Origin of the sequence: Rhodopseudomonas sp. NSM, assembly GCF_052445935.1 — a bacterium.
Lineage (GTDB): Bacteria > Pseudomonadota > Alphaproteobacteria > Rhizobiales > Xanthobacteraceae > Rhodopseudomonas.
The window spans coordinates 111,485-166,894 of record NZ_JBQTCH010000002.1 but is presented as its reverse complement, the minus strand read 5'-3'; the positions used below and the strand labels follow the sequence as shown (position 1 = coordinate 166,894).

The 55,410-nt window shown below is 65.3% G+C and carries 54 protein-coding genes (2 of these 54 only partly in view); 27 read left to right on the top strand and 27 right to left on the bottom strand.

Features of this window, described 5'->3' with window-relative positions; genetic code table 11:
* The 4 genes from nthA to ACTZWT_RS05000 form a co-directional block, all read left to right on the top strand.
* Positions 1-207, top strand: the 3' portion of a protein-coding gene (gene nthA / locus ACTZWT_RS05015; RefSeq protein ID WP_444768619.1) for a nitrile hydratase subunit alpha. Its footprint begins 426 nt before the window's first position; only the last 207 of its 633 coding nucleotides appear in the window; its start codon lies off the left edge, out of view; its stop codon occupies positions 205-207.
* Positions 207-866, top strand: coding sequence for a nitrile hydratase subunit beta (gene nthB / locus ACTZWT_RS05010; RefSeq protein ID WP_444768618.1), 660 nt, complete (start codon positions 207-209; stop codon positions 864-866). The genes nthA and nthB overlap by 1 nt, the downstream gene beginning before the upstream one ends.
* Positions 863-1,255, top strand: a complete 393-nt coding sequence (locus ACTZWT_RS05005) for a nitrile hydratase accessory protein (protein ID WP_444768617.1) — start codon at positions 863-865, stop codon at positions 1,253-1,255. The genes nthB and ACTZWT_RS05005 overlap by 4 nt, the downstream gene beginning before the upstream one ends.
* 161 nt (positions 1,256-1,416) lie before the next feature.
* On the top strand, positions 1,417-2,562 hold the full coding sequence (locus ACTZWT_RS05000; RefSeq protein ID WP_444768616.1) for a GNAT family N-acetyltransferase: 1,146 nt from the start codon (positions 1,417-1,419) through the stop codon (positions 2,560-2,562).
* Here the strand turns inward: ACTZWT_RS05000 and ACTZWT_RS04995 are convergent.
* Positions 2,535-3,785: a serine hydrolase domain-containing protein gene (locus ACTZWT_RS04995; protein WP_444769201.1), complete on the bottom strand. Its 1,251-nt coding sequence runs from the start codon at positions 3,783-3,785 to the stop codon at positions 2,535-2,537. The two genes, ACTZWT_RS05000 and ACTZWT_RS04995, sit on opposite strands and share 28 nt — an antisense overlap.
* Before the next feature lie 142 nt (positions 3,786-3,927).
* Complete coding sequence (gene queC / locus ACTZWT_RS04990) at positions 3,928-4,644, bottom strand: 7-cyano-7-deazaguanine synthase QueC (RefSeq protein ID WP_444768615.1); 717 nt, start codon at positions 4,642-4,644, stop codon at positions 3,928-3,930.
* 114 nt (positions 4,645-4,758) lie between these two features.
* On the opposite strand from queC, the gene mazG reads away from it, so the two are divergent.
* The 3 genes from mazG to ACTZWT_RS04975 all read left to right on the top strand — a co-directional run bounded on the left by mazG (position 4,759) and on the right by ACTZWT_RS04975 (position 7,349).
* Complete coding sequence (mazG, locus tag ACTZWT_RS04985) at positions 4,759-5,583, top strand: nucleoside triphosphate pyrophosphohydrolase (protein WP_444768614.1); 825 nt, start codon at positions 4,759-4,761, stop codon at positions 5,581-5,583.
* A gap of 105 nt (positions 5,584-5,688) precedes the next feature.
* Positions 5,689-6,984: a hemolysin family protein gene (locus ACTZWT_RS04980; RefSeq protein WP_444768613.1), complete on the top strand. Its 1,296-nt coding sequence runs from the start codon at positions 5,689-5,691 to the stop codon at positions 6,982-6,984.
* Entirely contained in the window at positions 6,981-7,349 is a 369-nt protein-coding gene (locus ACTZWT_RS04975) for a hypothetical protein (RefSeq protein ID WP_444768612.1), read from the top strand. Before ACTZWT_RS04980 ends, ACTZWT_RS04975 begins: the two co-directional genes overlap by 4 nt.
* A 165-nt stretch (positions 7,350-7,514) precedes the next feature.
* Here ACTZWT_RS04975 and ACTZWT_RS04970 read toward each other — a convergent pair whose 3' ends face one another.
* Positions 7,515-8,021, bottom strand: coding sequence for a single-stranded DNA-binding protein (locus ACTZWT_RS04970; protein ID WP_444768611.1), 507 nt, complete (start codon positions 8,019-8,021; stop codon positions 7,515-7,517).
* A gap of 478 nt (positions 8,022-8,499) precedes the next feature.
* Here ACTZWT_RS04970 and ACTZWT_RS04965 point away from each other — a divergent pair, with 478 nt between their 5' ends.
* The 5 genes from ACTZWT_RS04965 (at position 8,500) to ACTZWT_RS04945 (ending at position 16,052) form a co-directional block, all read left to right on the top strand.
* On the top strand, positions 8,500-9,240 hold the full coding sequence (locus tag ACTZWT_RS04965) for an outer membrane protein (protein ID WP_444768610.1): 741 nt from the start codon (positions 8,500-8,502) through the stop codon (positions 9,238-9,240).
* 321 nt (positions 9,241-9,561) lie between these two features.
* On the top strand, positions 9,562-12,597 hold the full coding sequence (gene uvrA, locus ACTZWT_RS04960) for an excinuclease ABC subunit UvrA (RefSeq protein WP_444768609.1): 3,036 nt from the start codon (positions 9,562-9,564) through the stop codon (positions 12,595-12,597).
* Between the two features lie 297 nt (positions 12,598-12,894).
* Positions 12,895-14,556: a hypothetical protein gene (locus tag ACTZWT_RS04955; RefSeq protein ID WP_444768608.1), complete on the top strand. Its 1,662-nt coding sequence runs from the start codon at positions 12,895-12,897 to the stop codon at positions 14,554-14,556.
* Positions 14,557-14,725: 169 nt separating this feature from the next.
* A complete protein-coding gene (locus ACTZWT_RS04950) occupies positions 14,726-15,094 on the top strand; it encodes a hypothetical protein (RefSeq protein WP_444768607.1) in 369 nt (122 codons plus the stop codon).
* Between the two features lie 184 nt (positions 15,095-15,278).
* The gene (locus ACTZWT_RS04945) at positions 15,279-16,052 is read left to right on the top strand and encodes an ion transporter (protein WP_444768606.1); all 774 of its coding nucleotides are present in this window, start codon (positions 15,279-15,281) and stop codon (positions 16,050-16,052) included.
* Between the two features lie 225 nt (positions 16,053-16,277).
* Here the strand turns inward: ACTZWT_RS04945 and ACTZWT_RS04940 are convergent, their stop codons facing one another.
* Positions 16,278-16,406, bottom strand: coding sequence for a hypothetical protein (locus ACTZWT_RS04940; protein ID WP_011441608.1), 129 nt, complete (start codon positions 16,404-16,406; stop codon positions 16,278-16,280).
* A gap of 39 nt (positions 16,407-16,445) precedes the next feature.
* Between ACTZWT_RS04940 and ACTZWT_RS04935 the strand changes: the two genes are divergently transcribed.
* Both ACTZWT_RS04935 and ACTZWT_RS04930 read left to right on the top strand, forming a co-directional pair.
* Positions 16,446-16,604, top strand: coding sequence for a hypothetical protein (locus ACTZWT_RS04935; protein WP_444768605.1), 159 nt, complete (start codon positions 16,446-16,448; stop codon positions 16,602-16,604).
* 21 nt (positions 16,605-16,625) lie between these two features.
* A complete protein-coding gene (locus ACTZWT_RS04930) occupies positions 16,626-16,916 on the top strand; it encodes a GNAT family N-acetyltransferase (RefSeq protein ID WP_444768604.1) in 291 nt (96 codons plus the stop codon).
* 107 nt (positions 16,917-17,023) lie between these two features.
* Here ACTZWT_RS04930 and ACTZWT_RS04925 read toward each other — a convergent pair whose 3' ends face one another.
* Positions 17,024-17,407: a DUF3597 domain-containing protein gene (locus ACTZWT_RS04925; protein WP_444768603.1), complete on the bottom strand. Its 384-nt coding sequence runs from the start codon at positions 17,405-17,407 to the stop codon at positions 17,024-17,026.
* Between the two features lie 455 nt (positions 17,408-17,862).
* On the opposite strand from ACTZWT_RS04925, the gene ACTZWT_RS04920 reads away from it, so the two are divergent.
* The 3 genes from ACTZWT_RS04920 (at position 17,863) to trmFO (ending at position 20,985) form a co-directional block, all read left to right on the top strand.
* Positions 17,863-18,765: a DUF2189 domain-containing protein gene (locus tag ACTZWT_RS04920; RefSeq protein WP_444768602.1), complete on the top strand. Its 903-nt coding sequence runs from the start codon at positions 17,863-17,865 to the stop codon at positions 18,763-18,765.
* 475 nt (positions 18,766-19,240) lie between these two features.
* Complete coding sequence (locus tag ACTZWT_RS04915; RefSeq protein ID WP_444768601.1) at positions 19,241-19,393, top strand: DUF1127 domain-containing protein; 153 nt, start codon at positions 19,241-19,243, stop codon at positions 19,391-19,393.
* A gap of 143 nt (positions 19,394-19,536) precedes the next feature.
* A complete protein-coding gene (trmFO, locus tag ACTZWT_RS04910) occupies positions 19,537-20,985 on the top strand; it encodes a methylenetetrahydrofolate--tRNA-(uracil(54)-C(5))-methyltransferase (FADH(2)-oxidizing) TrmFO (RefSeq protein ID WP_444768600.1) in 1,449 nt (482 codons plus the stop codon).
* A 187-nt stretch (positions 20,986-21,172) separates the two neighbouring features.
* On the opposite strand, the gene ACTZWT_RS04905 is transcribed toward trmFO, so the two are convergent.
* From ACTZWT_RS04905 to yajC, 5 genes are read right to left on the bottom strand one after another with little or no spacing between them, the layout of a single operon-like run.
* On the bottom strand, positions 21,173-22,036 hold the full coding sequence (locus ACTZWT_RS04905) for a phytoene/squalene synthase family protein (RefSeq protein ID WP_444768599.1): 864 nt from the start codon (positions 22,034-22,036) through the stop codon (positions 21,173-21,175).
* A complete protein-coding gene (locus tag ACTZWT_RS04900) occupies positions 22,033-22,416 on the bottom strand; it encodes an Mth938-like domain-containing protein (protein ID WP_444768598.1) in 384 nt (127 codons plus the stop codon). Before ACTZWT_RS04900 ends, ACTZWT_RS04905 begins: the two co-directional genes overlap by 4 nt.
* 3 nt (positions 22,417-22,419) lie before the next feature.
* Positions 22,420-23,523, bottom strand: a complete 1,104-nt coding sequence (gene secF, locus ACTZWT_RS04895; RefSeq protein WP_444768597.1) for a protein translocase subunit SecF — start codon at positions 23,521-23,523, stop codon at positions 22,420-22,422.
* A 25-nt stretch (positions 23,524-23,548) separates the two neighbouring features.
* Complete coding sequence (gene secD / locus ACTZWT_RS04890; RefSeq protein ID WP_444768596.1) at positions 23,549-25,150, bottom strand: protein translocase subunit SecD; 1,602 nt, start codon at positions 25,148-25,150, stop codon at positions 23,549-23,551.
* A gap of 41 nt (positions 25,151-25,191) precedes the next feature.
* Entirely contained in the window at positions 25,192-25,614 is a 423-nt protein-coding gene (gene yajC / locus ACTZWT_RS04885) for a preprotein translocase subunit YajC (protein WP_444768595.1), read from the bottom strand.
* A 188-nt stretch (positions 25,615-25,802) separates the two neighbouring features.
* Here yajC and ACTZWT_RS04880 point away from each other — a divergent pair, with 188 nt between their 5' ends.
* The gene (locus ACTZWT_RS04880; protein WP_444768594.1) at positions 25,803-26,771 is read left to right on the top strand and encodes an ATP-binding protein; all 969 of its coding nucleotides are present in this window, start codon (positions 25,803-25,805) and stop codon (positions 26,769-26,771) included.
* Between the two features lie 133 nt (positions 26,772-26,904).
* Positions 26,905-28,617 (top strand): outer membrane protein, encoded by a 1,713-nt coding sequence (locus ACTZWT_RS04875; protein ID WP_444768593.1) that lies wholly within the window; start codon positions 26,905-26,907, stop codon positions 28,615-28,617.
* Between the two features lie 84 nt (positions 28,618-28,701).
* On the opposite strand, the gene ACTZWT_RS04870 is transcribed toward ACTZWT_RS04875, so the two are convergent.
* The gene (locus ACTZWT_RS04870; protein ID WP_444768592.1) at positions 28,702-30,114 is read right to left on the bottom strand and encodes a peptidoglycan DD-metalloendopeptidase family protein; all 1,413 of its coding nucleotides are present in this window, start codon (positions 30,112-30,114) and stop codon (positions 28,702-28,704) included.
* Positions 30,115-30,213: 99 nt separating this feature from the next.
* Positions 30,214-30,864 carry a protein-L-isoaspartate(D-aspartate) O-methyltransferase gene (locus ACTZWT_RS04865; RefSeq protein ID WP_444768591.1) on the bottom strand — a complete coding sequence of 217 codons (651 nt, stop codon included), beginning with the start codon at positions 30,862-30,864 and terminating at the stop codon, positions 30,214-30,216.
* A gap of 218 nt (positions 30,865-31,082) precedes the next feature.
* Between ACTZWT_RS04865 and ACTZWT_RS04860 the strand changes: the two genes are divergently transcribed.
* Positions 31,083-31,454 carry a response regulator gene (locus ACTZWT_RS04860; RefSeq protein WP_444768590.1) on the top strand — a complete coding sequence of 124 codons (372 nt, stop codon included), beginning with the start codon at positions 31,083-31,085 and terminating at the stop codon, positions 31,452-31,454.
* Between the two features lie 109 nt (positions 31,455-31,563).
* Here ACTZWT_RS04860 and surE read toward each other — a convergent pair whose 3' ends face one another.
* Positions 31,564-32,331, bottom strand: coding sequence for a 5'/3'-nucleotidase SurE (gene surE, locus ACTZWT_RS04855; protein WP_444768589.1), 768 nt, complete (start codon positions 32,329-32,331; stop codon positions 31,564-31,566).
* Positions 32,332-32,509: 178 nt separating this feature from the next.
* Here surE and ACTZWT_RS04850 point away from each other — a divergent pair, with 178 nt between their 5' ends.
* Positions 32,510-32,788, top strand: coding sequence for a hypothetical protein (locus ACTZWT_RS04850; protein ID WP_444768588.1), 279 nt, complete (start codon positions 32,510-32,512; stop codon positions 32,786-32,788).
* A gap of 292 nt (positions 32,789-33,080) precedes the next feature.
* Here ACTZWT_RS04850 and ACTZWT_RS04845 read toward each other — a convergent pair whose 3' ends face one another.
* From ACTZWT_RS04845 to ACTZWT_RS04795, 11 genes are all read right to left on the bottom strand, one after another.
* A complete protein-coding gene (locus tag ACTZWT_RS04845; protein WP_444768587.1) occupies positions 33,081-33,686 on the bottom strand; it encodes a CAP domain-containing protein in 606 nt (201 codons plus the stop codon).
* Positions 33,687-33,813: 127 nt separating this feature from the next.
* The gene (serS, locus tag ACTZWT_RS04840) at positions 33,814-35,292 is read right to left on the bottom strand and encodes a serine--tRNA ligase (RefSeq protein WP_444768586.1); all 1,479 of its coding nucleotides are present in this window, start codon (positions 35,290-35,292) and stop codon (positions 33,814-33,816) included.
* 252 nt (positions 35,293-35,544) lie between these two features.
* Positions 35,545-36,363, bottom strand: a complete 819-nt coding sequence (gene tatC, locus ACTZWT_RS04835) for a twin-arginine translocase subunit TatC (RefSeq protein ID WP_444768585.1) — start codon at positions 36,361-36,363, stop codon at positions 35,545-35,547.
* On the bottom strand, positions 36,360-36,929 hold the full coding sequence (tatB, locus tag ACTZWT_RS04830; protein WP_444768584.1) for a Sec-independent protein translocase protein TatB: 570 nt from the start codon (positions 36,927-36,929) through the stop codon (positions 36,360-36,362). Before tatB ends, tatC begins: the two co-directional genes overlap by 4 nt.
* 196 nt (positions 36,930-37,125) lie before the next feature.
* Positions 37,126-37,365, bottom strand: coding sequence for a twin-arginine translocase TatA/TatE family subunit (locus ACTZWT_RS04825; RefSeq protein WP_444768583.1), 240 nt, complete (start codon positions 37,363-37,365; stop codon positions 37,126-37,128).
* A gap of 150 nt (positions 37,366-37,515) precedes the next feature.
* Complete coding sequence (gene scpB, locus ACTZWT_RS04820; protein ID WP_444768582.1) at positions 37,516-38,604, bottom strand: SMC-Scp complex subunit ScpB; 1,089 nt, start codon at positions 38,602-38,604, stop codon at positions 37,516-37,518.
* A 20-nt stretch (positions 38,605-38,624) separates the two neighbouring features.
* Positions 38,625-39,455: a segregation and condensation protein A gene (locus ACTZWT_RS04815; protein ID WP_444768581.1), complete on the bottom strand. Its 831-nt coding sequence runs from the start codon at positions 39,453-39,455 to the stop codon at positions 38,625-38,627.
* Positions 39,452-40,477, bottom strand: a complete 1,026-nt coding sequence (nagZ, locus tag ACTZWT_RS04810; protein WP_444768580.1) for a beta-N-acetylhexosaminidase — start codon at positions 40,475-40,477, stop codon at positions 39,452-39,454. Before nagZ ends, ACTZWT_RS04815 begins: the two co-directional genes overlap by 4 nt.
* Before the next feature lie 48 nt (positions 40,478-40,525).
* Positions 40,526-42,058 carry an SPOR domain-containing protein gene (locus ACTZWT_RS04805; protein ID WP_444768579.1) on the bottom strand — a complete coding sequence of 511 codons (1,533 nt, stop codon included), beginning with the start codon at positions 42,056-42,058 and terminating at the stop codon, positions 40,526-40,528.
* A gap of 100 nt (positions 42,059-42,158) precedes the next feature.
* Entirely contained in the window at positions 42,159-43,952 is a 1,794-nt protein-coding gene (gene argS, locus ACTZWT_RS04800; protein ID WP_444768578.1) for an arginine--tRNA ligase, read from the bottom strand.
* Between the two features lie 48 nt (positions 43,953-44,000).
* Positions 44,001-45,215, bottom strand: a complete 1,215-nt coding sequence (locus ACTZWT_RS04795) for a deoxyguanosinetriphosphate triphosphohydrolase (RefSeq protein WP_444768577.1) — start codon at positions 45,213-45,215, stop codon at positions 44,001-44,003.
* Between the two features lie 107 nt (positions 45,216-45,322).
* Between ACTZWT_RS04795 and erpA the strand changes: the two genes are divergently transcribed.
* Positions 45,323-45,655 carry an iron-sulfur cluster insertion protein ErpA gene (erpA, locus tag ACTZWT_RS04790; protein WP_322517099.1) on the top strand — a complete coding sequence of 111 codons (333 nt, stop codon included), beginning with the start codon at positions 45,323-45,325 and terminating at the stop codon, positions 45,653-45,655.
* Between the two features lie 11 nt (positions 45,656-45,666).
* On the opposite strand, the gene ACTZWT_RS04785 is transcribed toward erpA, so the two are convergent.
* From ACTZWT_RS04785 to ACTZWT_RS04775, 3 genes are read right to left on the bottom strand one after another with little or no spacing between them, the layout of a single operon-like run.
* Complete coding sequence (locus ACTZWT_RS04785) at positions 45,667-46,518, bottom strand: amidohydrolase family protein (protein ID WP_444768576.1); 852 nt, start codon at positions 46,516-46,518, stop codon at positions 45,667-45,669.
* A complete protein-coding gene (locus ACTZWT_RS04780; RefSeq protein WP_444768575.1) occupies positions 46,518-49,646 on the bottom strand; it encodes an efflux RND transporter permease subunit in 3,129 nt (1,042 codons plus the stop codon). The genes ACTZWT_RS04785 and ACTZWT_RS04780 overlap by 1 nt, the downstream gene beginning before the upstream one ends.
* A 4-nt stretch (positions 49,647-49,650) precedes the next feature.
* Positions 49,651-50,778 carry an efflux RND transporter periplasmic adaptor subunit gene (locus ACTZWT_RS04775; protein ID WP_444768574.1) on the bottom strand — a complete coding sequence of 376 codons (1,128 nt, stop codon included), beginning with the start codon at positions 50,776-50,778 and terminating at the stop codon, positions 49,651-49,653.
* A gap of 148 nt (positions 50,779-50,926) precedes the next feature.
* On the opposite strand from ACTZWT_RS04775, the gene xth reads away from it, so the two are divergent.
* The 5 genes from xth to ACTZWT_RS04750 form a co-directional block, all read left to right on the top strand.
* The gene (gene xth, locus ACTZWT_RS04770; RefSeq protein ID WP_444769200.1) at positions 50,927-51,718 is read left to right on the top strand and encodes an exodeoxyribonuclease III; all 792 of its coding nucleotides are present in this window, start codon (positions 50,927-50,929) and stop codon (positions 51,716-51,718) included.
* On the top strand, positions 51,708-52,058 hold the full coding sequence (locus tag ACTZWT_RS04765; RefSeq protein WP_444768573.1) for a hypothetical protein: 351 nt from the start codon (positions 51,708-51,710) through the stop codon (positions 52,056-52,058). The genes xth and ACTZWT_RS04765 overlap by 11 nt, the downstream gene beginning before the upstream one ends.
* A gap of 206 nt (positions 52,059-52,264) precedes the next feature.
* Positions 52,265-53,617, top strand: coding sequence for a substrate-binding protein (locus ACTZWT_RS04760; protein WP_444768572.1), 1,353 nt, complete (start codon positions 52,265-52,267; stop codon positions 53,615-53,617).
* A 225-nt stretch (positions 53,618-53,842) separates the two neighbouring features.
* Complete coding sequence (locus ACTZWT_RS04755; RefSeq protein WP_444768571.1) at positions 53,843-54,850, top strand: branched-chain amino acid ABC transporter permease; 1,008 nt, start codon at positions 53,843-53,845, stop codon at positions 54,848-54,850.
* A 3-nt stretch (positions 54,851-54,853) separates the two neighbouring features.
* On the top strand, positions 54,854-55,410 hold the 5' end (the start) of the coding sequence (locus ACTZWT_RS04750) for a branched-chain amino acid ABC transporter permease (protein ID WP_444768570.1). Its footprint extends 679 nt past the window's final position; 557 of the gene's 1,236 nt are visible here — the first part of the coding sequence; it begins with the start codon at positions 54,854-54,856; its stop codon lies off the right edge, out of view.

Sequence of the window (55,410 nt, the reverse complement as noted above, 5' to 3'; positions counted from 1 at the left end):
CGCGCGGTGCTGGCCGATTTCGGCGTGACCCTGCCGGACGACACGGCGATCCGGGTGTGGGATTCGACCGCGGAGATCCGCTATCTGGTGATTCCGATACGGCCCGACGGCACCGAAGGCTTCACCGAAGAACAACTGGCCGATCTGGTCACCCGCGACAGCATGATCGGCACCGGCGTGGCACAGCCTCCGGCGGAGAATTCGTGATGGACGGCGCGCACGACATGGGCGGCATGGACGGCTTCGGCCCGGTGGTGCCGGAGGCCAACGAGCCGCTGTTTCACGCCGCATGGGAGCGCCGTGCCTTCGCGCTGACGCTGGCGATGGCACGGCCCGGCGGCTGGAATCTCGACATGACGCGGTTCGCCCGCGAGAACCGCTCGCCCTTGGACTATCTGTCGAAGAGCTACTACCAGATCTGGCTCGCCGGCCTCGAGCGGCTGATGGCGGAACGTGGACTGGTCACGTCCGACGAGATCGCCGCCGCCCGGCCGCTGCATCCGCGCCGCGACGTCGCAGCACTGTCGGCGGACGATGCCGCGCCGATGCTGGCGCGCGGCGCGCCGACCGAACGTCCGGCGCCGGCGCCGGCTCATTTCGCGATCGGCGACCGCGTCCGCGCCAGGAACATCCACCCGCACACCCATACGCGGCTGCCGCGCTATGTCCGCGGTCATGTCGGCGTGGTCGAGCTGGTCCATGGCGCCCATATTTTTCCGGACAGCCACGCGCTGGGCGCCGGCGAACAGCCGCAATGGCTCTACACCGTCACCTTCGACGGCCGCGAATTGTGGGGCGACGACGGCGATCCGACGGCGCGGATCTCGGTCGACGCCTGGGAAAGCTATCTGGAGCCGGCACGATGACGGCCGATGCGGACGCGGCTGCAATCGCGGCGCGGAGCGTGCCCGGCCTGCCGCGCGACGATGACGGCCCGGTGTTCCGCGAGCCGTGGGAAGCGCACGCCTTCGCGCTCGCCGTGACGCTGCACGCGCGCGGGCTGTTCACCTGGCCGGAATGGGCGGCCGCGCTCGCCGACGAGATCAAGCGGGCGCAGCAGCGCGGCGATCCCGACAATGGCGACACCTATTACCTGCATTGGCTCGCGACGCTGGAACGGCTGATCGCCGACAAGGGCGTCGCCAGCGCCGCGACGCAGACGCGCTATCGCGACGCCTGGGACCACGCCGCCGACCGGACGCCGCATGGCCAGCCGATCGAATTGCAGCCGGCCGATTTCACTCCGCCGACCTGATTTCTCGCGGGGCCGGAGATGCACGGCAATCCGCGGGAAGGTCGTTAACGCTGCCGATGCAAAATCACCCCGGGATAGGACCGGATCAACGATATTGATCGGCGCAAGCGTCATTCTGCTGGTTGGTCCGGCAGAATGATCCGGGGCTGGATTGAGAGTCGATGTTGCAGATCGAAGCGAGCGAACGGTCGATCGTTTGGGCGACGAAAGCCCCCAACCGCTACATTGCCGAATCCACCTCCGACGTCGGCAGGTTCCTCGAACGCGCCGCGGCTCTCGGTCCGCAGGCGGCAGTGACGCCGTTTCAATCCCCGAACTGGCTGGCGCCCTGGCTGCAGGTGCTGGCGCCATCGGCCGATGTCGAGCCGCTGCTGATCACCGTCCGCGACAGCTTGCGCGGCGAGATCGCGATGCTGCTGCCGCTGGTGCTGCGGCGCTTCTACGGCCTCACACTGGTCGAATTCGCCGACCTCTCGGTGTCCGATTACGGCTTTCCGCTGCTCGGCCCCGCCGCGCCGGCGACGCCCGAGGCGGCTGCCGAGGCGTTCGAGGCGGTGCTGTCGGCATTGCCGCCCGTCGACGTGATCCGGCTGTGCAACCTGCCGCGCGCCGTCGACGGCCGCGCCAATCCGCTGGCGATGCTGCCCGGCACGGCGCCCGGCTCGGTGCGCAACGCCGCCGCCCTGCCCGCGAGCTGGGACGATTATCTGGCCGCGCGTCCGCGCAAATTCCGCAAGGCGCTGCGCCAGCATCACCGCGCCTTCGATACGGTCGGCGGCGCGACCGTGCGGATGATCACCGACGACGCCGAGGCGAGCCGCCTGCTCGACCGGCTCGACCGTTTCCAGCGCGCGCGGATCACGGCGCGCGGCAAGCGCTACGTGCTCGACCAGCCGGCCTATTCGAATTTCTACCGCGAAGTGTTCGAGCGCGGCGTCGCGCAGCGCTTCGCGATGCTGTCGGTGCTGGAATCCGGCGGCAGCATCGTCGCGCTCGCCTACAGCCTGCTGCATCAGCAGAGCTGCACGACGGTGCGGCTCGCGCATCTCGGCGAGCAATGGAGCCGCTGCTCGCCGGGCATCGTGCTGGCGAGCGAGATCATCCGCTGGCTGATCGAAAACGGCGTCCGCAAATTCGATCTCGGCGCCGGCGGCTACGACTACAAGAAGCGGCTCGGCTGCGAGCCGGAGCAATTGCTGACGCTTGAAAAAGCGATGAGCATCAAGGGCCGGATGGCGCTGTCGGCGTGGACGACGTTCGCCGGCCGGCGCGCGCTGCTTCAGTCGCTCGCCGCCAAGGCGTCGTAGACCAGCTTCTTGAACGCCGGCACGTCGCGTCCCCGTTCGCGCTCGGTCTGCTGCATCAGGATGGTGATCACGCCGAGCTTCGGATCGACGCCGAAATAGGTGCCGCTGCCGCCGTCCCATTTCAATTCGCCGATCGAGCCCGGCGGCGGCGGCTTCGCCTCGCCCGGCTCGGTGCGGACCGCGAAACCGTAGCCGTAACCGAAGCCGTCGCCGGGGAAATAGAAGTAATCCCGCTCGACCCCCGAGCCCGGACCGATATGATCGGTGGTCATCGCCTTGAACGCCGCCGGGCTCAGATAGCGCCGGCCGTCGAGTTCGCCGCCACCCAGGATCATCCGGGCGAAGCGCGCATAGTCTGTAATAGTCGAGATCAGGCCGCCGCCGCCGGACTGCCACTCCGGATGGGCGCGGCGTTGCCGCTCGGAATCGACCAGCACCGTATCGTCCGGCAACGGCTCGGCCATCCGCGCCCGCTCGTCGTCATTGTCGGGCACGTATTTGGTGCTGGTCATGCCGAGCGGATCGAATATTCGCTGCTTCTCGAACTGATACAGCGTCTGGCCCGAGACGATCTCGATGACGCGCCCGAGCACGTCGGTCGAATGGCCGTAGCGCCACAGCGTGCCGGGCTGGCGCGCCAGCGGCAGCCGGGCGATCCGCTCCGCGAATTCGGCGTTGTCGAACGCGCCGGCGAAGATATCGGCGTCGCGATACGCCTGCTGGATCAGTTCGCCGCCGATATATTCGTAGGTGATGCCCGAGGTCTGCCGCATCAGGTCCTCGATCGTCACCGGCCGGATCGGCGCCACGCGCTTCAGCACCGGCCTGCCGTCGGCGGCGACCGCCTCGATCCCGACCTGAACGCTGGCGAAGGCCGGAATGTACTTCGACACCGGATCGGCCAGCGACAGCTCGCCTTCGTCGATCAGCATCATCGCCGCGACGCTGGTGATCGGCTTGGTCATCGAGCGCAGCGCGAAGATCGTATCCGGCGTCATCGGAGCGCGCCGCGTCACGTCGCGCACGCCGAAGCACTGCAGATAGGTCGGCTTGCCGCGCTGCTCGACCAGCACCACCGCCCCGGGCAGCTTTCCGGTGGCGACCTCGTTGTCGAAAAAGGTGGTGACCGCGGCGAAGCGGCCGCCGGGTGGCGACGGCGCATCGGCCGCGCAATCCGCCGCGGCCGCCGGCACGATCGACAGCCACAAGAGCGACAGCGCCAAAGCGGCGAGACGGATTTCAGCACACGGTTGCGATCGAGCTGGCGGCACGTGATCCTCGGCTTGCCGATATTGCCGCGATCATCGCGATCGGCGCGCCGGAATCCATCATACGCAGGTGTGATGGCGATGACTTTTGCGCGAGCTACTCCGTCCGCGCCCGATACTCCCGCCAGCCCTTGCCGCGCAGCGCGCAGGCCGGGCATTCGCCGCAGCCATAGCCCCAGTCGTGACGGGCGCCGCGCTCGCCCAGATAGCAGGTGTGCGAATGTTCGCGGATCAGATCGACCAACGCGGTGCCGCCGAGATCATGCGCGAGCTGCCAGGTCGCGGCCTTGTCGCGCCACATCAGCGGCGTATGCAGCTCGAAGTCGCGCGCCATGCCGAGGCTGATCGCGCCTTGCAGCGCCTTGATGGTGTCGTCGCGGCAATCCGGATAGCCGGAATAATCGGTCTCGCACATCCCGCCGACGATGTCGGCGATGCCGCGGCGATAGGCCAGCGCGGCCGCAAACGTCAGGAAGATCAGGTTGCGGCCGGGCACGAAGGTGTTGGGCAGGCCGTCGGCGCCCATTGCGATTTCGACGTCGCGGGTCAGCGCCGTGTCGGAGATCGCGCTCAGCGTCGGGATCGCCAGCGTGTGGCTGTCGCCGAGCCTCGCGGCCCAGTCCGGATCGATCGCGCGGAACCCGTCGAGCAGCCTGTCGCGGCAGTCGAGTTCGACGGCGTGGCGCTGGCCGTAGTCGAAGCCGACCATCTCGACCCGCGCAAAGCGCGACAGCGCCCAGGCCAGGCAGGTGGCGGAGTCCTGCCCGCCGGAGAACAGCACCAGCGCGGTCTTTTCGGAACGTGGTTCGGTCATGCGCGTCGCTCTAGCACCGCGCGCCGCCGCCGCCAAATCACCCTCGATTTCGCTGGGACGGACGGCCCGGTTGCGGCATAGGAAGCCGACACTCCTCCTGTCCGGACCAGCTTCATGACCCCTTCCCGCGACATTTCCCGCCTGATCGAGATCATGGCGCAGCTCCGCACGCCGGACACCGGCTGCCCGTGGGATCTGGAGCAGGACTTCGCGTCGATCGCGCCCTACACCATCGAGGAAGCCTTCGAGGTCGCCGAAGCGATCGCCCGCAACGACCTCGACGATCTGCGCGACGAACTCGGCGACCTGCTGCTGCAGGTGGTGTTTCATGCCCGGATCGCCGAGGAGCGCGGCGCCTTCGCGTTCGGCGACGTTGTCGCGGCGGTGACGGCCAAGATGATCCGCCGCCATCCGCATGTGTTCGCCGACGCGCAGGGCAACATCGCGCCGTCGCATGTCGAGGGCGTGTGGGACCGGATCAAGGCCGAGGAGAAGGCCGAGCGCGCCGCCCGCCGCGGCGAGACCGAAGCGCCGCCGGTATCCGTGCTCGCCGGCGTCAAACCCGGACAGCCGGCGCTGTCGCGGGCGATGGAACTGCAGCGCAAGGCCGCCAGGGTCGGCTTCGACTGGAACGACCCGCGCGAGGTGCTGAAGAAGATCCGCGAGGAAGCCGACGAGATCGAGGACGCGCTCGATCGCGGCGACAAGCGCGATATCGCCGAGGAGACCGGCGACCTGATGTTCGCGCTGGTCAACCTCGCCCGCCACACCGGCGCCGACCCGGAAATGGCGTTGCGCGGCACCAATGCGAAATTCGAGCGCCGCTTCGGCTATATCGAGCGGGCGCTGGCGGCGCGCGGCAGGACGCCGGACAGCGCCGGCCTCGCCGAGATGGACGCTCTGTGGGACGAGGCCAAGCGCGCCGAGACCGGTCGCTGAGCCCGCCGAGACCCCAAAGATAAACCCGACCCCCGGTTCCTTTGAGGGCACCGGCATCCTATCTGTTGCGCCAGTGTAAACAGCAGAGGGGGCGACGCTGGCGCCATGTTATCGGTAGAATTGGCAATCGTTGTCGGACTGATCGTCGCCAACGGTTTGCTGTCGATGTCTGAGCTGGCGATCGTGTCGTCGCGACCGGCCCGGCTGGCGCTCATGGCTCAGAAAAAGGTTCGCGGTGCCCGGCAGGCGATGGTGCTGGCCGACGATCCCGGCAAATTCCTGTCGACGGTCCAGATCGGCATCACTTTGGTCGGCGTGTTGTCGGGTGCATTCTCGGGCGCGACGCTCGGTCAACGCCTGAGCGAGACGCTGGCCGAACTCGCCGTGCCGTTTCCCGACATCATCGGCTTCGGCCTGGTGGTGACGCTGATCACCTATGGCACATTGATCGTCGGCGAACTGGTGCCCAAGCAGGTCGCGCTACGCGATCCGGAAGCGGTCGCGGCCAAGGTCGCCCCGGCGATGAGCGTGATCGCCACGGTGTCGCGGCCGGTGGTGTTCATCCTCGATCTGTCCGGCAGGGCGATCCTGAAGCTGCTCGGCCAGGGCGGCGCGGCCGAGGAGAAGATTTCCGAGGAAGAGATCCACAATCTGGTGCTGGAAGCGGAAACCGCCGGGGTGCTCGAGCCCGGCGAGCGCGAGATGATCGCCGGCGTGATGCGGCTCGGCGACCGGCCGGTCGGCGCGGTGATGACGCCGCGGCCGGATGTGGATTCTGTCGATCTCGGCGATCCGTCCGAGGCGATCCGCGAGGCTTTCCTCGGCAGCCCGCACTCCCGCCTGCCGGTCACCGACGGCGATCGCGACAACCCGATCGGGATCATCCAGGCCAAGGACATGCTGGAGGTCTATCTGCGCGGCGACAAGCCGGACCTGCGCGCGCTGGTGCGCGACGCGCCGGTGATTCCGTCGTCCGCCGACGCCCGCGACGTGCTCGCCACGCTGCGGAAATCGTCGGTGCATATGGCGCTGGTCTATGACGAATTCGGCGCCTTCGAGGGCGTGGTCACGACCGCCGACATTCTCGAATCGATCGTCGGCGCGTTCGGGTCCGAGGACGGCCCGGCGGAGCCTGCCGCGGTGCGCCGCGAGGACGGCTCATATCTGATCGCGGGCTGGATGCCGGTCGACGAATTCGGTGATCTGTTGCGGGTGCCGATCCCGGAGCATCGCGACTACCACACCGTCGCGGGCCTCATTCTGCAGCATTTCGGCGCGCTGCCGGTGATCGGCGACCGGTTCGACTATCAAGGGTGGAGGATCGAAATTCTCGATCTCGACGGCCGGCGGATCGACAAGGTGATGGCCACCCACAACGGCGACGCAGGGGAAGCTGCGTGACGGCGTCGCCGACGACCGGCCCGGCCGAGAGCCGCGCCCGGGCGCTGACGGTGGTCCGGGCGCTGCACACCACGATCTGGGCATTCTTCGCCAGTTCGATCGTGGCGATTCCGGTCGCCACCCTGCTCGGCCAGCTCACCGCCGCGCTGTGGATGAGCCTGTTCGTCTGGGGCGAGGTGGTGGTGCTGCTGCTGAACGGAATGCGCTGCCCGCTGACCGCGGTCGCGGCGCGCTACACCGAAGACCGCGCCGACAATTTCGACATCTGGCTGCCGCGCTGGCTCGCCCGTCACAACCAGCGGATCTTCGGCACGCTGTTTGCGGCGAGCCAGGTGCTGCTGGCCTACGCGCTGATCAGCGACTGAAACGGCCGGCGTCTGAAACGCATGGGATCGGATCTGGCCCAGCCCCCGCCTGCGCGGGGACGACTCGTTGCGGACGCTGCAGCTCATAGCCGATTGCCCTGCCCTGAAACGGCAACGGCCGCCCGGTTGCCCAGGCGGCCGCGCAGGCCCCCACCCGCCGAAAACTCAGAACGGAATATCGTCGTCCATGTCGCTGCCGCGGCCACCGCCGCCGCTCGCCGCCACCGGCCGGCGCGGCGCGCTGCTCGACGGACCGCTCGAGCCGAAATCACCGCCCGACGAATCGTCCGCACCGTAGCCGCCGCCGCTGCCCCCGCCGGGACGGCCGTCGAGCATCGTCAGGACCGAGTTGAAGTTCTGCAGCACGACCTCGGTCGAGTAGCGCTCGGCGCCGCTCTGATCGGTCCATTTGCGTGTCTGCAGTTGGCCTTCGAGGTAAATCTTCGAGCCTTTCTTGAGGTACTGCTCGGCGATCTTGCACAGCCCCTCGCTGAAGATCACCACGCGGTGCCATTCGGTCTTTTCCTTGCGCTCGCCGGTGGCGCGGTCGCGCCAGCTCTCCGAGGTCGCGATCCGCAGATTGGCGATCGGCCGCCCGTCCTGCGTCCGCTTGATCTCCGGATCAGCGCCGAGATTCCCGATCAGGATCACCTTGTTCACGCTTCCCGCCATCGCCGTCTCCTTCGAATCGAAACCAAACACCGCGCAAGGCCCGGCCCTACGCCACGCACCCCGACGCCTCGCTGTCGCTCTAGCGCTTACGCTGTCCGCTGCGCGCCGCCCATCCTCCGGCGGCGGCAAACACCGCGCTCGCCCCCGTTATCCACCGGGATTGCACGATTATGTTCTATTTTTGTTCGCTGAAAAAGCAATTTCACCACGTGAGACAGCAGGATTTTGCGGCAGACCGGTCCGAGGGCGTCGCGACAGAGCCGTGGGAACTGGTAGTTAGGTGCGGCAAAGAAGAATTGTTCTAGAAGATTCATCGTGTTCCGGTGCGCTCTTCGTCGGCGAGTGTTGCTTTTCGGAGACTGCTTTTTTCGCCGAGCTGCGTATAGTTCCCTCACTGAACAGAAGGCGCTCGCGCCGTCGGCTTCTGCGGTGGGGACCACGCGAAGCAGACAATGACGGACAACCTGGGGACATTGCGATGAAAAAGTTTTTGCTGGGAAGCGTGGCTCTGATTGCATTGGGTGCGGCGCCGGCGATGGCTGCCGATCTGGCCGCCCGTCCTTACACCAAGGCGCCGCCGATGATCGTCGCGATGTACGACTGGTCCGGCTTCTACATCGGCGCCAACGGCGGCTGGGGCACCAGCCGCAAGTGCTGGGACTTCGCGGGCACCACCGCGACGCCGCTTGCGACGAATCTCGGCGAAGGCTGCCACGATGCGTCGGGCGCCACCGCCGGTGGTCAGATCGGTTACAACTGGCAGATGGGCACCTGGGTGTTCGGCCTCGAAGCGCAGGGCAACTGGGCCGACTTCAAGGGCTCCAACGTCACCGTCCTCGGCGGCCTGTTCGACAACCAGAGCAAGGTCGAGGCCTTCGGCCTGTTCACCGGCCGGATCGGCTACGCCTGGAACAACGCCCTGCTTTACGCCAAGGGCGGCGCGGCGGTCGTCAGCGACAAGTACGAGTTCATCCGGCGCGCCGATGGTCTCGTGACCGGGACGGCTTCGGAAACCCGCTGGGGCGCGGCGGTCGGCGCCGGTCTGGAATACGGCTTCACCCCGAACTGGTCGTTCGCGGTCGAATACAATCACCTGTTCCTCGACAAGAAGGACGTCACCTTCACCAATACCGCTGTCGAGCGCGTCAAGCAGGACGCCGACATCGTCACCGCCCGCATCAACTATCGCTGGGGCGGCCCGGTCGTCGCGAAGTACTGAGCCTCGCGCGCTCCTGCGGGAGACGAAATCCGAGACACGAAAGGCCGGCCTCGCGCCGGCCTTTCTGCTTTTTGGCCCCGGTGGCCCGCAAAGCGTGCCGGATAAGCCGGCCGCCATGCGGCGCGCGCGATGGTCGATCGCCGGAACGGCGACACCCGGACGACGTTGACGCCGCGCCGCAACAATCGGTTGATGACCGCGCCGCGGCTCTGGAAATCGCCTCCCGTTCTTCCTATGTTCCAGGCTCCACCCAACTGGCGCCCGCCCGGACGATCGCGGCTGTGCGCCCCAACCTGCGCGACGTCGCGTCTGGACCCCTGCATGGACGAAGTGATCAAGGCGAAGCGCCAGCCGCCCCAACAGCAGTCCGTGGCTTCGAGCCGGACCGCCATTACCATTCGCGGCGCCCGCGAGCACAATCTCAAGAACGTCGACGTCGTCATCCCGCGCGACAAGCTCGCGGTGTTCACCGGCCTGTCCGGCTCCGGCAAATCGTCGCTGGCGTTCGACACGATCTATGCCGAGGGCCAGCGCCGCTACGTCGAATCGCTGTCGGCCTATGCGCGGCAGTTCCTCGAAATGATGCAGAAGCCGGACGTCGACCAGATCGACGGGCTGTCGCCGGCGATCTCGATCGAGCAGAAGACCACCTCGAAGAACCCGCGCTCCACCGTCGGCACCGTCACCGAGATCTACGACTACATGCGCCTGTTGTGGGCACGCGTCGGCGTGCCCTACTCGCCGGCTACGGGGCTGCCGATCGAGAGCCAGACCGTGTCGCAGATGGTCGACCGGGTGCTGGCGCTGCCCGAGGGCACGCGGCTGTATCTGCTGGCGCCTGTGGTGCGCGGCCGCAAGGGCGAGTATCGCAAGGAACTCGCCGAGTGGCTGAAGAAGGGCTTTCAGCGCGTCAAGATCGACGGCGCGTTCCACGAGCTGGCCGAGGCGCCGACGCTCGACAAGAAATTCCCGCACGACATCGACGTCGTGGTCGACCGCATCGTGGTGCGCCCCGACATCGGTCAGCGCCTCGCCGAGAGTTTTGAAACCGCGCTGAAGCTGGCCGAAGGGCTGGCGGTGATCGAATATGCCGACGCGCCCGCAGCGCTGCCGGCGGCAACCGTCGAGCCCGGTCCGGACGAGCCCGGCGACAAGAAGAAAAAGGCCGACAAGAAGGTCGCCAAGATCCACGACAAGACCGGCGCCGAACGCATCCTGTTCTCGGAGAAGTTCGCCTGCCCGGTGTCCGGCTTCACCATCCCGGAGATCGAGCCGCGCCTGTTCTCGTTCAATAACCCGTACGGCGCCTGCCCGGAATGCGGCGGGCTCGGCATCGAGCAGCATATCGACGCCGACCTCGTGGTGCCCGACAAGGAGCTGACGCTGCGCAAGGGCGCGATCGCGCCGTGGGCGAAGTCGTCCTCGCCCTACTACCTGCAGACGCTGACCGCGCTGGCGAAGTTCTACAAATTCACCCTCGACACCAAATGGAAGGACCTGCCGAAGAAGGTCCAGACCGCGCTGCTGTTCGGCTCCGGCGACGACGAGATCAAGTTCTCCTATGAAGACGGCGTGCGCTCCTACGACACCAAGAAGCCGTTCGAAGGCGTGGTGACGAATATCGAGCGCCGCTTCCGCGAGACCGAAAGCGAATGGGCGCGCGAAGAGCTCGGCAAGTATTTTTCCGACGTGCCGTGCGAGGCCTGCCACGGCCATCGGCTGAAGCCCGAGGCGCTGTGCGTCAAGATCGGCGGCAAGCACATCGGAAACATCTCCGAACTCTCCGTGAAAGCCGCCGGCGAATGGTTCGAAGCCGTGCCGGCCGCGCTCAACACCCAGCAGAACGAGATCGCCGTCCGCATCCTCAAGGAGATCCGCGACCGGCTGAGCTTCCTGCTCGACGTCGGCCTGAACTATCTGACGCTGGCGCGCGCCGCCGGCACATTGAGCGGCGGCGAGAGCCAGCGCATCCGCCTGGCCTCGCAGATCGGCAGCGGGCTCACCGGCGTGCTCTATGTGCTCGACGAGCCGTCGATCGGCCTGCACCAGCGCGACAACGCCCGGCTGCTCGACACCCTCAAACGACTGCGCGATCTCGGCAACACCGTGATCGTGGTCGAGCACGACGAGGACGCCATTCGCCTCGCCGATTTCGTGCTCGATATCGGCCCCGGCGCCGGCGTCCATGGCGGCCACATCGTGGCGCAGGGCACGCCCGCCGAGGTGATGGCCAATCCGAAATCGCTGACCGGCAAATATCTCACCGGCGAATTGTCGGTGCCGATCCCGGCGCGCCGGCCGCCGAACCATCGCCGCACCCTCAAGCTCGTCAACGCCCGCGGCAACAACCTCAAGAACGTCACCGCGGAAATTCCGCTCGGCCTGTTCACCTGCGTCACCGGCGTCTCCGGCGGCGGCAAGTCGACGCTGCTGATCGACACCTTCTACAAGGCGATCGCCCGCAAGCTGAACAACGCCAGCGACCCGCCGGCGCCGCACGACCGCATCGAGGGCCTCGAGCACATCGACAAGATCATCGACATCGACCAGTCGCCGATCGGCCGCACCCCGCGCAGCAATCCCGCGACCTACACCGGCGCGTTCACGCCGATCCGCGAATGGTTCGCCGGCCTGCCCGAGTCCAAGGCGCGCGGCTACGAGCCGGGCCGCTTCAGCTTCAACGTCAAGGGCGGCCGCTGCGAGGCCTGCCAGGGCGACGGCGTCATCAAGATCGAGATGCACTTTTTGCCCGACGTCTACGTCACCTGCGATGTCTGCAAGGGCAAGCGCTACAACCGCGAAACGCTCGAAGTGCTGTTCAAGGGCAAGTCGATCGCCGACGTGCTCGACATGACGGTCGAGGAAGCCGCCGACTTCTTCAAGGCGGTGCCGCGCGTCCGCGAGACCTTCAAGACGCTGCACCGCGTCGGCCTCGACTACATCCATGTCGGCCAGCAGGCCACCACATTGAGCGGCGGCGAAGCCCAGCGCGTCAAGCTCGCCAAGGAACTGAGCAAGCGCGCCACCGGCCGCACGCTCTACATCCTCGATGAGCCGACCACCGGCCTACATTTTCACGACGTCGCCAAACTGCTCGAAGTGCTGCACGAGCTGGTGGCGCAGGGAAATACGGTGGTGGTGATCGAGCACAATCTCGAAGTCATCAAGACCGCCGACTGGGTGATCGACCTCGGCCCCGAAGGCGGCGACGGCGGCGGCGAAATCGTCGCCTGGGGCCCGCCGGAGGATATTGTCAAGGCGCCGCGCAGCTACACGGGGAAGTTCTTGAAGCCGGTGCTGGAGAAGAAGGGGCCGGCGAAGGCGGGGAAGCGGAAGACGGACGAGGCGGCGGAGTAACTATCGATTGGAGCGGCTTGTTCGCTTTGGCAAGCGAAAATGGATGGTGCAAGATGCAAGTTATAGATTTCTTGCGCGACAATTCGAATCGGGAGCTAGTGAGTTGGCTTTTGGGAGGATTGATTACAGTCATCGGCGCGATTTGGGCTGCCTTCAAATTCTGGTGGTCGACTAGAAAGAAAACTCAAGAGCCATTCGTTAGCTCAACTAACAAAAGCGTATCCGCCGGGCGAGATATTCGAGATAGCAAAATTGAGATACTTTAGTTGCCGCCAATAGGATGATGTGGCTGGAATTATGCTCGGTTGGCTCTGCAAGCTCCTAAAATACAAATTCGCGCGGAGCGCAAGCGCCGACCATTCTTCTGTCGCGGCTGGAGGAGACATCAACAACACCACTATAAATATAGGATTGAACAAAAACGAAATTGGTCATCTGATAGAACAAGGTAATTTGGCGGTTGTCGATAGTGTACATTCTCTTGCTGCAGAGGTTGCGCGGCATAGGGGACTCGATCCGGCGCCCTTCCGAAAGATATTGGCCAATCTCGGCGAGCACCAAGTCTCCGACGAAGAGATCTCAAATCGTTTTGTTGAATTAATTGGCACTCTCGATGAATTGCGACAACGACTCGGCAACAAGCATCTCGATGAGCTGCGACCTATGAGAACAAAGGCTCTTGAGCTTCTTGACGCCGGCGATTTTTCTGGAGCTTATAGCGCATTAGAAGAAGGTCGACTGCTAGCTCAAGCGCATAGATGTCAAGCATCGGGAAGCGAAGCGGAGATTCTTGCGGATCAGGGGCGCGTTCTCGAACTGCAAATTTCCAACATTCCCGCTAGCGAAAAATACGCTCAGGCCGCATTGCTTTCTGCTGGTGATCCTATCAGCGCATTCGAGTATCTTGTGAAGCAAGCCAATGCGCTGCAGAACGAAGGCGAAGAGTTCGGCAATAAGGACGCTTTGCGAGAATCGATATTGATCTGGCGGAAAGCCAAGACAATAGCCCCTTTCGAAATTGCTCCAGACCGCCATCGCAAGGCCCATAATAACTTAGGTTCGGCAGTCTATTCTCTGGCCTTACTGGAGCCCACAAACGAGAATCTCCTCGAAGTTGCGAAAATGAACCGAGAGGTTCTGGATCGTGATAGCTGCGACATCGCGCCGCAAGTTTGGATTGCGGCTCAGGCCAACCTAGCTTCAACCCTTCTAGAACTCGGCGAACGGGAGCTTGGCACGGACAAACTTGAGGAAGCGCTCGAACGATTTAACATCGCCTTAAGCGCGATTGATCGGAAAGAGCGTCCCGCAGATTGGGCGGGGATAAAGAACAATATTGGAAATGCGCTCATGCGCATCGGACAGAGGCAGGCGAGTAGCGACTATCTTGATAGATCAATTGGGGCATTCAATGAGGCACTTGAGGCGCTTGACCCCACGATGGAATGCAATCGGGCTATGATCTTGATGAATTTGGCTGCCGTTCACGCAGATCTTGGCCGGCTGTTGAATCGAGCAGAGCCGCTCGAGCAATCAATCAAGGATGCAGAGGCCGCTTTAGCGTTGACTCAAAAGAGTCGCTATCCGGTCAGGTGGGCTCAAATCAAGAACAATATCGGGAGTGCGCGAAGCTCGCTCGGTTTGATCACGAATGATATCTCACATTGGCAAGATGCTATCGTTGTTAATAGGGAGGCTCTTTCCGTTCATACGATCGGACATGCACCTCTGAAGTGGGCGATGTCTCAATGGGGAATTGGTTTGGCCCTGAGCAAAATCGCAGCGACAACTTCTGATCTTCAAGCTGCAACTGAAGCAGTAGATATTCTAAACGAAGCGAATTCGATAATCGCAAAATCCGACAATGAAAGCATGAAAATGGGAGTTTTTGGTGCCCTAACTGAAGCGAAGGACTTGGCGATAGGACTTCAGAATCGTGAGAGTTACAAGGTTGAGTAAGTGTCGCCCCTGGCTGACAAGGCGGCAATGCTGCCTAGGTGAGTGGGCGCGACATCCGGGCTGCTGAACTCCCCGCTCTTGCTGTACTCAAACGGGCGGCCAGCGTGGCCTCCGCCCCCCCACCCGAATGTGTCTCGCCCTCCCGCCCCCGCCCGTCTAAACTCCCCTCATGACCCGCCTCACCGCCCTCACGCTCGCAATCGCCCTCGCCCTCCTTCCCGCCGCCGCCTCGGCTGCTTCGCCCAAGAAGCACGCCAAGCGGGCCCAGAGCACCGGCCTGCCCGGCTATGTACAGCCGCCGAGCAATTCGGTGCCGCTGTTCATGCAGAAGCTGTCCCGCTCGCAGCGGGCGATGCTGCGGCCGAAGCGGCCGTGGTACATCGATCCGACGCCGGAATATTATCGCTGGAACGGCGGCTGGTCCGGCGAATGGCGCTATCTCGGCCGCCCGGGGTTCTACCGCGGCCGCTACAATGGCGGCAGCTTCGGGCCGTGCTGGACGCAAACGCCGATCGGGCCGGTCTGGAACTGCGGCTGAGGGGGGCAGCCGAGAGGGGCTTGGTAGGGCGGATCAGGCGCGCAGCGCCGTCATCCGCCACCGCCTCGCGACCGGGAATGGCTTCCCGGCGGATGACGCGCGGCGCGCTGATCCGCCCTGCGGCGCTGGGTATCGATCAGAACGCCATTGCCTCCCCCGCCCCGCCCGGTCCAATACTGCCGCCATGGCCTATGCCGATTTCAAGACCTTCCTGCGCGAACTCTACGAAGGCGCGTCGCCGCGCGGCGTGGTGTTTCGTTATGGCGTGCTGGCGTTCGACATCGTCACGGTGCTGTTCATCATCGGCACCTCCTTCGTGCCGTCGAACGACGTCGTCGAGGCGCTGGATGTGGTGTTCGGCGCGCTGATCCTGATCGATTTCACCGCACGGCTGCTGATCAGCCGGCACCGGATGAGGGATTTCACCCGGCTCGCGACCTGGACCGACATCGTCGCGATCGTGTCATTCCTGGCGCCGCTCGCCGGCGAGGGCGGCGGCTTCCTGCGCATTCTGCGCACGCTGCGGCTGCTGCACGACTACCAGATGCTGTCGCGGCTGCGCAACGACAGCGACTTCTTCCGGCGCAACGAGGAAGTCGTGATCGCCGTGACCAATCTGGGGGTCTTCATCTTCGTGATGACGGCGATCGTCTACGAAACCCAGCGCTCGCACAATCCACAGATCGCCCACTATGCCGACGCGTTGTATTTCACCGTCACCGCGCTGACCACCACCGGCTTCGGCGACATCACGCTGCCGGGCACGGCGGGCCGGCTGATCAGCGTCGCGATCATGATCTTCGGCGTCACGCTGTTCTTCAATCTGGCGCGCGCGCTGATCAGCCCGAACAAGGTGCGTTTCCCCTGCCCGATCTGCGGTCTGCAGCGCCACGATGCCGACGCGGTGCACTGCAAGGCGTGCGGCACCGTGCTGAACATTCCCGACGAGGGGCTGTGAGCTAGGCGTTTCATCGATTGATTGAAGCGATATGGCCCTTGCCAGATGCACTGACCCCTCATCCTGAGGAGCCCGGCAAAGCCGGGCGTCTCGAAGGATGGGGCGACGATGCAGTGCCGGCGGCGCATGGTTCGAGACGGCGCTTCGCGCCTCCTCACCATGAGGTTGTGCCTGTGGCGAGTATCCCAGAACGCCAGTGCTGATTCCATCGGAGACAGAACGGCTCTAGCGCAGCCCGGTGCCCTTGCAGCGCTGGCAGGTCACGACCTTGTCGCCCTTCTTCAGCGTGCCCTTGCCTTCGCAATTCTTGCACTTCTGTTTCTTCTTGACGTTGGGGCCCTTTTCGTTGGCCATGATTCGCTCCTGATCCGATGCCGCCGATGCGGCGCTGGCGTGCTCAATAGCATCGATCTGCCGGCCGCGGCGGGATATTGGACGATCGGCTTGCGCATGCACGCATGGCGATGCCGCGGCGCCCTTGACATCGAGCGGCGCGACTCCAACCTGAAGGCCATTGATGCTGCCGGGGTGGCGGTTGAAATCATCGACTGAAACTGAACCAAGGGGGACGCCATGAGCGGGACGACGATCGCAGCCAGCGTGCGCGACAACAAGGCGCAAAGCCGCTTCGAGCTCGATGCCTATGGTGAGATCGCCTTTGCGAACTATCGGCGCGCCAATGGCCACGTCGTCATCACCCACACCGAAACGCCGCCGCCGCTACGCGGCCGCGGCATCGCCACCGGCCTGATCCGCGGTGCGCTGGATCTGATTCGCGCCGACGGGCTGAAGGTCACCGCCGGCTGCGGCTTCGTCGCCGATTATCTCGACGCCCATCCGGAATATGCCGACCTGACGCGATAGACGTCTCGCATCGGGTCCTCGCGTCGGGTCGACGTCGCATGGTCGCCGCGTGCGGCCGAAGAGAAGCCCGCGCGAGCGGGCTCTCGATCGCACCCGGCGCGCCCTGATCAGTCCTTGAGATCGTCCGGCACCTTGCCGCCATTGGCGGCGAGCTTGGCCATCACCTGCTTGTGCAGCCAGATGTTCATGGTGGCGCTGTCGCCGGTGTCGCCGGTGTAGCCGAGCTCCTTGGCGAGCTCCTTGCGCGCCGACAGGCTGGAATCGATATCGAGCGCCTTCATCAGGTCGACGATCGAGGTGCGCCATTCCAGCTTCTCGCCCTTGGCCTTCACGGCCTGGTCGAGGATCGGGGCGACGTCGACGGTTGCTCCCGAACTCCCCGGCGCCGGTGCAGTCCCTGCAGCCGCAGGCGTCGTGCCCGCGCTGCCGCCCGGCGCGGCGCCTGCGCTGCTGCCGAAAATTGCGCCCATGATCTTGCCGAAAATGCTCATTGGTCTCTCCAGGTAGTGGACTCTTGGCGGGGGCACGACGATGCGCCGCGCCCGGCAGGCGAAGCTACCGCGTCGCGGTGAGCTTGCCAAATATGTCAACGCCGTGAAGCCCAATATGGTGCAGCGCAAATGAACTAATTATTTGTTCGCAGCTGCACGCAAATAGCCGGCCCCGGTGGAACTAATCGGCGCGGCTACTAACTCCCCGTCCGACGCCGCGACAAATCCGGCTCTCACCGAAGCGTGAGTAACCGCAGGGTGCGTTCGGCGTTAGGCTACCGTCACAGGTCGCGGCAAAGCCCAGGTCACAGGACCAGTTCGCTCGTTGCTCTCGCGTCTGGTTGCAATGCTCCTGATCGTTTCCGTGCCCAGAGAGGTCCGGCCCGCCGTCAACCGGCGAAGGATCCGGTTCACAGCACGTGCCCATCACATGTGCCCACACGGGAGAAACGCGCATGGCCACGATCTACCCTGCCAAAGCCGACAATGCCCGTCCGATCGGCGCGGCGGCCGAGCCGCCGGTCCGCCGCATCGCTCTTGCCGATCTGCACGACGCGCTGCGGCGCGGCTGGGACGACTTCAAGGCGGTGCCGAGCCACGCCGTCATGCTGTGCGTGATCTATCCGGTGCTCGGCCTGGTGCTGGCGCGGCTGGTGCTCGGCTATTCGGTGCTGCCGCTGCTGTTTCCGCTCGCCGCCGGCTTCGCGCTGATCGGGCCGTTCGCGGCGCTCGGCCTCTACGAGTTGAGCCGCCGCCGCGAAGCCGGCGAGGACGCCTCGGCGTGGCACGCCTTCGACGTGCTGCGCTCGCCGTCGTTCGGCGCGATGCTCGGGCTCGGCGCGATCCTGCTCGCCGTCTTCGTGGTGTGGATCGCGACCGCGCAGGGGATCTACGTGTCCACCTTCGGCCATGCGCCCGCTGCGGCGATCCCCGATTTCGTCACCCGCGTCCTGACCACGCCGGAAGGCTGGAGCCTGATCGCGATCGGCTGCGGCGTCGGCTTCCTGTTCGCGGTGGCGGCGCTGTGCGTCAGCGTCGTGGCGTTTCCGATGATGCTCGATCGTCAGGCCGGGGTCGGCGAAGCCGTCACGGCGTCGCTGCGCGTCGTCGCCCGCAACCCGCTCGAGATCGCCGTCTGGGGCCTGATCGTCGCGGCGCTGCTGGTGCTCGGCTCGCTGCCGGCGTTCCTCGGCCTGGCGGTGGTCATCCCGCTGCTCGGCCATGCCACGTGGCACCTCTACCGCAAGGTGATCGAGCCCAATCCAAACCCGCCGCAGAGTCCCGCGGCGAGCCCGATCAAGCGTTCCGCGGCCGACTTCCCGGCGACGCTGCTGCAGTGGAAGCGCAAGGGAAAATAGGGCGTCTCGGACGCACGCTGCAGCCTTGCCACCGGCCGCCCCGGGCGCCGGTGGCATTTCTGTGTTGTGCATTGCGGTACATCAAATGAGGATTCGGCATGAACACTCGTTCAGCATGCGTTTAACGCATGGGAAATTTGGAGATTTACTTGATCGATTAACTCGCCGACCGGAAATTGAGTTCATCCCCTTGACGCAAAGCCCGGCCCGATTCCGCGCTTTCGTGCATCTCATTGCACTATATTGCTGAAAACGGTAGCCAATGGCCGCAAAGGGTGCGTCGGCGCCGCCCGGTCGGACCATGCGCAAGCCACAGAGCTCTGCGCGAAACTCTTAATCATTCCTTCCCAAAGGTATGTCCTTATCGCTTAGCTGCGGTGCAGCATTTACGCTGCTGATACCGGCGACTCTGCCCTATATTCCTTTCAACGGTTCGGCCGACGAAGAACTGAACCGTGGAATAAGGAGATCTCCCATGTTGCTTTCGCTCATCCGCGCCCTCCGGGCGTTCCGGGATTATCAGCGCAACCTCGCTGAACTGTCCCAGCTCAACGATCGCGAACTGGCCGATATCGGACTCGACCGCTCGGACATCCCGCGCGTGGCGTCCGGTCACTTCAATGGCTGACCGTCCGACCCGAACTGTTCTCGGATAGCGCCCGCATCACTGCGGGCGTTGTCGTATCCTGCCCGCGCTGATCCGCCTGCGGAACTGGCCGCGAGGGCCGAAACGGAATTGACCCGGGGCGCAAACGCGCTAGCTGTAGCGCCATGAGCATGACCGCGCCCCCCACCCCGCCCGCTTTCACCCACCCCGTTCACGTCATCGGCGCCGGCCTCGCCGGCTCGGAAGCCGCCTGGCAGGTGGCGCGCGCCGGCGTGCGCGTCGTGCTGCACGAGATGCGGCCGCACCGGACCACCGAGGCGCACAAGACCGACGGCCTCGCCGAGCTGGTCTGTTCCAATTCGTTCCGCTCCGACGATGCCGCCAACAATGCGGTCGGGCTGCTGCATGCCGAAATGCGCCGGCTCGGCTCGTTGGTGATGCGCGCGGCCGATGCCAATCAGGTCCCGGCCGGCGGCGCGCTGGCCGTCGATCGCGACGGCTTCTCCGCCGCGGTCACGAAGGCGCTGGCCGAGCATCCGCTGATCGAGATCCGCCGCGAGGAGATCGCCGGCCTGCCGCCGGACGACTGGGGCAATGTCATCGTCGCCACCGGCCCGCTGACGTCGGCGCCGCTGGCCGAGGCGATCCGCGCGCTGACCGACGAATCGGCGCTGGCCTTCTTCGACGCCATCGCCCCGATCGTGCATCGCGACTCGATCGACATGTCGATCGCCTGGTTTCAGTCGCGCTACGACAAGGCCGGCCCCGGCGGCACCGGCGCCGACTATCTCAACTGCCCGATGAATCGCGAGCAGTACGACGCCTTCGTCGATGCGCTGATCGCCGGCGACAAGGTCGACTTCAAGGACTGGGAGAAGGACACGCCGTATTTCGACGGCTGCCTGCCGATCGAGGTGATGGCCGAGCGCGGCCGCGAGACGCTGCGCCACGGGCCGATGAAGCCGGTCGGCCTGACCAATCCGCACAACCCGACGGTCAAGGCCTACGCCATCGTGCAGCTCCGCCAGGACAACAAGCTCGGCACGCTGTTCAACATGGTCGGCTTCCAGACCAAGTTGAATTACGCCGCGCAGCAACGCGTCTTCCGCACTATCCCGGGGCTGGAAAACGCTGAATTTGCAAGGCTTGGCGGGCTACATCGCAACACGTTTCTGAACTCGCCGAAGCTGCTCGATGCGGGCCTGCGCCTGCGCGCCGCGCCGCGGCTGCGGTTCGCCGGGCAGATGACCGGCTGCGAAGGTTACGTCGAATCCGCTGGGATCGGCCTTGTCGCCGGGCTCGCCGCCGCCGCCGACGCTGTCGGCCAGCCGCTGGCGTTGCCGCCGCCGACCACCGCGCTCGGCGCCCTGCTCGGCCATATCACCGGCGGCCATATCGAGACCATCGACGCCGGCCCGCGCTCCTTCCAGCCGATGAACATCAATTTCGGCCTGTTCCCGCCGCTGGCCAACGCGCCGACCCACGGCCCCGACGGCAAGAAGCTGCGTGGCCCGGAGAAATCGGTCGCCAAGAAGCAGGCCCTCAGCGCCCGCGCGCTGGCGGATCTCGACGGCTGGATCGCCGCAAGCCTGAAGCTGCCGGCGGCGGCGTGAGCCAGCCGTGGACCGACTTCACTGAGGCGCCACTTGTTACTCCGTCATCCTGAGGCGCCGCCGCGCAGCGGCGGCCTCGAAGGATGGGCCGCAAGTGCCCGTCTCCGCATCCTTCGAGGCTCGCCGAAGATGGCGAGCACTTCAGGATGACGGCTCTTTGCTTGTCGCAAAGCTCTGGAGGGCCGCACTACATTCTGAAAACGCGCGTCCGCGACGCCTTCCACAGCGTCCACAGCGTCGCCAGCCGCGAACGCTCTTGCGGCGCGAACAGGTCGCTGTCGGCCTGCGCCATCCGGTCGAGATCGCGCCGGACGAGTACCAGCGGCAGGAAAGCGCGGCGCGCTGATGGCGGCGCCTCGGAGAGGAGTTGCTGAGCGGCGTCGAGATGTTTCAGCGCAACGTCGACCAGATCATTGAGCGTTTGGCGCAGCGCGGGGGTCTCCTTGCCCGCATAGGCGTCGGCCTCGTTGCTGCCGTGGCGCTCAAGCAGGTCGAGCGGCACGAACAACTGCCGACGCGAGGCATCGATCGGCAGCCGCGCGATCGCGCGCGCGATCCCCTGCGCCACCCCGGCATGGCGGGCGAGATGATCGACCGCCTCCGAGCCCTGATCGAGGATCCGCGCCGCCAGCGCGAACAGCGCGCCGTCGGTGTCGGCGGCATATGCCTCGAGCGCGGTGAGCGTCGGCATCGGATCGTTGTAGAGGTCGAACAGATGCGCTTCGATCAGTTGCGCCAGAGCCGCGACCGGCAATCCGTGCTGCCCGGTCGCGCGCAGCAATTCGGCCGCGACCGGATTGCCCTCGATGCCGCCATGCGCGGTGCCGGCCAGCGTGTCGCTCCACCATTGCAGCCGGATCTCGCCCGGCAGCGGCTGGCTGACCTGGTCGCGGACGCGCACCACCTCGACGTTGAAGGCGTACAGCGCCAGCAGCGCGCGCCGGCGCGGCGGCTCGACGAACAGCGTCGCGGCGTAGCGGTCGAAATCGTGGCTGCGCACCAGCTCGGCGCAGAACGCCATGTCGGCGTCGCCGTCGCCGCTCGCGCTCATGGCACCGCGATCAGCGCGGCGGCGACGCGGCGGCGCTCGCCGATCATGATGTTGTAGGTCCGCACCGCCGGCCCGGTCTGCATCACGTCCAGCACAATGCCCACGGCGCGGAGCTGATCACGCAAGGGACGCGGCGCGATCCAGACCTCGGTGCCGGTGCCGACGATCAGCGTGTCGATCGCGTTGGCGTTGTCGAACGCGCGCTGCAGCGAATAGCGGTCGATCTGCTCGGGCCGGGTGACGTCCCAGCCCCACACCGCGTCGGGCAGGAACAGCAGCGAGCCGACATGCGACATCTCGCCGAAATAGAACCCGCCTTTGCCGTAGGCCTCGACCGAGGCCGTGCGCGGAAAATGCGGGATCTCCGGGCGCTCCGCCAAAGCTCAGCGCTTCCCCGACTTCACAGGCTTCTTCGGCTTCTCGGCCGTCTGCGGAATCGCGGCGCCCTCGGGCGTCGCCACCGCCACGGCCTTCTCCGACCTTTCGGTCTTTTCCGACGGATCGTCGAGCCGATGCGTGCCGACGCCGAGATAGATCAGGATCGGGGCTGCGATGAAGATCGAGGTGTAGGTGCCCACCAGCACCACGCCGAACATCATCACCGCGGTGAAGGAGTGGATCGCGTTGCCGCCGAACAGCAGCAGCGCGAACAGCGCCAGCGTCACCGTAACGTGGGTGATGATCGAGCGCGACAGCGTCGAGTTGATCGATTCGTTCAGAAGCTGCGGCATCGGCATCTTCTTGTAGCGCCGCAGCATCTCGCGGATGCGGTCGTAGATCACCACGGTGTCGTTCAGCGAATAGCCGAGAATCGTCAGCAGCGCCGCGATACTGGTGAGGTCGAAATCGACCTGGCTGATCGACATGAAGCCGATCGTCAGCACGATGTCGTGGACGTTGGCGATCATCGCGCCGAGTGCGAACTGCCATTCGAACCGGAACCAGAGATAGACCAGGATGCCTAGGATCGCGAGCATCAGGCCGAGCATGCCGTAGGCCAGGAGTTCGCTCGAGACGCGCGGGCCGACCACTTCGACGCGGCGATAGTCGACCGAATTGCCGAGCGCGCCGCGCACCTTCTGCACCGCCTCCTGCTGCGCGGCGTCGCCGCCGGGCTGTTCGGCGACGCGGATCAGCACCTCGGACGGACCGCCGAACTGCTGGAGCTGGACTTCACCGAGCCCGAGTTTGCTCAGCGTGTCGCGCATCCCGGGGATATCGGCCGCGCCGGAATGAGCCCTGACCTCGAGCAGCGTTCCGCCCTTGAAGTCGATGCCGAAATTCAGCCCGTGGGTGAAGAACAGCGTGATCGCGACGATCGACAGCACCGCCGAGATCGGAAAGCTGATCCGGCGGAACTGGGTGAAGTCGAAATGGGTATCATCTGGCACGATCCGCAGCGACGGCAGCCAGCCCATGATGCTGACGACAGTCAGCGCCACTACCAGCACGCCCAGCCCGATCAAAATCCACTGTGTCGATGTCACTTGCAGCTCTTTCGGATGATGGGCGTCAGATCGGCACGGTCTGCGGCCGCTTCCACCGCACCCAGGTGGCGACGATCAGCCGGGTCACGGTGAAGGCGGTGAACACGGTGGTGATGATGCCGATGCCGAGCGTCACCGCGAAGCCGCGCACCGGCCCGGTGCCGATGTAGAACAGCACCGCGGCGGCGATGAAGGTGGTGATGTTGGAATCGAGAATCGTCGACAGCGCCCGCTTGAAGCCGGCGTCGATCGCCGAGATCGCGTTGCGGCCGGCGCGCAGCTCCTCGCGGATGCGCTCGTAGATCAGCACGTTCGAATCCACCGCGATGCCGACGGTGAGGACGATGCCGGCGATGCCGGGCAGCGTCAGCGTGGCGTTGAGCAGCGACAGCACGCCGAAGATCATCGCGACGTTGACCGCCACCGCGATGTTGGCGAACACGCCGAACAGCCGGTAGGTCAGCAGCATGAAGATGATCACGAGGATCGAGCCGACATAGGCCGCGAGTTCGCCCTTCTCGATCGAATCCTGGCCGAGGCCGGGGCCGACCGTGCGTTCCTCGATGATCGTCAGCGGCGCCGGCAGCGCGCCGGCGCGCAGCAGGATCGCGAGGTCGTTGGCCTGCTGCACGGTGAAGCTGCCGGAAATCTGGCCGGAGCCGCCGGTGATCGGCTCGCGGATCACGGGCGCGGAGATCACCTCGTTGTCGAGCACGATCGCGAACGGCTGACCGACATTCTCGGTGGTGGCGCGGGCGAATTTGCGGGCGCCGTTGGTGTTGAAGCGGAAGCTGACGATCGGCTCGCTGGTACGCTGGTCGAAGCCCGGCTGCGCGTCGGTGAGATCCGCGCCGGACACCAGCACCTGCTTCTTGATGACGTAAGGTTGCTTCGGTGACGACGAGCTCATCAGCACATCGGAATCCGACGGCGCGCGGCCGGCCTGCGCCTGTTCGGGCGAGACCGAGGAATCCACCATGCGGAAGTCGAGCTTGGCGGTCTTGCCGAGCAGTTCCTTCAATCGGGTCGGGTCCTGGAGACCCGGCACCTGCACGAGAATGCGGTCGGCGCCCTGGCGCTGGATCAGCGGCTCGACGGTGCCGAGTTCATTGACGCGGCGCTCGACGATCTGGATCGACTGGTCGACCGACTGGCGCACCCGTTCGGCGATCGCCGCCGGCGGCACCGTCAGCCGGATCAGGCCCCCGCCTGCGTCGGTGACGTCGAGGCTGCGCTGGCCATTGGAGCCGAGCAAGCCGCCGAGCGGCTGCGACAGCTCGCGCAGCTTGGTGAGCGCGGTAGGAACCTCGTTCTCCTTGCTGATCCGGACCTCGACCTGATCGCCCTTCGTCGCCAGGCCCGTATAGGCGATCCGGGCTTCGCGCAGCACCCGGCGCGCATCGTCGCGCACCGAATCGAGCTTGTCCTTCTTGACCGAATTGGCGTCGACCTCGAGCAGGATGTGCGAACCACCCTGCAGGTCGAGGCCCAGCACCAGATGGCGCTGCGCCCATTTCGGCCAGGTCTTGACGGTGTGGTCGGGGAAGAAGTTCGGAACGGCGCAAAGGCACACCGCCAGCGCCGTCAGAATGACCGCCAGCGCCTTCCACCGTGTGAAATACAGCATCGAGTTGTCCCGTCAGAAACCAGAAAGGCGCAGCGACCGCGTCAGCTCGACGCGGTGTCGTCCTTGGCCGGCTCGGCTTTCGCCTCGCCATCCTTCGCAGCGTCCTTTGTCTTGCCTTTGCCCTTCTCGGGGACGTCCTTGACCGGCTCGCCCTTGGTGCGGACGCCGGTGATCATCTGGCGCATCTGGCGCGCGCGGATGCCGTCGGCGATCTCGAACTCGATCTGGTCGTCGTCCACCACCTTGGTGACTTTGCCGACCAGGCCGCCCGAGGTGATGATGGTGTCGCCGCGGCGAATGTTCTTCACCAGCTCGGCGTGCTCCTTCACCTTGCGCTGCTGCGGACGCAGGATCAGGAAATACATGATGACGAAGATCAGCGCGAACGGCAGCAGCGACATCAGCATGCTGTTGGCGTCGCCGCCGGCGGCAGCGGCCTGAGCAAATGCAGGAGTAACAAACATCCGGATTCCCCGTGAAAAAAGCGAGCCGGCGCGGCGCGGGGGCGACGTCCGGGGGGCGCAAATTCGCGCGGACTATAGCGGCCGCGGTCCCAATTGCAACGCCGCCAACCCTCTCATTTGCCCTTCATTTCCGCCGCTTGCCCGGCCTGTCGCAGACCGATATGGCTGCCGAAACAGGAAGTGCAAGCATGGCCAAGAAGACCAAATCCAAACCCGCCCGCCCGGCGGCCAAGAAAACAGCCGCAAAGCGCCGCAGCACCGCGCGCCAGCCCGCCGCAGCGGCCCCGGATTCGGCGACGCTTGAGCGCATCGCACGCGCGCTGGAAGGCATTTCCGCGCATCTGTCGGGCACTTCCGCCCCGTCTGCGCAGGCGACGCTGGCCGGCGCCGAGGCCTTCGTCTGGCATCCGGAAGGACGGCTCACGCCGGTTCCCAAAGTCAGCCGGGTCGATCTCGATCTGCTGCAGGGCATCGACCGGATGCGCGACACCCTGATCGATAATACCTTGCGGTTCGCGACCGGCCTGCCCGCCAATAACGCTTTGTTGTGGGGCGCGCGCGGCATGGGCAAATCGTCGCTGGTCAAGGCGGCTCACGCTCATGTCAACGCCCGGCCCGATGTCGCCGGCACGCTGAAGCTGATCGAAATCCACCGCGAGGACATCGAAAGCCTGCCGGCGCTGATGACGCTGCTGCGCGCTTCCGACGATCGCTTCATCGTGTTCTGCGACGACCTGTCGTTCGACGGCAACGACGCCTCGTACAAGTCACTGAAGGCGGTGCTCGAGGGCGGCATCGAGGGGCGGCCCGACAATGTGATTCTGTACGCGACCTCCAACCGCCGGCATCTGCTGGCGCGCGAGATGGTCGAGAACGAGCGCTCGACCGCGATCAATCCCGGCGAGGCGGTCGAGGAGAAGGTGTCGCTGTCGGACCGCTTCGGATTGTGGCTCGGATTCCACAAATGCAGCCAGGATGAATTCCTGGCGATGGTGCGCGGCTATTGCGGGCACTACGGAATCAGCATCGACGACGACGCGCTGCAGCGCGAGGCGCTGGAATGGTCGACGACGCGCGGCTCGCGCTCCGGCCGCGTCGCCTGGCAGTTCGTGCAGGACCTCGCCGGCCGGCTGAAGGTGCGGCTCGGCGGCAAGTAATCGCCGCAGCGACTTTCCGCTTCGCAAGCGAAGCCGGCCGACCCTAAACTACGACCTCGATTCGTCGAGGCGATCGTCGCTCGCGGCCGCCGTCTCGACCAGATGTCGATGGCGACTTTGGGGGCAAAACGCCGTGCGCATATCCGTCTTCTATCTTTCAGCCGCGCTTCTCACGTCGTCCGGCACTTCACAGGCCGCGGATCTCGCGCGGCCTGCAGCTCCGCTCGCAAGCGCCGTCTGGACCTGGACAGGATTTTATGTCGGCACGCATCTGGGCGCCGGATTTGGAACGGTGAAGGTCGACAACCCTTACGGACAGTCGATCTATGGCGATACCATCCGCGTGCCGAAGGCGCTCGCCGGCCTGCAGGCGGGCTACAATTGGCAAGTGCCCGGCTCGCCTTGGGTGCTCGGCATCGAACTGGACGCATCCGCTCTCGACGCCGACGGCACCGACACCTGCCTTGCTTACTCCGGCCAGTTCGTGTCGGCGAATTGCCGCGTCCGCGAGCACGCGCTCGGCAGCGTCACCGGGCGGATCGGTCGCGTGTTCGGACCGCAAGGGCGCTCGCTGGCCTACCTCAAAGGCGGCGCCGCGGTTCTGGCGGGCGACCTGACCATGACCACCAATGCGGCCGACTATCTGAACCAGCCGGCGACGAAGCTCGACGCGACGCGCTGGGGCTGGACCGTGGGTGCGGGCCTCGAATACCGGTTGTCGTCCGGCTGGACCGTCAAGGCCGAGTACGACTATGCGGCGTTCGGTCGTCGCGGGATCGACAGCCCCAATGGCGGATTTCTGCAGATCCCGAACGATCCCTCCAGCCTGATCAATACCGTCGGCGCAGCGACGCAGGCCCGGCAGGATATGCATCTGGTCAAGCTCGGACTGAACTATTACTTCGGACGCGGCGCCGGCATCGCCGAACTGACCCCGCTCCTGCCCGTGAAAGCGCCGGCCACGAGCCCATGGGCGGCTTGGCATTTCGATGTCGGCGCCCGCTATTGGTACAGCCGCGGTCGCTACCAGAACGATCTCACGCTCAACACCGTCAACGCCCAGCAGGACCATCTGGTCTCGCGCCTGACCTATGAAAGCGAAGGTCATTCGGGCGAAGTGTTCTGGCGGATCGACAGCCCGCGGAAGCTGTTCCTGAAGGGCTTCGCCGGCGGCGGCGGGCTGGTCGCGGGCAAGATGAACGACGAGGACTGGTTTCCGACCGACCCGAACTTCGCTGCAGCCTATTCGAACACCTATCATGGCAAGGTGACCGGCACGATTGCTTACGCGACGCTGGACGCCGGCATCGATCTGCTCGGCGACGCCACCGGCAAGCTCGGCGTGTTCGCCGGCTACAATTTCTATCGCGATCGCAAGGATGCGTTCGGCTGCGCGCAGATCGCGCTGGTCGGCCTGCCCTCGCCGTGCAGCGTCCCCGATCCGACCAGCCAGATCGCGATCACCCAGCATGAGGATTGGCACTCGCTGCGGCTCGGAGCGAATGGCAGCCTGGCCATTGCGCCCGGCGCCAAGCTCACGGTCGACGCGGCCTATCTGCCCTACGCGCACATCTCCGCGCTCGACGTCCACCACAATCGGACCGACGTCCCGGACAAGAATTCCCCGGCCTGGGGAACGGGACGCGGCGTTCAGCTCGAAGCGATCCTCAGCTACGACGTGACTCCGACGTTCAACGTCGGTGTCGGCGGCCGCTATTGGGCGATGTGGGCGACCGACGTGGAGACCGCCGGGTTCGGCAGTCCCGTCGCGACGCAATTGCTGCCGATCCGCGTCGAGCGCTACGGGACCTTCGTGCAGGCGTCCTACAAGTTCGACGTCCGCTAGGCGCGGCGCCGCACTTCGCCAAAAAAATGCCCGGCGTTTCGGCCGGGCATTTCGCTTGTCAGGCACTTCCCTAGACGGCGTTGCTCAGGCGCCGTTGAGGAACTTGAGCGGATCGACCGGGGACGATCCCTTGCGGATCTCGAAGTGAAGCTGCGGTGAGCCGACCTCGCCCGACTGCCCGGATTTCGCGATCGTCTGGCCGCGCTTGATGGTCTCGCCGCGCTTGACCATCAACTCGCTGGCATGCGCGTAGGCGGTGACGTAGCCGTTGGAGTGGCGCACCAGCACCAGGTTGCCGTAGCCCTTCAGCTCGTTGCCCGAATAGGCCACGACGCCGTCTTCGGCGGCCTTGATCGGGGTGCCTTCCGGCACCGCGAGATTGATGCCGTCGTTCGACTTGCCGTTGGTCTTGGCGCCGTAGGCGGTGATGACGCGGCCGCGCACCGGCCAGCGGAAGCTCGGCAGCGCGCCGGTCGCCTCGGCCGCCTTGACCGGCGAGGCTTCGGCGGGCGCTGCCGCGGCCGGCGTTTCGGTCGGCGCGACCAGACGCGCCTTCTGCACCGGATCGGCCGGCACGGCGGCCGCCATCCGCACCGGCGGCGCGGCGACCGGGGCAGCGGCCGGCGCGGCCGCGACCTGGGCAGGTGCTGCCGCCGCTGCGGTCGCGCGGCTGCCCGGCACGTTGATCTTCATGCCGGGTTTGAGCCGGGTGTTGGTGTCGAGACGATTGGCGCGGGCCAGCTCGCTCAGCGAGATGTTGTTGCGGCGGGCGATGTTCATCAGCGTATCGCCGCTGTTGACGTAGTGCACCCGCGGCGGAGTGGCGGCAGCCGCCGGCGCGGGGGCCGAAGCGACCGGACGGGCAACCGGCGGCGCGGCGGCCGGCGCCTGCAGGCTGGCGGTGCGGCTCGGGATCACCAGCGACTGGCCGGGCTGCAGACGGCGCGGCCCCTTGTAGCCATTGGCGTGCAGAATATCGGCGGTCGGAACGTTGTAGCGGCGCGACAGGCCTTCCAGCGTATCGCTGGTGCCGACGATGATGGTGGTGCCGCTGGCCGCAACAGGTGCCGGCGCGGGAGCCGGCCGTGCGGAGGCGACCGAACGCGGCGCCACGGTTCCGGTCGCATCGAGCGGCGCGCGCGGCGGCGGCTCGTACGACCCGACGCCGCGTCCGCCGCCGGACATGCCGCTGCCCCCTCCCGCGACCGGATAGGACGGCGGCGCGGAGATCGGCGGCAACGCCTGCGACTGATAATGCGGCTGGGCGGTCTGATATTGTGGCCGCGCATATTGCGGCAGCTCACGCTGCTCGGAATAGCGCTGCTGCGGGGGCGACGGTCGCTGCACCGACCCGGTGGTTTCGACAGGCCCGAACGGAGCCTGCTGAAAACGGGTCTGCATGTCCGCGCTGCACGCGCTGAATCCGACCGAAACGAACGCCAGCACCGCGACTTGCGGAGCGCGGCGCGAGCAAAGCAACTCGACTACGCGGGACATGGTTACTCACTCATACGCAACTCAAGGTAAATTGAGTAAACACGTCGTCAGTAAACAAGCGTTTAACCCTGCGTCACGACGGGTATTGACGTGCGACGCTCAGAGCTCGCGGGCGATGCCCGGCAGCGCCGGCACGAACCGCACATCCACCAGCGGTTTGCGCAGGAAGCCGTCGGCCTTGCGCTGCACCCGGATCAGCGTCTGCCGCCCGTTGCCCGGCCCGATCGGTGCGATCAGGATGCCGTCGGGGTCGAGCAGGTCGAGCAGCGGCTGCGGCAGCTCGGCCATCGCCGCGGTGACCAGGATGCGGTCGAAGGTACCCTGCCCCTCCGGCAGCGCGAAACCGTCGCCGAGCAGCACCTCGACATTGGCGTAGTTCAGCTCCTTGAGCCGGGCGCGGGCGCGGTCGGCGAGCGTCTTGAAGCGCTCGACGCTGACGACGTCGCGCACCAGCCGCGACAGCACCGCGGCGTGGTATCCGGAGCCGGTGCCGATCTCGAGCGCGCGGTGGCCGGGCTGGAGCTGGAGCTGCTCGGTCATGTAGGCGACGACGAAGGGCTGGCTGATGGTCTGGCCGCAGGCGATCGGCAGCGCGGTGTCGCGCCAGGCGCTGTCGCGATGCACCGGATCGACGAACCGGTCCCGCGGCACCGATTCCATCGCCTGCAGCACCCCGCGATCACTGATGCCGCGGCGTCGCAGGCTCAGCTGAAACAGCATCTTTTCCGGCGGCGCCGCCACGGTGATCATCGCCCCTCGCTCGGCCGGCACGGGACCGCAGCGGCCCGGGTTCCATCGCCGAATTCCGCGATTCGATCAAATTGTTGGATGGACGAGGGATTTCTGGCAAGCCTGTGCTTGGTTGCATTGCCGCCGCAGCAGGTTGCGATTGCTTTGCACTGGGGTTTTTGCGAGTTTACAATCGAGATGCCAACCCAGATTGCGGGCGGGCTCCAAGGGGATACCCAATGACGATCGACAAGCCGGCCCGCTCTGTCTTCCTGGTTGAAGACGAGGCGATGATCAGGATGATGGTCGTCGACATGCTGGAAGAGCTCGGCTTCAGCGTCGCCGCCGAAACCGGCGAGATCAACGAAGCCGTCATGCTCGCCGGTACGACCGAATTCGACGTCGCGATCCTCGACGTCAATGTCAACGGCAAGGTGATCTCGCCGGTCGCCGACGTGCTGACGGCGCGCAACCGCCCCTTCATCTTCGCCACCGGCTACGGCACCCAGGGCGTTCCGGAAAACTACCGCGACCGCCCGGCGTTGCAGAAGCCGTTCCAGATCGAATCGCTGAAGCTGTTGCTCGACACCACGTTGCGCGGCGCGGCGTAGGTTCCTCGGAGTCGTAGGGTGGGTTAGCGCGCAGCGCGTAACCCACCGAGGCAGGCTTAGCAAAGATGGTGGGTTACGGCGCAAATGCGCCTAACCCACCCTACAGACCTCACCCCAGCGTCTGCGCCAGCGTCGCCGAGAACGCCTCGTCGGTGCGGTCGAGGCGCAGCGGCGTGACCGAGATGTAGCGCGCCGCGAGCGCGGCCAGATCGGTGCCTTCCGCCGGTATGTCGACCACCGCGATGCGCTCGAAGCCGATCCAGAAATACGGATTGCCGCGGCCGTCGTGGCGCTCGTCGATCCGCAGGAAACCCTGATTGCGCTTGCCCTGCCGGGTCACCTGCACGCCAAGGACCTCGTCGGGCGCGCAGGCAGGGAAGTTGATGTTGATAACGGTGTTCTTCGGCACGCCGGCCTTGATCGCCTTGCGCAGGATCTCGGGACCGTGCGCCTTCGCGGTGTCCCACAGCGGCGTGTTGCGGGTCTCCAGGGTGAATTCCTGCGACAGCGCGAACGACGGAAAACCCAGAATGGTGCCTTCCAGTGCACCGGCGATCGTGCCTGAATAAACCACGTCCTCGGCGACGTTGCGGCCCCTGTTGACGCCCGACAGCACCAGATCCGGCGCCTTGTCGCCGAGAATGTGCCGCGCGCCCATGATCACGCAATCGGTCGGGGTGCCGCGCACCGCGAAATGCCGCGGACCGACTTCACGCAGCCGCAGCGGATCGTTCAGCGACAGCGAATGCGACACGCCCGACTGGTCGAGTTCCGGCGCCACCACCCAGACGTCGTCGGACAGCGCGCGGGCGATTTCCTCGACCGCCTTGAGCCCGGGCGCATGGATGCCATCGTCATTGGTGCACAGAATCCGCATGTCGTTCGGGCGCCTTTCGTCAGTTCGTCGGTGATGGACGTGGTCTTATCCGGCGGACGACCGCGAGGCAAATAGCGGCCGCCGCTTCCGTGTGATGCCTATCACAGTTGTCGGGGAACGTTGATGGCAGGGTTCAGCCATCGACACGCCGCGCCGCGGCCGACCCAAGGAGCCGACCATGACCGCCACCCGCACGCAGATGATCCGCCGCATCGGTTTCGCGCTGCTCGTCGCGGCCCTGCTCCCCGCAGGTTCGACCGCGAGCTTCGCCTACAGCTCGGAAGCGGCGCAGATGTGCACCAACGACGCCTTCAAGCTGTGCGCGTCAGAAATTCCCAGCATCCCGAAGATCACCGCCTGCATGCGCAGCAACCGCACCAAGCTCTCGACCGGCTGCCGCGCCTTGATGGACCGCGACCTCGCCGCCGCGAAGTCGCACAAGGTGGCGTCAGAGTGATCCCTCGCCCCGGGCGCGGTGCCGCGCAGCGTTTTGGCCGTTGCCTATCAGCACGTCGTCCCCGCGCAGGCGGGGACTCCTACGCCGCAGCATCTCGATTGAATCGCTGCGGCAGAGGCCCTTCTTCAACTTGAAAAGCCGGGGGATATGGGTCCCCGCCTGCGCGGGGACGACATGTTGCGGATGCAGCGGTTGCACATTCAACCGAAATGCGACCGCACCCGCCCTCGACCGGGACACCGGATCTGCGCGGCGGCACTGCGTGCCGCGGCGCGCCCGGGGAACATGGAGGTCAGATACAGAGCCCCAGCAGCTTGATGGTGCAGTCGCGCTTGGGCTGAGGTTCCGACTTGCTCGGATTGGTCTTGCCAGACTTCTCCTTGCCAGGCTTGTCCTTGGCGGATTGGTCCTTGGCAGGCTTGTCCTTTCCGGCCTTGTCCTTGGCCGGCTTCGATTCAGGTTTCGGCTTCGGCTTCTCGTAGTCGCCGGCGATCACCATCGCCCAATAGGTCCGGCCGCTGGCGCTCTTGGCGTTGGCAATGCCGACTTTCGACGCGCCCTTCAGCAGCAAATTGCGGCGGTGGCCCGACGAGTTGATCCACTGTCCCAGCGTGCGCGGAAAATCGGCGTAGCCATAGGCGATGTTCTCGGCGGCGCTGCCGGCGTTCGATCGCGCCACGCGCGAGGTGAACGAGCCTGCGACGTCGTGATCGAGCACGTCCTTCGCCGCCATCGCGCTGGCCTGCTCCTGCGCGACGGCGTTGAGCGTCGCGTCGAGCACGACCTTGCCCTGCCCGTTCTTGGCGCGGAACTGCGAGATCAGCTCGGCGGGCGATTGGGCGAAAGCGGGAGTCGAAGAGCTGATAACGAACAACACCGCCGCAAGTAGCAGCGTCATTGCGAGCGCAGCGAAGCAATCCAGGGCCCAGCGCACAGAGCTGGATTGCTTCGTCGCGGAGCCTGTGCTCGGACGGCGCGGAGCGCCGATCCGGGTGCTCCTCGCAATGACGGGGAGATTCATCAGCTTACTTCGCGATCACTTTCAGCCCGCCCATATAGGGCAGCAGCGCGTCGGGCACGGCGATCGAGCCGTCCTCCTGCTGATAGTTCTCGATCACTGCGATCAGCGCGCGGCCGACCGCAGTGCCGGAGCCGTTCAACGTGTGGACGAAGCGCGGCTTGCCGTCCGGCCCGCGCGAACGCGCATCCATCCGGCGGGCCTGGAAGTCGCCGCACACCGAGCACGACGAAATCTCGCGGTAGGCGCCGCCGTCGCCCTGCCCCGGCATCCACACTTCGATGTCGTAGGTCTTTTGCGAGGCGAAGCCCATGTCGCCGGTGCACAAAGTCATGACGCGGTAGTGCAGCCCGAGCCGGCGTAGCACTTCCTCGGCGCAGGCGAGCATCCGCTCGTGCTCGTCCCTGGACTGCTCCGGCGTGGTGATCGACACCAGTTCGACCTTGGTGAACTGATGCTGCCGGATCATCCCGCGCGTATCCCGCCCCGCAGCCCCCGCCTCGGCACGGAAGCACGGCGTCAACGCCGTCAGCCGCATCGGCAGTTCTTTCTCGTCGAGGATGGACTCGCGCACGAGATTGGTGAGCGAGACTTCGGCGGTGGGGATGAGCCAGAACCGCTCATTAGCGCCCTGGCGGAAGAACACATCTGCGGCGGCCCTCTCTAAATCAAAGTAGTGCTGATTGATCTGTGCTCGAATTTCCTCCTGAGAACGTTCTTCGCTCTGCATATTCTGGAGCTCATCGAGCAGACGTCCCGCATTGTTAGCGCTCTGCGCAGCAGCGAACTCAGAAATCTCTTCGTCGCTCCAAAGCCGCATAGTGGAAAATTGATCGTCTCGAAACTTCGGCAACTGCGCGGTACCGAACATCGCATCGTCCTTCACCAACAGCGGCGGGTTCACTTCCGTGTAACCGTGCTCGCCGGTGTGGACGTCGAGGAAGAACTGCCCGATCGCGCGTTCGAGCCGGGCGAGGCCCTTCTTCAGCACGACGAAGCGCGCGCCCGAGATTTTCGCGGCGGCTTCGAAGTCCATCATCCCCAGCGCCTCGCCGAGATCGTAATGCGGCTTCGGCGTGAACGCGTAGTTGCGCTTGGCGCCAAAACGATGATGCTCGACATTGCCGTGCTCGTCGGTGCCCTCCGGCACCTCGGCGAGCGGCAGGTTCGGGATCTCCGACAGCGCCTTCTTCAGCGCCTCGTCGGCCTCCTTCACCGCGGCTTCCAGCGCCGGCATGGTGAGCTTGAGCTCGGCGACCTCGGCCATCAACGCGTCGGCGCGCGCGTTGTCCTTGGTCTTCTTGGCGTCGCCGATTTCCTTCGACGCCGCATTGCGCCGAGCCTGCGCCTGTTCGGAGGCGAGGATCGCGGAGCGCCGGGTCTCGTCGAGCTTGATCAGGCTGTCCGCGATCGGATCGAGCCCGCGCCGTGTGAACGCCGCGTCGAACGCCTGCGGATTGTCGCGGATCGCTTTGATGTCGTGCATGGGTCTAGTCCTGGAAACCGGCGCAAAGAAGGGCTCTGCAGTAGCGCGATTGGCCCCGTTTTGAAACAGCGAAGCGCTCGTCCTTATCCGCTGAGTCGTCATCCTGAGGCGCGAGCGCAGCGAGCCTCGAAGGATGCGGCGACGCGGACTGCGCGCGGCAAGTGCGCCCCGCGGCCATCCTTCGAGACGACCGGCTTCGCCCTTCGGGCGATGCCGGCCTCCTCAGGATGACGGCAAAATGCGTAGAGAGTCCTACCCCGCAGCCGGCGGTGGGGCCTCGGTCGAATCGGCCGACGCTGCCGCCGCCGCTTTGGCCTTCAGATCCCTCTCGACGAACGCCACGGCGAAGATCGAGCCCTCGTAGAGAACCATCAGCGGCAGCGCCAGTGACATCTGGCTGATGATGTCGGGCGGCGTCAGCACCGCCGCGATGACGAAGGCGCCGACGATGAAATAGCGGCGCTTCTCGCGCAGCTGCTTCGAGGTCAACACGCCGATGCGGCCGAGCAGCGTCAGGATCACCGGCAGCTGGAACGCGAGGCCGAAGGCGAAGATCAACGACATCATCAGCGACAGATATTCGCCGACCTTGGGCAGCAGCTGGATCTGCGCGGTCTCGTCGCCGCCGATCTGCTGCATGCCGAGCGAGAACCGCACCAGCATCGGCAGCACGATGAAATACACCAGCAGCGAGCCGAGCGCGAAGAACACCGGCGTCGCCACCAGATACGGCAGGAAGGCGTTCTTCTCGTGCTTGTAGAGGCCGGGTGCGACGAATTTGTAGATCTGCGTGGCGATGATCGGGAACGAGATGAAGCCGGCGCCGAACATCGCCAGCTTGAGCTGGGTGAGGAAGTATTCCAGCAGCGCGGTGTAGATGAATTTCGAATTCTCCGCGCCCGCGACCCAGACGAACGGCCACACCAGCACGTTGTAGATCTGCTTGGCGAAGAAGAAGCAGAAGATGAAGGCGATGCCGAAGGCGAGCAGCGCCTTGATCAGCCGCGCACGCAGCTCGATCAGGTGATCCATCAACGGCGCCTTCGAGGCCTCGATGTCCTCGGCGCTCATGAGGCTTTGGCGTCCTTGGCGGGTTCGGAGGGGGCGGGTTCGGACATGTGAGCGGGCGCAGGATGCGCCAGATCCGGCGGCGTCAGGTCGGCGGTGGCGAGCGCGTGGGTCTCGGCCGGCACCGGAAGCGTGCCGTGCTCGGCGGCCTGCGCTTCACTGACGATCGCCAGCGGCTCGCCGGTGACGGCCTCATGCGTGGTGGCCTCGATGAAGGTCTCCGGCGTCGGCGGCACCGGCGTGGTCGGCTCGACCGGCGGCGTGTCGATGGTGTCCTTCTTGTCGAGCGATGCCGCGTCCGAGAGTTCGCTGCCGAGTTTGGTCAGCATGTTGTTGGTCGACAGGCCGGCTGTGGCCTCCTTAACCTCGTCGAACGACTTCTTGAGGTCGGCCATTTCGGCCTCCCGCATCGCTTCCTGAAACTGCCCCTGGAATTCGCCGGCGAGCTTGCGCGCCTTGCCCATCCACTGCCCGACCATGCGCAGCACGCCGGGTAGTTCCTTCGGGCCGATCGCGACCAGTGCGACGACTCCGATCACGATCAGTTCACTCCACCCGATGTCGAACATGAGAATTGCCGAAGATGCCAAACTGCGCTTGCGGGCCGACATCGGCAGCCGCTTCAGCGATCACTCCTGCCCGAAGCGGTGTTGTGCCCGAGGCCGCCTTCGACGACAAGAGCGGTGTTCCACAAGCGCCTTCGGTTTGTCACAAGTTTGCCGCAGCGATTTTCGCAGCGGCAATGCCCGGCGATGGCGTCCGGTCTCAGACCGCCTTGCTGCCGACATCCGTGCGATTCGGCGTGGCGCCGGGCGTCGCATTGTGATCGAGCGACTTCACCGCGTCAGGCTTTTCGGCAGTCTTTTCATCGTCCTGCAAGCCCTTCTTGAAGGACTTGATACCCTGGGCGACGTCGCCCATCAGGTCGGAAATCTTGCCGCGACCGAACAGCAGCAGGACCACCGCGATAACGACGATCCAGTGCCAGATACTGAGTGAACCCATCCTGCAATCTCCCGAAACTCGACCGGCGCGCCAGCCCGTGCCCTTTCTCAGAAACTAGGGGCAAGAGCCACCAAAAACAAGGATTTAAGCCGCGACAACGGCGTCGTGATCGTCGCGGCAAGAGGTTCCTGCCGTCGCGACGAACGCGAGTCAGACCGGCTCGTGACCGCCTTTGCGGTCGCCGTTGTCGTCGTCCGCCTCGGATTCGTCGGGCTCAGCGGTATCAAGCTCCGCGGTTTCGGTATCCGCAGCGTCCGACGCGCCCGTTTCGTCGTCGAACTGATCGTGTTCGAGCGTCTCCGGCACCGCCTCGTTCGCGGCGCCGGTATCCGTGGCGTCCGGGTCGCCCTCGTCGGCTTCGGCGAAGCCGACCTCGGCCTCAGCGGGCTGATCGTCGGACGTCTCGGCAAGGCCGGCTTCGGATGCGCCGATTTCAGCCTCGACGGTCGCAGCCGAAGCGGACTCCGCCTCGGCGGGCCGATCTACGGCGGTCTCGCCGGCACCAGCCTCGTCGAACTCCGGGTCGGCGACCGGCGCGAGCGCCAGTTCGAGATCGCCGGACTCCAGCGGATCCTCGTCCTCACGCAGCGCCGGATCGTCCGACGGCGTCGGCACGTTGAAGCCGGTCGGCAGTCTTGTATCGAGCAGCCCCGAGCCCTTCAGCTCTTCGAGACCCGGCAGGTCGCTCAGCGCCTCGAGGCTGAACTGCGACAGGAAGCTCTCGGTGGTGCCGAAAGTCAGCGGCCGGCCCGGAGTCTTGCGGCGGCCACGCGGCCGAATCCAGCCGGTCTCCAGCAGCACGTCGAGCGTACCCTTCGACGTCACCACGCCGCGGATCTCTTCGATCTCGGCGCGGGTGATCGGCTGGTGATAGGCGATGATCGCCAGCATCTCGATCGCGGCGCGCGACAGCTTGCGCGTCTCGGTGGTTTCGCGCGTCATCAGCCAGGCGAGATCGCCGGCGGTGCGGAAGGTCCATTTGCTGGCGATGCGCACGAGGTTGACGCCGCGATGCGCGTAGTCCGCCTGCAGCTGAATCAGCGCCGCCTTGACGTCGACGCCGTCCGGCATTCGCTTGGCGAGCGCCGACTGATCGAGCGGTTCGGTCGAGGCGAACAGCAGGGCTTCGAGAAGGCGCAATTCCTCGGGCCGGGTTTGCGGCTGATGTTCGGCGCTGACCTCGGCTTGTTCGACTTTGGGTTCGAACTCCACGATGCGCTTCTCCGCCAGACTTGCCATGGCTCGCTCTCCTTCTTCCACTACCCTGCCGGAACGTCCGGCACGGCCGCCGCTTCCATCGCTGGAGACGGCGGACGCTTACGAAAATACAAAGGCGCGAGAGGCCCAGACTGATGCAATTCGACTTCGCCCTCGCGCACCAGCTCCAGCGCCGCGGCGAAGCTCGACGCCAGCACCGTTGCCTTTTGCGAAGGATCGGCGAGATAACGCAGCAGATACTCGTCGAGCCGGCTCCAGTCCTCGGCGAGGCCGACCAGCCGCTCCAGCGACGCGCGCGCCTCGCTCAGCGACCACACCGTGCGCCGCGCCAGATGCACGCTGGCGAGCACGCGCGACTGGCGCTGCGTCGCGTAGGCGCTGAGCAGGTCGTACAGGGTCGCGGTGAATTTCGGATGCTTGATCTCATCGATCGCCTCCGCGAGGCCGCGTGGAAAGATCTCGCGCTGCAGCTGCGGCCGAGTCATCAGCCGGTTGGCGGCTTCGCGGATCGCCTCCAGCCGGCGCAGCCGGTTGGCGAGCGCGGTCGCCATGTCTTCGGCGCTCGGGCCTTCGGCCGCCGGCGGCTCCGGCAGCAGCAGCCGCGACTTCAAAAACGCCAGCCACGCCGCCATCACCAGATAGTCAGCGGCGAGTTCGAGGCGAATCTTGCGCGCTTCCTCGATGAACAGCAGATATTGGTCGGCGAGCGCCAGGATCGAGATCTTGTGCAGATCGACCTTCTGCTGCCGCGCCAACGTCAGCAGAAGATCGAGCGGGCCTTCGTAGCCCTCGACGTCGATGACGAGCGCCTCGTCCTGGTCGACCTGCTCGGCAGGCCGGCCAGTGTCGAATTGCAGAATTTCAGCAGTCATGCGCTCATCCCTGCGCGGACGACCAAGGTTTCGAGTTCGGCGCGTGCGGCTCTGCGGTCGAACGGTTGCGGCGGCTTGCGCGACGCCAGCGCCGCCTCTGCGCGCTGCAGCGCCAGGCCGGTCAGCTCCGTCGCCTCGGCGGCCACCTGCCGCATTTCGTCGAGCTTGCCGTTGCAATGCAGGACGACGTCGCAGCCGGCCGCGAGGCTCGCGCGCGCGCGATCCGCGATCGTGCCCTCCAACGCATTCATCGAGACGTCGTCGCTCATCAGCAATCCTTGGAACCCGATTCGCTTGCGAATCACCTGATCGATGATTGTCGCAGAAGTCGTCGCGGGTTGGGCGGGATCGAGGGCGCTAAACACAACATGTGCGGTCATCGCCATCGGCAGATCGGCGAGCGGCTGAAAAGCCGCGAAATCGGTCCGCTCGAGCTCGTCACGGGGCGTATCGACCGTCGGCAGGCGGAAATGGCTGTCCGCCGTCGCCCGTCCATGGCCCGGGATATGTTTCAGGACCGGCAACACAGAGCCCTGCTCCAAGCCCTCGGTGACCGCACGGGCGATCGCCGCGACCTTGGCGGGCTCGGTGCCATAGGCGCGATCGCCGATCACGGCGTCGGCGCCCGCAACCGGCACATCGGCCAGCGGCAGACAGTCGACGGTGATGCCGAGGTCGAACAGATCCGCCGCGATCAGCCGGGCGCTGAGACGCGCAGCAGCCAAGCCGAGCTGCGAATCGATATCGTAAAGTGCCGAGAACACCGCGCCGCGCGGGTATGCCGGCCAATGCGGCGGGCCGAGCCGCTGGACGCGTCCGCCCTCCTGATCGATCAGGACCGGGGCGTCTGGCTGACCTATCTCGGCACGCAATTGCTGAACCAATCCAGCGAGTTGAGCCGGATTGTCGACGTTACGCTTGAATAGGATGAAGCCCCACGGTCGCGATTCACGGAGAAATCCGCGCTCGTCGTCGGTCAGGCCAAGTCCGGATATCCCGGTGATGAAAGCGCGCGAAGTCATACAGGGCCGCTTAGCCCGCGCGCGCCTCCAGGGTCAAGGAAACCGCCGTTAATTCCTCTGGACGACGCACTGTCCGCCGGCACTTTTCAGGCTGCCGCAGAGTCTGGAGGCCTCTTCGGAGCTTCCGAACGGACCGACCATGGCGCGATAATAAACGCCCTTGCTGCCGAGATCGGCGCGCTTGATCAGCGGCGAACGCGGACCGAGCACCGACGGGAACTTGCCCTGCAGCACCCGATAGGAAGCTTTAGCGTCGGCCTCGCTGCGCTGCGACGAAACCTGCACCACATAACCGCCTCCGCCAGCCGATTCAGCGGCCGGCAGCGATGCCACCCGCTGATTTGGAGCCGGAGAACCGCCCGAATTCGGTGACAGCGACAACGGCGCATTGCCTGCGGAGGCATTGGCGTCTTCCAGCTGGCGCGTCGCCGGCCGCTGCGCCGTAGCCGTCGGCGCGGGGGTGCGGGACGCCTGCCGGGTCGCAGGAGCTGCGACATTGACCGGTGCTGCGGCCGGATCGGCCTGGTCAGGACGGATGCTGAAGGTTTTGATCCGCCGCGGCTCCTCGCCGGCGATCGTGCCATTGTTCGGCGGCGGCAGGTTCGGCTTTGGACCGGGCGCGACAGCAGAGACCGCCGGCGGATTCGGGTTCTGGTTGAGCTGCGGCAACACCACACGGGTGCCCTGCCCCGCTCGCGACGGATCGGCCGGCTGCTCCTCGCGGGACACCAGAGCTTCGATATTGTTGCCCGCGGCGAGTCGATCCTGGATCGGCTTGCCTGCAGCATCCGCGGAGGCGGATGGCGCGGCCATCACCTTGGTCGGGCTGGTATCGGCCTTGATCACCGGCGGTTCACCCGTGCGGGGCCCGCTCGTGAAACTGCGATAAGCGAACGCGCCGCCAGTGCCGACAACGGCGAGCGCGAGCACCGCGGCCACGGTCATCATGTTGCTGCGGCGAGGCTTGTAGGCGCGGCTGGCGGGCTCCTCGGCATAGCCGTCATCATAGCCATACGGCGCTTCGGGATAGTTCGGGTCCGGGCGCACGTCGGCAGGATCGAGTTGGCCATACAGCGCATCGTCGTAGCGGCCGGGCACGAATTGCGGCTGCTCCAGCGGCAATGGCTGCTGAACGGCGTAGCGCGGATCGTAATAGTCCGGCTCCTCGGGCGCCCGCTCGAGTGAATTTTGGTCGAACGATCTCTGATCGAACGGCGCCTGATCGTAACCGGGATCGGGAAGCCTGGGCGAGACGGCGGTAACGAACGAAGGCGGCCGGCTGAAGTCCGGCTCCGGTGCGGGCGGCGGCGCAGGTTCCGCGGCGCGACGATGTTGCAACCACGACGGCGTCGGCGACGGCAGCCCATCGTCCTCCATCGGCGGCGGATTGCTCAGGCGGAAGTCGGTCGCACGCGACGACTGCCGACCGGACGGCGGAGGCTCGTTCCCAAACGGATCGGTCTGACCGATCAGGCGCGCGAGTTCGGCGAGCGGGTCATTCTCGGGCTTGCGCTGGGCGTAGGCCGCATGGGCCTCGTCGTCGTCCGCCGGGTAAGGTCGGTCCTGATATCGATTGGTCATGTGATGTCGCGTCCCATTCGGGAAAGCCGCCAAACCCGCTTACGCAGAAGATCAACTGCTCTCAAAAGCCGCCACAGATCCCCATCTGACCGGCTGTCCCCTACCTCATCTCGTCCGGCGCAGTGACGCCGAGAATGGCAAGCCCCGATGCCAGGACCGAGACGACGCCCTGGACCATTGCCAGTCGCGCCTTGGTAATCTCTGCATCATTATTGATAATGAAGCGTAAATGAGGCAAATCGCGCCCGCGCGTCCAGAGCGCGTGAAATTCGCTGGCGAGATCATAGAGATAGAAAGCGACCCGGTGCGGCTCGTGAGCCAGCGCTGCGGCTTCGACGGTGCGCGGGAACAGCGCCAGACGTCGCAGCAGATCGAGTTCCGCAGGGTCGGTCAGCCGTTCCACGTCCGCGGCCTTCAGGAAGGCGATGCGAGCCTCGGCCGCGTCCGGCAGGTCCGGGAACGCTTCCCTGGCGTTGCGGAAGATCGAATGGCCACGGGCGTGGCCGTACTGGACGTAGAACACGGGGTTGTCCTTCGACTGCTCGATCACCTTGGCGAGGTCGAAGTCGAGCACCGCGTCGTTCTTGCGGAACAGCATCATGAAGCGAACGGCGTCGGAACCCACCTCGTCGACCACCTCGCGCAGCGTGACGAAATCGCCGGAGCGCTTGGACATCTTCACGGGCTCGCCGTTGCGCAGCAGGCGGACGAGCTGGACGATCTTGACGTCGAGCGCGCCCTCGCCGCCGGTCACCGCGGTGATGGCAGCCTGCATCCGCTTGATGTAGCCGCCATGATCGGCGCCCCAGACATCGACCATGTTGCCGAAGCCGGCATCGAACTTGACCTTGTGGTAGGCGATGTCGGAGGCGAAATAGGTGTAGGAGCCGTCCGACTTCAGCAGCGGCCGGTCGACGTCGTCGCCATAGGCGGTGGCGCGGAACAGCGTCTGCTCGCGATCCTCGTAGTCCTCGACCGGCGCGCCCTTCGGCGGCGGCAGACGGCCCTGATACACGTCGCCCTTGGCGCGCAGGAAATCGATGGTGTCGGCGACCCGATTGCGTTCGCCCTCGATCAGCGAGCGCTCCGAGAAGAACACTTCATGGGTGATCGCGAGCGCGGCGAGATCGCCCCGGATCATCTCCATCATCATTGCGATGGCTCTCGCGCGTACCAGCGGAAGCCATTGCGGCTCAGGCATTTCTTTCAACGCGCTGCCGTGCTCGGCGGCCAGCGCTGCGCCGACGGGAACGAGGTAGTCGCCCGGATACAGCCCTTCCGGAATCTCGCCGATGGCCTCGCCGAGCGCTTCGCGATAGCGCAGGAACGCGGAGCGCGCCAGCACGTCGACCTGCGCGCCGGCGTCGTTGATGTAGTACTCGCGGGTGACGTCGTAGCCCGCAGTCTCGAGCAGATTCGCCAGCGCGTCGCCGAACACCGCGCCGCGGCAATGGCCGACATGCATCGGCCCGGTCGGGTTAGCGGAGACGTATTCGATGTTGACCTTCTCGGCCGCGCCGACCCGGCTGCGGCCGTAGCCGGCGCCGGCGTCCAGCACCGCGCGCAGCGCCTGCGCCCACACCGCCGGTTTCAGCGTCAGATTGATGAAGCCCGGACCGGCGATCGCGACCTCCGCGATCTGGTCCTCGGCTCGCAGCTTCTCGGCGATCTTCTCGGCGAGATCGCGCGGCTTCAACCGGGCTTCCTTCGCCAGCACCATCGCGGCATTGGTCGCCATGTCGCCGTGCGAAGAGTCCTTCGGCGGCTCGACCACGATGCGTGACAGATCGATCCCCGCGGGCAGCACGCCCTCGTCGTTCAGCGCGGCGCAGACCGCGTGCACACGCGCGAGAACATGGGCGAACAGATGCGTGGACGTCGTTTGATCGGGCATGGCTGCATTTTTGATTGGGGGATGGCCATTGCCGGCCGGTCCGGCCGCCTAACGCAAATCCGGGGTCGAGTCAAAAAGCCGCTGATGTTCGGTCAGCGCGTAGCGGTCGGTCATGCCGGCGATGAAATTGCGGATCCGGCGGAAGCGGTCGGCCTCGCATTCGGCGACCGGGCCGTCGGCCGGCAGCCAGTCCGGCGGCAGATCGTCCGGATGGTCGCAATAGCGCCGAAACAGGTCGGCGACGATCGCCTCGGCGTCGTTCATCACCGCCATCACGCGCTCGGCGCGGTACATATGGGTCCAGAGAAACGCCTTGATCTCGGCCTCCGCGGCGGCCGTTTCGGCCGGAAAGGCGACCATCGCCGCTGCGGCGCGACGGACGTCGTCGGCCGAATTCGGCATCGCCTCGCCGAGCCGCCGCAGCGTCTCGGCGGCGACCGCACTGATCATATGCGAGATCAGCTCGCGCACCAGTTCGGCCCCGCGCCGGCTCTCGTCCAGAGCGGGATAGCGCCGACCGATCCTGTCGATGATCGAGGCGGTCAGCGACACGGCGCGCAGATCATCGACCCGGAACAGCCCGGCTCGCAGGCCGTCGTCGATGTCGTGGGCGTCGTAGGCGATGTCGTCGGCAATCGCCGCGACCTGGGCTTCGAGCGAAGCAAAGCTCCATAATTCGAGGTCGAAGCGCTGGCTGAATTCGACGATTCCGATCGGCACCCCGCGCTCGGCATAGCGCCGCAACGGTGCTCCCGCGCGGTCGGTCAGCGGGCCGTTGTGCTTGACGATGCCCTCCAGCGTCTCCCAGGTCAGGTTCAGCCCGTCGAAATCCGGATAGCGGTGCTCCAGCGCCGTCAGCACCCGCAACGTCTGGGCGTTATGGTCGAATCCGCCGTGTTCCCGCAGGCAGCCGTCGAGCGCGCGCTCGCCGGCATGGCCGAACGGCGGATGGCCGAGGTCGTGCGCCAGCGCCAGCGTTTCGGTGAGATCCTCGTCGAGGCCGAGCTGGCGCGCGATTGCGCGGGCGATTTGGGCGACTTCCAGGCTGTGGGTCAGCCTGGTGCGGTAGTGGTCGCCCTCGTGAAACACGAACACCTGGGTCTTGTGCTTCAGCCGGCGGAAGGCGTTGGAGTGGATCACCCGATCGCAATCACGCCGGTAGGCGCTGCGGTTGGTGCTCGGCGGCTCGGCAAATTGCCGGCCGCGGCTACGGTCCGGGTCGCAGCTGAAGGCTGCGCGAGGAGCTGCCATTCCGACCGACACGCTGAAGCTACCCCCGACCCGTTTGATTCTGCGGCACGCTGCACTTAACTATGGCTTGCATGCAAATCCAATGACGGCACAATCCCCCGAGGGATATGGAGCGACACATGACCGACTCAAGCGTCACCATCAGCGAACGGGCGGCGCGCCGGATCGGCGAGATCCTCAAGGGCGAAGGCGACGGCGCGATGCTGCGGATCAGCGTCGAGGGCGGCGGCTGCTCGGGATTCCAGTACAAATTCGACGTCGATCGCGCCAGGACCGACGACGATGTCGTGATCGCACGCGACGGCGCGGTGGTTCTGGTCGATTCCGCCTCGGTACCGTTCCTCGCCGGCTCGGAAGTCGACTTCGTCGATGATCTGATCGGCGCCTCGTTCCGGGTCAACAACCCGAACGCCACGGCGTCCTGCGGCTGCGGGACGAGCTTTTCGATCTGAGCAACCCGCCGTCAGCGCGCGTCGGTGAACAGCGCCCGTGCGTTGCCGTGTGCGATTCTGGCCGCTATCGCCGGCGGCAGTTGCGCCAGCCAGGCGCGATAGCTCGCCATAATCTCGCCATAGGCGGCCCAACGCTCGTTGACCCAGGTATCGGAGCCGAGCAGGAATCGATCCGGAAACCGCTCGAACAGGCCGCGCCATTCGGGCGTTAGCGTGCCGCCGTTGCCGACGATGCCGCTGCGGTAGGACAATTCACCCCACAGCTTCGGATACTTCGCCAGCAGCGCGGCGACGCGATCGGCCGACAGGCCGAAGCCGGTATGCGCCCAGATGATCCGGGCGCGCGGATTGTGGCGCATCAGGATTTCGACGGCTTCGTCGTCGGCGTGAGCGTGCAGATAGAGGTCGTGCGCGACCGCGAAATCGACGGTCTTCTTGGCCACTTCGGTATCGGCCGCCGATCCGGTGAGATGGAATTCACCGATGCCGCGGTAGTAACCGCGTTTGAATTCGTCCTGCACCAGGTCGAAGATCACCGGGTCCTTGAACCAGGTCTGGATATCCGGCCGCACCCGGTAGGGCCGGATGAACGGCACGATCTGCAGCCCGTCCGCCTTGGCGTCCATCAGCACATGCGTGCCCTTGTTGGGGCGGCTGGTCGCCAGGATGCCGGTGACGTGATGGCGCTTCAGCAACGCCAGCACCTCGTCGGGCTGATAGTACGGCGTCGGCTCCCAATTGTAGTGCAGATGCGCGTCGAAGATTTCGATCGGCTCGCCGGCTTTGCTTCGATCTGACGCCGAACCGAGCAGCCCGATCGCAACGAGGCACGCGGCCAGGCGGCCAACGAGCAGGCGCGGCATCATTCCGCCGCCACCGCGCGCGGGCGCTCGCCGTCGGGCAGTTCCTCGTGCTGCGGCTCGAGTCGGCGCTTCAATTTCCGGTCGATCCTGTCGAGATAGATGTAGATCACCGGGGTGATGAACAGCGTCAGCAATTGCGAAACGCACAGCCCGCCGACCACGGCGACGCCGAGCGGCTGACGCAGCTCGGCGCCGGCGCCGGTGCCGAGCGCGATCGGCAGCGTGCCGAAGATCGCCGCGAAGGTCGTCATCATGATCGGCCGGAAGCGCAGCAGCGCCGCCTCGCGGATCGCGTGCTCGGCGCTGAGCCCGACCCGTCGCCGCTCCAGCGCGAAGTCGACCATCATGATCGCGTTCTTCTTGACGATGCCGACCAGCATCACGATACCGATCATCGCGATCACCGACAGCTCCATCTTGAACAGCATCAGCGTCAGGATCGCCCCAATGCCGGCCGACGGAAGCCCCGAGATAATGGTGATCGGGTGGATGAAGCTCTCGTACAGGATGCCGAGAATCACGAACGCCGCGAACACCGCGGCGAGGATCAGCACGCCCTGCCCGCGAAGGCTTTCCTGAAACACCTGAGCAGTGCCGGAGAAGCCCGTCACGATCGTCACCGGCAGGTTGGACTCTTGCTCGATCTGGGTGATGCGGTCGACCGCGGCGCCGAGCGATTGGCCTTCGGCGAGGTTGAACGAGATCGTCACCGCCGGCTGCTGGCCCTGATGATTGATCTGCAGCGGGCCGACGGTCGGCACCATCTTCGCCACCGCGTCGATCGGGATGGTCTGGTTGTTGCCCGTCTTGAGATACAGCTTCGAGATGTCGTTCGGGTCGCTGCGGAACTGCGGCTGCACCTCGAGGATGATCTGGTAGTCGTTCGACGGCATGTAGATGGTGCCGATCTGCCGCGCGCCATAGGCGTTGTAGAGCTGGTTGCGGACCTGATCGACCGTGATGCCGTAGACCGCCGCCTTCTCGCGATCGATCTCGATCGTCATCTGCGGGTTCTTGATATAAAGATCGGTGGTGACGTCGAGCAGGCCCGGCAGTTTGGCGATCTTGTCACGCATCTCCGGCGCCAGCCGGTACAGCGCCTCGGTGTCGCCGCTCTGCATCACGTATTGATACTGGCTCTTGGAGATCCGCCCGCCGACCGAGAGGTTCTGGATGCTCTGGAAGAACACCTGCATCCCGGGAATCTCACCGGCCTTCTGCCGCAGCCGGGCGATCACCTTGGCGGCGCCGTCGCGTTCGTTGATCGGTTTCAGCGCGACGAACAGCCGGCCGTAATTCGCAGTGGCGTTCGGTCCGCCGGCGCCGACCGTGCTGTTGATGTAGTCGACCGCGGGATCGGTCTTGATGACCTCGACCAACGCGAGTTGGCGTTCCTTCATCGCCTCGAACGAGGTGTCGGTCGCGGCTTCGGTGACGCCGATCATGAAGCCGGTGTCCTCCTGCGGAAAGAACCCTTTCGGCACCACCATATAGAGATAGATCGTGCCGCCGAGCGTGGCGAAGGTGACCAGCAGCATCAGGAATTTGTGCGCCAGCACCCGGTCGAGCGCCCATTGGTAGCCGCGCAGCCAGCCGCTGAACATCGCCTCGAAGCCGCGCAGGACGATGTTCTCCTTCTTGTGCGGGTCGTGCGCCTTGAGCATTCGCGCGCACAACATCGGCGTCAGCGTCAGCGACACGAATCCGGACACCAGGATCGCCACGGCGATGGTGATCGAGAATTCGCGGAACACGCGGCCGACGATGCCGCCCATCAGCAGAACCGGGATGAACACCGCGATCAGCGAAAACGTGATCGAGATGATCGTGAAGCCGATCTCGCGCGCGCCCTTCAGCGCCGCATCGAACGGCCGCATGCCGTGCTCGATGTGGCGCATGATGTTCTCGAGCATGACGATGGCGTCGTCGACCACGAAGCCGACCGACAGCGTCAGCGCCAACAGCGTCATGTTGTTGATGGAGAAGTCGAGCATGTACATCACGGCGAAGGTGCCGAGCAGCGAGATCGGCACCGCAAGCGCCGGGATGAAGGTCGCCGACGCCTTGCGCAGGAACAGGAAAATCACCATGACCACCAGCACGACGGCGATCGCCAGCGTCTCCTGGACGTCGAACACCGCCTGCCGGACCGACACCGAGCGGTCCATCATCACCGTCATCGCGACCGAGGGCGGGATCTGCGCCCGCAACGACGGCAGCTTGGCGCGGACGCCATCGACCACGGCAACGGTGTTGGCGTCGGGCTGTTTCTGGATCGCCAGTACGATCGAGCGTTCACCGTTGAACCAGGTCGCCAGCCGGTCGTTCTCGACGCTGTCGTAGACCCGGGCGACTTCATCGAGTTTGACAGGAGAGCCGTTGCGCCACGCCACCACGATGTGGCGGTAGTCGGCCGCCTTGTCCATCTGGCCGGAAGCCTGCAGCGCGAAGTCCTGCTTCGGCCCGCTCATGGTGCCGACCGGGGTCGAGGAATTGGCGCGCGCCACCGCGACGCGGATGTCTTCGAGCGACAGCCCGCGCGCCGCGGCGGCTTCCGGATCGGCCTGCACCCGAATGGCGAATTTCTGCGCGCCGTAGATCGTCACCTGCGCGACGCCCGGGATCTGCGACAGCGCCTGCCCGATCGTAATGTCGCCGTACTCGTTGACCGCCGACAACGGCAACGTCGGCGAACTCAGCGCCACAAACAGCACCGGGAATTCGGCCGGGTTCACCTTCCGAAAGCTCGGCGGCGTGGTCATCTCGATCGGCAGTCGCCGCTGCGCGATCGTCAGCGCGGTCTGCACGTCGAGCGCAGCGGCGTCGATTTCGCGGCCGAGGTCGAACTGGATGGTGATGACCGAGGTGCCCTGCGACGAGTTCGACGACATCGATGAGATGCCGGCGATCGTCGAGAGTTGCCGCTCGATGATGCCGGCGACCGACGCCGCCATGGTGTCGGCGCTGGCGCCCGGAAGGGTGGCGGTGACCGCGATGGTCGGGAAGTCGACTTTCGGCAACGCCGAAACCGGCAGCAGCCGATAGCCGAAGATCCCGAAGGCGATGATCGACGCGGTAATCAGCGTGGTCAGCACCGGCCGGCGGATGCACAGCTCGGAAAGGGTCATGATCTCAGGCTCCGGCCTTGCGGCTGCGCGGCTCGACCCTGGTGCCTTCCGACAGCAGCAACTGGCCATCCGTCACCACGTCTTCGCCTCCCGCAAGGCCGTCCGTGATCACGGACTCCCCCATGAAAGTGCGGCTGACGGTGACGGGCTGGATACGCGCGGCGCCATCCTTGATCACGAACACGAAATTGCCGCTCTGGCTGCGTTGCACCGCCACGGTCGGCACGGCGACGGCCTCCTCGGTCCGCACGGTCAGCTTGGTGTTGACCAGCGTCCCCGGCCACAGCATCTCGTTGCCATTGTCCATGACGCCGCGGACCGTGACCATCCCGGTGGTGGCGTCGACGGTGTTCTCGACCATCGCCACCTTGCCCTCTTCGGAGCGGCTGCTGCCGGGAATGGTGGCGACGACCTTGGTGGCTCCCGACTTCATCGCGTCGCGCAGATCGACCAGCACCCGCTGCGGGACCGCGAAGGTGACGTAGACCGGCGCCATCTGATTGATCGTCGCCAGCGGCGCGGTGTCGGCCGGGCGAACGAAGTTGCCGATCTTGACGTTGGCGGCGCTGAGCCGGCCAGAGAACGGCGCGCGGATCGCGGTGAAGCTCTTCTGGACCCGCAGATTGTCCAGCGCCGACTGCGCGCCCGTGATGGTTCCGGCGAGAATGTCCGCCTGGGTCTTGGCGTTGTCGAGGTTCACCTGGGTGGTGGCGCCCTTCCCGATCAGCTCGTTGTAGCGGCGCAGGTCTCGTTCGGCCCCGGCGAGCTGGGCGCGGTCACGGGCGAGATTGCCTTCGGCCTGCGCAATCTGGGCGTCGATCTGTCGCGAGTCGAGCGTAAACAGCAGGTCGCCTTGCTTGACCCTCGCGCCGTCCTCGAAATGAACGTCCACGATGGTGGTTTCGAGCCGGGACTTCAGCGCCACGCTGGAGATCGGCGTCACCATGCCGATCGCGTCGACATCGACCGGGATCGGTTTGCGCACCGCCTTGACCAGATCGACCGACACAACGCGCGGCCGCTGCGCGCCCTTGGTCGCGACCTGAGTTTCGGACCAGTACGGCCGCAATGCAATTGCCGCCGAGGCGGCGCCCAAAACGCAGGCAATGATGATCCAGCGACGTTTCGTCATGACGCTCCGCTTCGAACCTGGCGCGGCGGACGGAAGCCGCCGCCAGCTCGCTCCCTGGGCGTCATTACGCCCGATTTTTCTGAGGCTTACCACAGCCCCCGCAGGCATGGTATGGCAGCAGCCCGGAATTTTATCGACGGATCATGACATGCGGATCGCCACCTGGAATGTGAACTCCGTCAGGCAGCGGCTGGACCATCTGGTGAGCTGGCTGAAGGAGTGCGACCCTGACGTGGTCTGCCTGCAGGAAATCAAATGCGTCGACGAAGCGTTCCCGCGCGAGCCGATCGAAGCGCTGGGGTACAACGTCGTCACCCACGGCCAGAAGACCTTCAACGGCGTGGCCCTGCTGTCGAAATATCCGCTGGAGGAAGCCACCCCCGGCCTCGCCGGCGACGACAACGACGTGCACGCCCGGTTCCTCGAAGGCGTGGTGTCGCTGAAGCGCGGGGTGGTCCGTGTCGCCTGCCTCTATCTGCCCAACGGCAATCCCGTCGAAAGCGAAAAATATCCCTACAAGCTCAGTTGGATGTCGCGGCTTATTGAATATTCACAACAGCGCCTGAAAACCGAGGAGCCGCTGATCCTGGCCGGCGATTTCAATGTCATTCCGCAGCCCGCCGACGTCCACAATCCGGCCGGCTGGGTCAACGATGCGCTGTTCCGGCCGCGGACGCGCGAGAGCTTCCAGGCGCTACTCGGCCTCGGCCTGACCGACGCGCTGCGCGCCACCACCGACGCGCCGGGCCAGTACACGTTCTGGGACTATCAGGCCGGCGCCTGGCAGAAGAACTGGGGACTGCGGATCGACCACCTGCTGCTGTCGCCGCAGGCCACCGACAGGCTCCGCAATGTCGGCATCGACGCTTACGTGCGGAACTGGGAAAAGCCGTCCGACCACGTACCGGTGTGGGCGGATTTCGATCTGGATGTGGGCTGACGCGACGTGGATCACAACACAACTCTGTGACAAGCCAGAACTGGGCAAGGCTAAGCACGGCACTGTCTTCGTGATCATCATTCGCGAAGCCATGTCGTCGGTGATCCAGGAGCCGGACGCCGCTTGGTATCAATCCAGCCGCAGCATCTCAGCCATGGCAGGCCCATTTGCAATTACATCAGCGGATACCGGCGAATTTTTCGATGTCACTCCGCGCAGTTATCGCGGCTATTTGACGCGACGAATGAATCGGCAGCCGACCGGTCGTCATCCGCCGCGACGAGAGGGAATGGATCGCCACCCCGCGCTGAAAACAACGGTTTGCAAGGCTTCCCGTTAAATTCCTCCGCGCCCCGCTGCATTGCACCATCAGTTTTCCGGCGAAGTAATTGCCCGTCATCTACACCGAACGTAGCGGTTGACGAATTCAACCTCGAAACACGAACATGCAACCAGAAGCGACCAAAGCTCTGGCCGAACGATCTCGCATGTGTGAGAGCGCCGGTAACAAGAAGCGCCAAATGTTATGAACGCCGAGGAGGAAACATGGCGAACGACAAGCTCATCATCAATCGTAGAACTGCTCTCAAGACCGGACTCGCTGGCGCGGCCGCGCTGGCAACGCCGACGTTCTTCATCCGTGACGCATGGGCGGACGATTTCTGCAACATGCCGAAGGGCAAGGAAGTCACGTTCGGCTTCAACGTCCCGCAGTCCGGCGCCTATGCCGACGAAGGCATGGACGAGCTCAAGGCCTATCAGCTGGCGGTCAAGCACCTCAATGGCGAGGGCGACGGCGGCATGCTCAAGACCATGAAGCCGCTGGCGCTCAAGGGCAATGGCGTGCTCGGCAAGAAGGTCGCCTATGTCTCCGGCGACACCCAGACCAAGGCTGACCAAGCGCGCGCCACCGCCAAGCGAATGATCGAGAAGGACGGTGCGATCATGATCACCGGCGGCTCGTCGTCCGCCGAAGCGGTCGCGGTGCAGTCGCTCTGCCAGGACGTCGGCGTGATCTTCATGGCCGGCCTGACTCACTCCAACGACACCACCGGCAAGGACAAACGCGCCTACGGCTTCCGCCACTTCTTCAATGCCTACATGTCGGGCGTCGCGCTCGGCCCGGTGCTGTCCGAAGCCTACGGCAAGGACCGCGCCGCCTATCACCTGACCGCCGACTACACCTGGGGCTGGACCCAGGAAGAGTCGATGAAGGACGCCACCGAGAAGCAGGGCTGGAAGACGATCAAGGCGGTCCGCACGCCGCTCGGCGCTGCCGACTTCTCGCAATACATCACTCCGGTCCTGAGTTCCGGCGCCGACGTGCTGATCCTGAACCACTACGGCAAGGACATGATCAACTCCTTGACCCAGGCGGTGCAGTTCGGTCTGCGCGACAAGATGGCGAACGGCAAGAAGTTCGAAATCGTCGTGCCGCTGTTCTCCGAGTTGATGGCTCAGGGCGCCGGCGACGCGATCAAGGGCATCTACGGCACGGCGAACTGGGACTGGAAGCTGGAAGACGCGGCGACTGCCGCCTTCACCAAATCGTTCGGTGCGGCCTATGGTACGCCGCCGTCGCAGGCCGCGCAGACTTGCTACGTTCAGGCGATTCTCTACGCAGACGCCTGCGAGCGCGCCGGCAGCTTCAACCCTGCGGCCGTGATCAAGGCGCTGGAAGGCTTCGAGTTCGACGGCATGGGCAACGGAAAGACGCTGTACCGCGCCGCCGATCATCAGTGCTTCAAGGACGTGCTGGTGGTGCAGGGCAAGGACAAGCCCAAGGACAAGTTCGACCTGCTCGAGGTGAGGAAGATCGTGCCTGCATCGCAGGTCACCTACGATCCGAGCATCTTCGGCGGCGAACTTGGCTCCAAGGACGCCAAGAAGTGCGGCTAATCTGACTTCTTCGGATTCGCGGCACGCAATTCGGTAGAGCTCACTCCTATTCCGGTCGGTTGCGCCCAAGCGGCGCAGCCGGCCGGCTGTGTCTTGCGAGCGTTGCGGTCTTCACTGCATGACGACGCTCGTACGGCCGATACCTCTTTCAGGGTGACGACTATCGTCGCTGGACGATTTCGTAGACACGCGCAACGCCGTGGCTCGATGGGAGATTGACGACGCATGGACGCCATTTTTCTGCAGATCTTGAACGGCCTCGACAAGGGAGGGGCCTATGCGCTGATCGCGCTGGGGCTGACCCTCGCCTTCGGCACGCTCGGCGTGGTGAACTTCGCGCACGGCGCACTTTTCATGCTCGGCGCGTTCTGCGCCGTGGTGTTCAACAAGCTGCTCACGCTGGAAATCGTCCGCGTTGATCCGACCAAGCTGACCCCGTGGGGGTCGCCGCTGGAGGTCAAGACGCCTTACGTCCAGGCGATGCTCGGCGACTGGGGCAAAATCTTCATCGACTACTCGGTGCCGATGTCGATCCTGATGGCGATCCCGGTCATGCTGGTGATCGGCATCATCATCGAGCGCGGCCTGATCCGGTTCTTCTACAAGCGCCCGCACGCCGACCAAATCCTCGTCACCTTCGGACTCGCCATCGTGCTGCAGGAGATCGTCAAGCACTTCTTCGGCGCCAATCCGATCGCGCAGTCCGCGCCGCAGATCTTCTCGGGCAGCCTGCAATTGACCGAGGCGATCGTCTATCCGTATTGGCGCATCGTTTATCTGGCGTTTTCACTCGCGGTGATCGCCGCGGTGTTTGCCTTCCTGCAACTCACCACTTTCGGCATGGTGGTACGCGCCGGCATGCAGGACCGCGAAACGGTCGGCCTGCTCGGGATCAACATCGAGCGCCGCTTCACCATCGTGTTCGGGCTCGCCGCGGTCGTCGCGGGACTCGCCGGGGTGATGTACACGCCGATCGTGCCACCCGACTATCACATGGGCATGGACTTCCTGGTGCTGTCGTTCGTCGTCGTCGTGGTCGGCGGCATGGGATCGCTGCCGGGCGCGGTGCTGGCCGGCTTCCTGCTCGGCATTCTGCAGTCATTCGCCTCGATGAACGAGGTTAAGAGCCTGGTGCCGGGTATCGACCAGATCATCATCTATCTGGTTGCCGTCGTGATTTTGCTGGTGCGCCCGCGCGGATTGCTGGGGCGCAAGGGCGTGATGGAGAGCTGATCAATGAAGCATACCTCCAAACTCGCCGACATCGCCCTGCTGATCGGCTTTGCTATCGTGGTGGCACTCGGCCCCGTGATCTTCACCCCAATCGGTGCCGGCTATCCCGACCTGCTGCAGAAGTTCGCGATCTACGGCATCTTCGCGATCGGCTTCAACATCCTGTTCGGACTCACAGGCTATCTGTCGTTCGGTCACGCCGCGTTTCTCGGCGTCGGCTCCTACGCCGCGGTGTGGTCGTTCAAGCTGGTCTCGATGGACCTGCTGCCGGCGGTGGCGTTCTCGGTGGTCCTCGCGGGTCTGCTGGCGCTGGCGATCGGCTTCATCAGCCTGCGTCGCTCGGGCATCTACTTCTCGATCCTGACGCTGGCCTTCGCGCAGATGTGCTACAACATGGCCTATTCGGTGCTGACGCCGATCACCAATGGCGAGACCGGATTGCGCGTGCTGCGCCAGGATCCGCGCCACCTCGACGCCATGTTGGGTTACGTGTCGCCGACGCCGTCGCTGCTCGGCCTGCCGATCACCGGCTGGACCGGTTTCTATATTTGCGGCGCGGT

Bases quoted from the DNA above. Each gene is read 5' to 3' on its own strand.
- serS (WP_444768586.1), bottom strand. From the start codon at position 35,292: ATGCACGACATCAAAGCGATCCGCGACAATCCGCAGGCGTTCGACGCG.
- ACTZWT_RS04880 (WP_444768594.1), top strand. From the start codon at position 25,803: ATGGCCAAGAAGACCAAATCCAAACCCGCCCGCCCGGCGGCCAAGAAA.
- uvrA (WP_444768609.1), top strand. From the start codon at position 9,562: ATGGACGAAGTGATCAAGGCGAAGCGCCAGCCGCCCCAACAGCAGTCC.
- ACTZWT_RS04805 (WP_444768579.1), bottom strand. From the start codon at position 42,058: ATGACCAATCGATATCAGGACCGACCTTACCCGGCGGACGACGACGAG.
- ACTZWT_RS04825 (WP_444768583.1), bottom strand. From the start codon at position 37,365: ATGGGTTCACTCAGTATCTGGCACTGGATCGTCGTTATCGCGGTGGTC.
- ACTZWT_RS04940 (WP_011441608.1), bottom strand. From the start codon at position 16,406: ATGGCCAACGAAAAGGGCCCCAACGTCAAGAAGAAACAGAAGTGCAAG.
- ACTZWT_RS05000 (WP_444768616.1), top strand. From the start codon at position 1,417: ATGTTGCAGATCGAAGCGAGCGAACGGTCGATCGTTTGGGCGACGAAA.
- ACTZWT_RS04965 (WP_444768610.1), top strand. From the start codon at position 8,500: ATGAAAAAGTTTTTGCTGGGAAGCGTGGCTCTGATTGCATTGGGTGCG.
- erpA (WP_322517099.1), top strand. From the start codon at position 45,323: ATGACCGACTCAAGCGTCACCATCAGCGAACGGGCGGCGCGCCGGATC.
- mazG (WP_444768614.1), top strand. From the start codon at position 4,759: ATGACCCCTTCCCGCGACATTTCCCGCCTGATCGAGATCATGGCGCAG.
- ACTZWT_RS04775 (WP_444768574.1), bottom strand. From the start codon at position 50,778: ATGACGAAACGTCGCTGGATCATCATTGCCTGCGTTTTGGGCGCCGCC.
- ACTZWT_RS04760 (WP_444768572.1), top strand. From the start codon at position 52,265: ATGGCGAACGACAAGCTCATCATCAATCGTAGAACTGCTCTCAAGACC.
- ACTZWT_RS04765 (WP_444768573.1), top strand. From the start codon at position 51,708: ATGTGGGCTGACGCGACGTGGATCACAACACAACTCTGTGACAAGCCA.
- nthB (WP_444768618.1), top strand. From the start codon at position 207: ATGGACGGCGCGCACGACATGGGCGGCATGGACGGCTTCGGCCCGGTG.
- ACTZWT_RS04925 (WP_444768603.1), bottom strand. From the start codon at position 17,407: ATGAGCATTTTCGGCAAGATCATGGGCGCAATTTTCGGCAGCAGCGCA.
- ACTZWT_RS04815 (WP_444768581.1), bottom strand. From the start codon at position 39,455: ATGACTGCTGAAATTCTGCAATTCGACACTGGCCGGCCTGCCGAGCAG.
- ACTZWT_RS04950 (WP_444768607.1), top strand. From the start codon at position 14,726: ATGACCCGCCTCACCGCCCTCACGCTCGCAATCGCCCTCGCCCTCCTT.
- ACTZWT_RS04980 (WP_444768613.1), top strand. From the start codon at position 5,689: ATGTTATCGGTAGAATTGGCAATCGTTGTCGGACTGATCGTCGCCAAC.
- yajC (WP_444768595.1), bottom strand. From the start codon at position 25,614: ATGTTTGTTACTCCTGCATTTGCTCAGGCCGCTGCCGCCGGCGGCGAC.
- queC (WP_444768615.1), bottom strand. From the start codon at position 4,644: ATGACCGAACCACGTTCCGAAAAGACCGCGCTGGTGCTGTTCTCCGGC.
- surE (WP_444768589.1), bottom strand. From the start codon at position 32,331: ATGCGGATTCTGTGCACCAATGACGATGGCATCCATGCGCCCGGGCTC.
- ACTZWT_RS04945 (WP_444768606.1), top strand. From the start codon at position 15,279: ATGGCCTATGCCGATTTCAAGACCTTCCTGCGCGAACTCTACGAAGGC.
- ACTZWT_RS04915 (WP_444768601.1), top strand. From the start codon at position 19,241: ATGTTGCTTTCGCTCATCCGCGCCCTCCGGGCGTTCCGGGATTATCAG.
- ACTZWT_RS04930 (WP_444768604.1), top strand. From the start codon at position 16,626: ATGAGCGGGACGACGATCGCAGCCAGCGTGCGCGACAACAAGGCGCAA.
- secD (WP_444768596.1), bottom strand. From the start codon at position 25,150: ATGCTGTATTTCACACGGTGGAAGGCGCTGGCGGTCATTCTGACGGCG.
- argS (WP_444768578.1), bottom strand. From the start codon at position 43,952: ATGCCCGATCAAACGACGTCCACGCATCTGTTCGCCCATGTTCTCGCG.
- ACTZWT_RS04860 (WP_444768590.1), top strand. From the start codon at position 31,083: ATGACGATCGACAAGCCGGCCCGCTCTGTCTTCCTGGTTGAAGACGAG.
- ACTZWT_RS04845 (WP_444768587.1), bottom strand. From the start codon at position 33,686: ATGACGCTGCTACTTGCGGCGGTGTTGTTCGTTATCAGCTCTTCGACT.
- tatB (WP_444768584.1), bottom strand. From the start codon at position 36,929: ATGTTCGACATCGGGTGGAGTGAACTGATCGTGATCGGAGTCGTCGCA.
- ACTZWT_RS04920 (WP_444768602.1), top strand. From the start codon at position 17,863: ATGGCCACGATCTACCCTGCCAAAGCCGACAATGCCCGTCCGATCGGC.
- ACTZWT_RS04850 (WP_444768588.1), top strand. From the start codon at position 32,510: ATGACCGCCACCCGCACGCAGATGATCCGCCGCATCGGTTTCGCGCTG.
- trmFO (WP_444768600.1), top strand. From the start codon at position 19,537: ATGAGCATGACCGCGCCCCCCACCCCGCCCGCTTTCACCCACCCCGTT.
- scpB (WP_444768582.1), bottom strand. From the start codon at position 38,604: ATGGCAAGTCTGGCGGAGAAGCGCATCGTGGAGTTCGAACCCAAAGTC.
- ACTZWT_RS04870 (WP_444768592.1), bottom strand. From the start codon at position 30,114: ATGTCCCGCGTAGTCGAGTTGCTTTGCTCGCGCCGCGCTCCGCAAGTC.
- ACTZWT_RS04970 (WP_444768611.1), bottom strand. From the start codon at position 8,021: ATGGCGGGAAGCGTGAACAAGGTGATCCTGATCGGGAATCTCGGCGCT.
- ACTZWT_RS04865 (WP_444768591.1), bottom strand. From the start codon at position 30,864: ATGATCACCGTGGCGGCGCCGCCGGAAAAGATGCTGTTTCAGCTGAGC.
- tatC (WP_444768585.1), bottom strand. From the start codon at position 36,363: ATGAGCGCCGAGGACATCGAGGCCTCGAAGGCGCCGTTGATGGATCAC.
- ACTZWT_RS04905 (WP_444768599.1), bottom strand. From the start codon at position 22,036: ATGAGCGCGAGCGGCGACGGCGACGCCGACATGGCGTTCTGCGCCGAG.
- ACTZWT_RS04955 (WP_444768608.1), top strand. From the start codon at position 12,895: ATGCTCGGTTGGCTCTGCAAGCTCCTAAAATACAAATTCGCGCGGAGC.
- ACTZWT_RS05005 (WP_444768617.1), top strand. From the start codon at position 863: ATGACGGCCGATGCGGACGCGGCTGCAATCGCGGCGCGGAGCGTGCCC.
- nagZ (WP_444768580.1), bottom strand. From the start codon at position 40,477: ATGACTTCGCGCGCTTTCATCACCGGGATATCCGGACTTGGCCTGACC.
- ACTZWT_RS04780 (WP_444768575.1), bottom strand. From the start codon at position 49,646: ATGACCCTTTCCGAGCTGTGCATCCGCCGGCCGGTGCTGACCACGCTG.
- xth (WP_444769200.1), top strand. From the start codon at position 50,927: ATGCGGATCGCCACCTGGAATGTGAACTCCGTCAGGCAGCGGCTGGAC.
- ACTZWT_RS04785 (WP_444768576.1), bottom strand. From the start codon at position 46,518: ATGCCGCGCCTGCTCGTTGGCCGCCTGGCCGCGTGCCTCGTTGCGATC.
- ACTZWT_RS04755 (WP_444768571.1), top strand. From the start codon at position 53,843: ATGGACGCCATTTTTCTGCAGATCTTGAACGGCCTCGACAAGGGAGGG.